Raw genomic sequence first — 57,671 nt, 5'->3', positions numbered from 1 at the left:
AACACAGTGAAAACGCATTGTACTTGGCCCAAAATTTTGAAAAGAACGGATTTAGAGTGGTGTACCCCGGATTAAAATCGCATCCTGGACACGGTACAATGAAAAAACAGTACAATCAGGAATACGGTTATGGAGGGCTCATGACCCTAGATGTAGGTACCGTGGAAAAAGCCAACGCCCTTATGGAGCTAATGCAAACCAAAGGATTGGGATACTTAGCGGTGAGTTTAGGGTTCTACAAGACCCTGTTCAGTGCACCAGGAAGCTCTACCTCTTCCGAAATTCCCATGGAAGAGCAAATAAAAATGGGATTATCCAATGGTTTGATCCGTTTTTCCATTGGTTTGGACAACGATATACACCGCACATATTTAGCCATGAAAGACTGTTTAAAACAATTAAATATATCTGGCCATAGGGAAGCTAAGGTGTGATATTGTGTTTGCAGAACAAATTGCAAAATCGTAATATTACGAAGTTTCTAATAGCAAATACATGCAAAACCTCAGTACCAATCCCTCCGGACCTGAAAATGAACATATTGTAGATAACAAGGAATTAAATATCTGGGAAGCCCTTATCCCTGTATTCCTTCTGATGATGATGCTTGCCTACAATATATTCTATGCCGAGGGGGAATGGCTAGGAGAATATTCCAATCAGTTTATCTTACTAATGGCTGGTTTTATTGCAGCTGTCGTAGGGCTGTTCAACAAAACCTCCTTAAAGACAATGTGGCTGGAGGTATTAGAAAACCTAAGAAGTGTTTTGGTGCCCATTATGATTTTGTTCTTGGTAGGCGCCTTGGCCGGTACATGGCTGGTGAGTGGTATTATTCCCGCCATGGTTTATTATGGCCTACAAGTCTTGAATCCTGCCATATTCCTACCCGCTTCTGTTATTATAGCTGCCATTATCTCTGTGGCCACCGGAAGCTCATGGACAACCTCCGCTACGGTAGGTATTGCCTTAGTGGGTATTGGAAGTGCCCTTGGCATTGCCCCGGGTATGATAGCGGGCGCTGTAATTTCCGGTGCTTATTTTGGGGATAAAATGTCCCCTTTAAGTGACACCACCAACCTGGCCCCTGCTATGGCAGGAACAGATCTGTTTACACACATTAAATACATGACCTATACTACCGTCCCTACTATCCTGATCACTCTGGGGGTTTTTGCCGTGATCAGTTTTAATGTGGAAACTACTGGTAGTGCAGATGTAAGCTCACTGCTAATTACTATTAAGGAAACCTTTAATATAACCCCATATCTCTTTATAGTCCCCGCAGTTGTAATTCTCATGATCCTTTTTAAAACCAAACCCCTGATCGCTTTGGGCACAGGGGTGGGCCTGGCCGGTGTATTTGCTTTGTTTTTTCAGACCGAGGTATTAAAAACCCTTTCGGATTCCAATGTTACCGCAATTTTTAATGCCATTTTTAGCGATACAAGCATAACAACGGAAAATGAGAAACTAAACGATTTGTTCAGTGCAGGGGGCATGAAAGGAATGTTATGGACCATTTACTTAATATGCTCCGCTATGGTATTTGGTGGCATAATGGATGGCATTGGCGCTTTGGCCAGGGTTACCAAAGCATTATTGTCCGTAGCAAGCTCTGTATTTGGATTATTTGCCAGCACCGTAATAAGCTGTTTGGGACTTAACGCTATAGCCAGTGACCAATACCTGGCCATTGTAATACCGGGAAAGATGTTTAAAAAAGCCTTTCAGGATAAAGGACTTGCCCCCGAAAACCTGAGCAGAACCCTAGAAGATTCGGGAACCGTAACCTCGGTACTTATCCCTTGGAATACATGCGGTGCGTACCAATCCAGCGTTCTGGGGGTTGGCGTGGGAGAATATTTTATATACGCTATTTTTAATTGGTTAAGTCCGTTTATGACCTTATTTTTTGCCGCAGTGCACCTAAAAATCAGGCAACTTAAAACAACTGCACAAAACCTTTAATCGCTTGGTTTGACATATTGACAATATACAAGCCTATTGCTGTAGTTTTTATTGGTAATATAGATGTTATTTTATCAAATTAATAATATTGAGCAACGCTTCACGCAAGTATATGCAATAGTTATATTGGCATAAATTATTTTAATCCATATTACTTTGCACCTCCTTATTAAGCTGTAATTTTACATCAGAAATTAAACGTAAAAAATTACAAATATGACTTTAGTAGGAAAAAAATTCCCCAACCTTAGTGTCAATGCAATGAACGATTTAGGCGACACTTTCCAGGTAAATGTTTTGGAAGAAGCCCAAAAAAACAACAAAAAGGTGATTTTGTTCTGGTACCCAAAAGATTTCACTTTTGTTTGCCCAACAGAACTACATGCTTTTCAAGCTGCCTTGGGTGAGTTTGAAAGCAGAAACACCATTGTTATTGGAGCTTCCTGTGATACAGCAGAGGTTCACTTTGCCTGGTTAAATACAGCCAAGGACAATGGAGGTATTGAAGGGGTAACCTACCCAATACTGGCCGACAGCAATAGAAACTTGGCTTCTACCTTAGGTATCTTGGATATTAGCAATGAGCAATACAATGAGGATACCGGTGTAGTAACTGTAGAAGGCGATAATGTGACTTACCGTGCTACCTACCTTATTGATGAAGAAGGTACTGTATTCCACGAAGGCATCAACCATATGCCATTGGGAAGAAATGTAAACGAATATTTACGTTTAATAGACGCATATACCCATGTACAACAAAAAGGTGAGGTTTGTCCTGCCAACTGGGAAGAAGGTAAAGATGCTATGACTGCCGACAGAAATGGGGTAGCCAGCTACTTGTCCGCTCACGCTAACTAAGCGCTACAAACAAATATCAGGGAGTCAATTGCACGCTCAATTGACTCCCTTTTCATAAATTTAAATTAGAAAATATGTTACTTGAATTGGAAAATGATAATTTGAAGGAAATTATCGATCAAAACAAGAAAGTGGTTGTACAGTATTCGGCTACCTGGTGCGGTAATTGTAGAATAATGAAGCCTAAATTTAAGAAGGAAGCCTCCCTTAATGCGGACGTTACCTTTGTATTGGCCGATGCGGAAAAATTTCCAGAATCCAGAAAATTGGCTAAGGTAGACAACCTACCCACATTTGCAGTTTTTAGCGGAGGGGAATTTAAAAATCAGGTACAGACAAACAAATACGACGTATTAAAAGAATTGATCAGTGAAGTTACCAGTAATTAAACATTTAGTCCACTTTATCGGGGAAAACGATGAAGATTACATTTTGGAAACCTTGGAAACCTTGGAATCCGTAACAGAAGTTTCCTCCTTAAAGGACGAGGAATTGGATGTTATTGGCGAATTGATCTCCAATCTATACGGGGCCTTGGAAGTACAGAAGTCCATTAAGGATGGTAAGCCACAAAAAGAGGCTTTGAACGAATTTATGCAGCGAGTGGTAGGATCCATAGACAATTGACCCTACCAAAGGCGCTGATCCCACTAAAAAATAGATCCTACTATTCTAATAACAACTTGGAAATAGTGGGATTTTTCATAAAACTATGACCCCATAGGCCCAACTTTGTTCCACCCGTCTATTTTTCTACAATATTCCTTATTTATCATCCATTAATTTTTTAATTTCACAAAAATTAAAAAATATAATTATGGCTACTGTAACACTTAAAGGAAACCCAATAAATACTATAGGAACACTCCCAGCTGTTGGATCTGATGCTCCCAACTTTACAATGACCAAAGAAGACTTATCTTCTGGATCCCTTTCGGATTACAAAGGAAAAAAAGTAGTACTCAATATTTTTCCAAGTATAGATACCGGCACCTGTGCCCAATCTGTGAGACAATTTAATCAAGAGGCCGCCGAATTGGACAACACGGCCGTAGTTTGTATATCCAAGGACTTGCCGTTTGCCCAAGGGCGATTCTGTGGTGCAGAGGGTATTAATAATGTGGAAATGATGTCCGACTTCAAGGACGGTAATTTTGGTAAGGCCTATGGAGTAGAATTTGCCGATGGCCCACTAGAAACACTACTCTCCAGATCTGTTGTTGTTGTAGATGAAAAAGGCAAGGTTCTTTACACGGAACAGGTTTCTGAAACTGTGGAGGAGCCTAACTATAAGGCCGCTCTAGAAGCCTTGATGGATGCCTAAGGAAAGTTTTTTGGTAAATCGTATCCGTAGTGTTGGATTCGCGTTTAAAGGAGCCTTATTATTGATAAAGACCGAAGCTAGTATTAAAATTCAGGTCTTTATTACAATAATAATGACCTTTGCGGGATTCTATTTCCAAATCAGCAATACGGAATGGACCATACAGATACTGGCCATAGCCTTGGTTCTGGGGATAGAAGGTGTAAATACAGCCATAGAAAAAACAGCCGATTTTATTCAACCCGAATACGATAAAAAGATCGGGTTTATCAAGGACATATCAGCTGGTGCGGTAATGTTAGTGTCTATTGCCGCATGCATCATTGGCCTTATCATATATATCCCCAAGCTACATTAATGGCTATGGGTTTTCTACCTGCAATGGGCATAGCTCAATGCAGTGGCCAGGATAAAATATAGCCATATCGGCGTTTTTAGGTTTAACTTTCCCTGTAACTATATAATGTAGCAACCGCTTGTGTGGTACAGCCCGCTATGGCCAATACACTTAACAATACCTGGATCAAACCCAAAATTTTCGGCTATTGGAAAAAGTTCGGATCAGTTCATTAGTAAATTTGTAATTTAGCCCCCAAGAATTGAAAATTGAATGGCAAAGAAGGTAAAAAAACCAAAGTCAACACCCAGAAAAAAGAGATTTTCTTTAAAATTATCTAAACAGAATAAAATTATTTTGGGGGGATTGTTAATGCTTTTGGGCATTGCACTGTTCTTCTCCTTTATATCTTTTTATTTCACCTGGCAAGATGACCAAAGCCTTCTCAGCGAATTCTCCAATAGAAATGAACAGGCTAGGAATTTGTTAAACAAATTTGGCGCCAACGTAAGCCATCTTGTACTCTACAAAGGATTTGGAATATCTTCCATCCTTTTTACCTTTTTACTCTTTTTAAGCGGTTTGTACATGTTTTTAAGCATGCAAAAGCAGGGACTATTGAGAAAATGGATTTGGGGATTGGTCTTTATAATATGGATTTCCATCGCCATGGGATTTTTTGCTGATGAAAAACCACTTCTGGGAGGCATGGTAGGTTACGAAATGAACGATTTCTTGCAGGATTACGGAGGTAAAGTCGGGGTCTTCCTACTTTTACTCTTTGGCTTGATCGTTATTTTGGTGCGTTTCTTTAAATTTTCTCCGGATACAGCGGTGGCCTATATAAACACCAAGGGGAAATCTTTGGCCACTGAACTAAAGAATAGACCTGCCACCAAACCCAAGGATGGTGTAACGCCCCAAGAGGAAAAAATAGGAGAAAGCGATGAGATTCCTCTGGAAGAAGAAGAAACTCCTATCGTAATAGATACATATACCCATAAAAAGGATATTCCGGTATTAAAACAGGAAGAAGAGGAAAATGAATTCAAAATTGAGGTGGGTACCGAAGAGGAAACCATCGCCATGGAGGTAGAAAAAATCCAGGAAGAATTAGAAGAGCCGGACAATATATCCGATAAGTTGGTTGAGGATTTTGGCGAATTTGATCCCACCTTGGAACTGGGTAATTTTAAATTTCCATCCTTGGACCTTTTGGACCAGCATGGAGCTACAGGCGGCATCACCATCAACCAGGAGGAGTTGGAGGAAAATAAGAACAGGATTGTTGAGACCCTTAAGAATTACAAAATAGGGATTGCACAAATAAAGGCCACTATAGGCCCTACCGTTACCCTGTACGAAATTGTTCCCGATGCTGGGGTGCGAATCTCAAAAATTAAAAACCTGGAAGACGATATTGCGCTTTCACTAGCGGCTCTGGGAATTCGTATCATTGCCCCTATTCCGGGCAAGGGTACCATTGGTATAGAAGTACCAAACAAGAATTCTACCATAGTTTCCATGCGATCGGTTATTGCCTCAAGTAAATTTCAAAAGGCCGAAATGCAACTGCCAATAGCCTTTGGTAAGACCATTAGCAATGAAACCTTTGTAGTAGACCTAGCCAAGATGCCACACTTATTAATGGCTGGGGCCACGGGGCAAGGTAAATCGGTTGGATTAAATGCCGTATTGACCTCCCTGCTATACAAAAAACACCCGGCGGAGGTAAAATTTGTCCTTATAGATCCCAAAAAGGTAGAGCTTACCCTATTCAACAAAATAGAACGTCATTATTTGGCCAAACTCCCCGACTCTGAGGAAGCTATAATTACGGACAATAACAAGGTGATAAACACCTTAAACTCCCTCTGTATAGAGATGGACAATAGATATGAGTTGTTAAAGGCAGCCATGGTCCGGAATATTAAGGAATACAATGTCAAGTTTAAAGCGCGGAAATTAAATCCCAATGATGGGCATATGTTCCTCCCCTATATTGTATTGGTGATAGACGAATTTGCCGATCTGATCATGACGGCCGGAAAAGAGGTGGAAACACCCATTGCAAGGTTGGCCCAATTGGCCAGGGCAATAGGTATACATTTGATCATCGCTACCCAAAGGCCTTCGGTTAACGTAATTACGGGAATCATCAAGGCCAATTTCCCAGCAAGGATAGCTTTTAGGGTGACCTCCAAAATAGATTCCCGAACCATTTTGGACGCTCAAGGAGCTGACCAGTTAATAGGACGTGGTGACATGTTATATACCCAGGGAAATGACGTTACCAGAATTCAATGTGCCTTTGTAGATACCCCTGAGGTAGAGAAGATTACCGAGTTCATTGGGGCACAGAGAGCCTATCCGGATGCCCACTTGCTACCAGAATATGTAGGAAATGACGATTCTGGCACAAGTATTGATTATAATATCTCCGATCGGGACGCCAAATTTAGGGAAGCCGCCGAGGTAATCGTCATAGCACAACAAGGTTCTGCTTCTTTGATCCAGAGAAAGCTAAAACTGGGGTACAACAGAGCCGGTAGAATTATAGACCAGCTGGAGGCCGCAGGAATCGTTGGCCCCTTTGAGGGAAGTAAAGCTAGACAGGTCCTTGTTCAGGATATCCAGGGGCTAGATCAAATATTAGGTAACGAAAGTCCTTAAAGGACAGTAAACAAATTAAATAGCAGCTAATGAAACAGAAATTATTTTTAATGGTATTGGTCTTGTCAACCTCCTTGTCCATGGCACAAAATTCTGCCAAGGCCAAGTCCTTATTGGACCAAGTGTACAACAAAGTAATGAGCTATGACAATATTTTTGTCGATTTTAAATATTCACTCCATAACGAGGAGGCCAATATAAATACCGAAACAAGGGGTGACGTAACCATGCAAGGCGATAAATACCTATTTAATTATTTAGGTTCAAAACAACTTTATGACGGTGAAAAGGTGTATACCGTAGTTCCTGAAAACGAGGAGGTGACCATTGAGGATAAAATGGATGACGAGAATACCATTACACCATCTAAAATGCTAACCTTTTACAAGCAGGGGCACACCTACGATTGGGACATTTTACAAAATGTACAGGGTAGAAAAATTCAATTTGTAAAACTGACCCCTATAGATACCAATTCCGAAATAAAATCTATTCTTTTAGGAGTAGATGTTGAGACCAAGCATATCTATAAGCTTATAGAAACCGGTAAAAATGGTACTAAAACCACTATTACTGTTAATTCTTTTAAAATAGATCAGCCTTTGTCCAAAACCTTATTTACTTTTGATGAGAATAAGTACAAAAATGACGGGTACTACATTATAAGAAATTAAGCCATTGAGAATATTAGACCGATATATTTTATCGAGGTTCCTCTTTAATTTTTTTAGCTCGTTTGTAATACTGATGTTTATCTTCGTATTTCAAACGATTTGGCTTTTTATTGACGATTTTGCCGGAAAAGGGCTGGATATCTTTATTATTGGGAAATTTCTTTTTTACCTGATGCCCAATCTAATGGAGAAGGTAATACCCTTGACCGTATTGCTGTCTTCTATTCTAACCTTTGGTACCTTTGCCGAGAATTACGAATTTGCCGCCATGAAGGCTTCGGGTATTTCCCTACAAAGGGCTATGCTCAGCCTCATTATTTTCGTAGTCTTTTTAGGCGGACTTACCTTCTATTTTGCCAATAACATCATTCCTATATCTGAAATGAAGATATATAACCTCAGAAAGAATATTGCCAAGGTAAAACCTGCGGCCATTATTACGGAAGGGGTTTTTAGTGATTTGGAAGGCACGGAAATGAATATGAAGGTAGACCGTAAATACGGGGAAAAAGATAGGTTTTTGGAAAATGTAATTATTCATGAAAAATCCAAGATCAAGGTAAATACTACGGTAATCAAAGCAAAATCAGGGGAGCTTATAAGCAGTGAGAAATCGGATATACTGCAATTGGTCTTAAAAGACGGACATTATTATTCTGAAATGGCCACTAAAAATAATAAGGACAAGAAAAAACATCCTTATACCAAAGCCAATTTTAGGACCTATACCATCAACAAAGACCTTTCCGATCTTAACGATGTGGATCTAAACGAGGAGCGTGATGTTAGTACGGATAAGATGAAAAATATTTCACGCCTATCCAAGGACATAGATTCCCTAAAAGAGAATAACGTAAAAGTGGTAACCGCCTTCTCTAAGAATATTGTCAATCGTATGGGGGCATTTGTCAAGCTTAAAGAGCCAGATTCCCTTGCCGCCGTTGCCATCGCAGAAAAAAAGAAGGAAAGAGACTCCTTGGGTACGGTAGTGTCTACAGATAGTATAGTTGCCCTGTTTCCTTCATGGCAAAAGAAACAGATCTTGAGCTCGGCCAAAAGCGCTACGTCCAATATTCTAACCAGCATTATGGGCAAGAAAAATGAGCTTCAGTTAAAATATAAAATTTATCGCCTTCACATATTATCCTTACATAAAAAATATGCCTTGGCCTTATCCTGTATAATATTGTTCTTTGTGGGGGCGCCATTGGGTGCCATTATACGAAAAGGAGGATTGGGACTACCCATGGTAATTGCTATAATTCTATTCCTTACGTATTACTTCATAGGTGTTTTTGCTGGTAACTATGCCAAAGAAGGAAGCATACACCCTATAATTGGCGCATGGCTTTCCACATTTATAATGCTACCTTTGGGAGTATTCCTAACCAGAAGGGCCACGGCAGATAGAGGCCTTATGTCCTTTGGTAGTATTTTTGATTATTTTAAGAGGATGTTTCAAAAGAAAGATAAAAATGCTGTAACATGACAACCAAAATAGATAAGAACATCACATTGAACACTATTGAGGAGGCCATTGAGGATATTAGGCAAGGGAAGGTTATTATTGTGGTTGATGATGAGAACAGGGAAAATGAAGGGGATTTTTTGGCTGCAGCCGAATTGGCCACGCCGGAAACCATCAATTTTATGGCCACCCATGGTAGGGGGCTTATCTGCGCCCCACTAACAGAGGGCAGGTGTAAGGAATTGGGGCTTCATATGATGGTACATAACAATACGGATCCTATGGAGACTGCTTTTACGGTATCTGTGGATTTAAGGGGCTACGGGGTTACCACGGGTATTTCTGCTGCCGATCGTGCCAAGACAGTACTAGCCCTGACCAAAGACGACATAAAATCGCACGATCTGGCAAGGCCGGGTCATATATTTCCGTTGGTCGCCAAAGAAGGCGGTGTATTAAGAAGAACAGGGCATACCGAGGCTGCCATAGATTTTGCCCGTTTGGCGGGACTAAAACCAGCAGGGGTAATTGTTGAGATCATGAATGAGGACGGCTCCATGGCTAGACTACCACAGTTGGTAAAAGTAGCCAAAACCTTTGATCTAAAAATTGTTTCCATAGAGGCATTGATTGCCTATAGGATGGAACACGACAGTCTGATCCAGAAAAAAGAAGATTTTAATATTGTTACCAGATTTGGTGAATTTAGGTTAAGAGCTTACCAGCAAACGACCAATAACCAGATACATATAGCGCTCACCAAAGGAACATGGGAAAAAGAGGAGAAAGTCCTTACGCGTATTAACTCTACCTTGATCAATAACGATATCCTAGGTACGCTGACCAATAATCCTGATAAGAAATTGGAGGATATGTTTAAAGCGATAAACGAGGAAGGTAAAGGGGCCTTTATTTTCATAAACCAAGAAACAGAATCCTTAAACTTACTGGGTAGACTGGCGGAACTGAAAGATTTGCAAAAGAAAGGTATTTACAAAGCCCCTAAAGTAGATATGGATGCCAAGGACTTTGGCGTTGGTGCACAAATTTTACACGATCTAGATATTGCTAAAATTAGATTGTTGACCAATTCCACGCAAACCAAAAGAGTTGGGCTAGTAGGCTATGGACTGGAAATTGTGGAATACGTTAAGTATTAAAAGTAGTCTACACATAAGGTTGGCAGGGCTTGGACAACCCTAAGTTGTACCTCATCACCCAACAATCATATCATAATATGACAGGACACAGATACCTTTAATAACCGAACGATACAGGTTTTCTAATATCCAATGAGTTTAACCACACAGGCATTTTCTTTAAAGGTGCGTAAAATGGAAAATACAACCTACAAATTAATTTAGAAGGTAAAGCAGTATTAATGTTTAACAAGGTTGCTGGGGGGGTAGCCAAATTGCTTTTTAAAACAGCGACTAAAATATAGGGGGTCATTAAAGCCCACCATAGTGGCCACCTCCGAAACATTATACTTTTTAGAACCTAACAGTTGGGCTGCCTTCTTTAGACGAATGGTCCTTATAAATTCGTTTGGCGCCAAATCTGTAAGTTCTTTTATTTTTCTATACAATTTTGATGAACTCATGCCCAATTCTTGGCACAAGTAGGTAGTGCTCATTTCCATGTTGCCAAGATCATCCTCAATGAGTTTAATGAGCTTTTGCATAAACTTTTCATCTACGGGCGAATGGGTCAAGGTAATTGCCTTGCTTTCTACCTCCCCGGAGAATTTACCTTTCAAGTCCATGCGGGAGTGGATAATATTCTCTATTCTGGTCTTTAACAAGGAGGGGTCAAAAGGTTTTACCAAGTATCCATCCGCTCCGGAACTATAGCCCCTTATCTTATCGTCATTATCGGATAGGGCTGTCAGCAATATTACCGGAATGTGACTAATATCCCCATCATTTTTCAGCTCCTTACAAAACTCAAGTCCGTCCATTACAGGCATCATTATATCTGCTACGCAGAGTGCAGGTTTTATCTGCCTGCAGATGTCCAGTCCCTTTTGTCCGTTTTCGGCCTCAAATACCTTGTAATAATCAGACAAATAATCTACCAGATAACTACGCAATTCTACATTGTCTTCCACAATTAGGATCCGTTCCTTTAAATGGGTACTCTTAATAATCTTTTTGGATGAAATTAGGTGGGGCGAATGTTCTATAACCGGACTCTTGCCCAGCTCAAACACTTCATGGTCCCCATAGGCCTTTCGGTCTATAGGTATTTTCAGAGTGAATACACTGCCCTTTTGCGGCTTACTTTGCACAGCTATGGTCCCTTTATGAAGCTGAACCAATACTTGGACCAGGGAAAGCCCAATACCAGAGCCCGTATTGTTTTCCTTACTGTTGGCTGCCTGGTAGAAACGGCTAAAGATCTTTTCCTGACTTTCCAATGGAATACCTATACCGTCATCACTTATTTCTACCACCAGAATGGCCTTGCTATCTTCCAGTTTAGTGCCCACAAAAAGATCTACATGCCCATATTTATGGGTGAACTTTAGGGCATTGGACAGTAAATTGTACAACATTTTATCGTACTTATCCCGATCTATATAGCCCTCTATTGTGTTGCTCTCACAAATAAGATTAAATTCAATTTTCTTATCATCGGCAAGCTCCTCAAAAGAACGAAAGGTGTTTCTAGTGTGCAATAAGATATCGGTTTGCGTAACCCTTAGCCGTAGTTCACCGGATTGGGCCCTTCTAAAATCCAATACCTGATTCACCAAATTAAGGAGTCGGTTCGCATTTTGCAGAATCATGTTATATCTGCTCTGATGAAATTGGTTTCCCGTTCCCTTACTTTCATCAATAAGCTGTTTGGTAGGCCCCAGAATAAGTGTCAAAGGGGTTCTTAGTTCGTGAGATATATTGGTAAAAAAACGCAATTTTTCATTGTTCAGTTTTTCATCGCGTTCTCTTTTTACCTTTTCCAACAACAATTGTTGTTTTAATTGGAGCCGTGATTTAATTTGTTTTCTAACCACATAAAATAATACGGAAAGTACTACTAATAGGAGTATGAATGCCTGATAAGTAAGCCAAAAAGGGGGTAAAATCTCTATCCTAAATGAAGAGATATCACTCCATACCCCGTAGCTGTTCATCGCTTTTACCTCAAAGGTATAGTCCCCAAAAAATAAATTGGTGTATTGAACGGTTCGCTGCCTCATATCTACAGTGGTCCACCCCTCGTCAAAACCCGCCAATCTATAGCTATATTTATTAAAACGCTCATTGGTGTAGGACGGGCTTGAAAATGTCAGGGAAAAATTCTTATTGTCATTTTCCAATACCAATTCCCTACTTACATTAAGATCGGTAGTAAGAATTTGCTGATCGTTAAAAACCCCTCCTACTTCCAAGTCTGTATTCTGTATCCTTATATCGGTAATTATTGGTGGTGGGGAATAATCGTTGTCCTGTATGTCTTTGGGTGAAAATGAGATAATTTCATTTTTACCCCCCAAATAAACATGGGAATCATCGGCGTAGTAAAAGTCGGTTAAACTAAAGACATCCAACCTATTACCACTATCTGTATAGTATATTTTTAATTCATTGGAAATGCTGTTATAGCGTGCCACTCTATTATTGTTCATATTTAACCATAAAACCCCATGAGATTCCGCCACCACATCGGTAACCCAACTATTGTGAAGCTCAGCAGGGTTTAATATAGGAACAAATTCGTCCAAATCAGGATCGTAGTAGTCCAAGCCTTTCCGCGTTCCTGCCCATATTTTCCCGGATGGATCTATTGCGATATCGCTCACATTTCCATGTGAGAGACCTGTTTTATTGCCATTATCGGCTTCATATGCCACTATGTTCCCGCCTTTTGGATCATACCGTACCACTCCGGTCTGGGTGGCGTACCAAATAGTTCCGACACTGTCAATAACACAATTGTTAATTGAGCGCGAAGGCAATAAGATTCCTTGTCCTTTTACGGGCTGCAAGCTTACTGTATTGATTATTACAGATCCTTCTCCATGGGAACCCACTACCATGGTGTTGTTGTTTAAATGTGCAAATGCCAGGACCGGAGACTGACTAAAACCAACATCCAGTACGGTAGCTTTGGCAGAACTATAATCATAGCGCAATACCTGACCCTCCCATAAACCACAATAGAAAATATTACCGTCGTTGGTATAGATACTTACTATATCCTTATTATTATTGAACAAAGGAACAAACTCTCCATCATTGGAAATAAAAAGCCCATTATGTCTGGTGGCCACTATAATCCTATCGTCCTTTGTTTTGGCAAATCCCCGTATACGGGGCACTTGATTCCCAATGTACCGGGAGATGTCCGCATTATACTTAAATTGATTGTTATAGGGATCGTATTTTTCCAATCCGTCCTCGGTGCCTATCCACAACACACCAGCCGCATCAAAATAAAGGGCGGCCACCAGATTATCTACCAAGGAATCGTCATCCGATAATTCTGAATAATACCAACGATAATTTTGTTGGCCAACCTGTTCTATTTCATCAACTACCAATATACCCCCCAAAGTACCCAGCCAATATTCACCATTGGGCGCTCTGGCTACAGATATGAAATAAGGTCCTAATTTATCCCTTATTTCCGCATCCTCTATGTATAGGTTTTCAAAAGAATCTGCTTTTACATCCAATTTATAGAGTCCTCTCCTACTCCCCACAAAAATGTCCGATTTATGGTCCTCATAAATAAAGTTTATATAGGGATTTATCTCAGTTGATTCTGGTATCGTTAGATTGTATTCTTTAACCTGTGCTATATTCCCCAGATTGTCCAAGGATATTTTAGCTACCCCGGCACTTCCATAACTCCCTATCCACAAATGTCCTTCGGAATCTTCAAAAATTTCTTTGATGTAAGTATAACCATCCAGAACTATCTTGTTAAAACGCTGTTCTTCCGGATTATAAACAAAAAGACCATTATCTTTGGTCCCTACCCATACCTGCTTATAGCGGTCTACGTGAACTGCCCTGATCTCCCCGTCCTGCAAAGCGTTTGGATCATTAATTTTGGGAAGGAAATTATGGAAGGTATGCGTATCCAAGTTATACCGTACAAGCCCCTTTCTTGTCCCAATCCATAAATGATTCAACTCCCTATCCAGTTCCAAATCCGTAATATCATCATCCGGTATGCTGTTTTCCGGAGCGGAAGCACTGGTGAACGTTTTAAATTCATAGCCATCAAAACGGTTTAGGCCAGAAAAGGTGCCCAACCACAAAAAGCCGTTATCGTCTTGGACAATATGCCTAACGGAATTATGGGATAAACCATTGTTATCATTATAGTGTTCAAACTTTAATGACTGGGCATTCAGGTTCCACACGGAAACCGTTAAAGCCATCAGAATTTGAAGTTTGTAACCCATAGTCAATGTAATCTCAATAATTTTCACCTTTACCAATATAAGCAACCTTGGTTAGTAAAGCCCAAAAAACCTCAAATTAATAAGTCGTAATAGTGACAAATTAGTTTGAGGCCTTTATCCAGTGTTCCAATCTACCCTGAGGGGTTGCCCCTATTCTATTATTGCTCTGGGGTATTAAGATGTTCCGCCCCCATGGTAAAATCCAAAGTGGCTCCTTTTAGGATATCTGAATGGTTAATTTTTAATTGATCCGATTCCACACCGTTAATTTTTACTGCATTTAAATATGGTGTCTCAGAAGAGGTTCCCGGGGCATTGATCACTAATTTATTTCCATTGTGCAAATGGATGGTTATGTTATCAAACATTGGGCTACCAAACTCGTACTGGGGATTTTCTTCTGTTCCACCGTTCATTTGGAACAGACCTATCTTCATTAACACTGCCAGACTACCCATAAGTCCCTGATCTTCATCACCTTTGTAACCAGTTGCGGGCGACAAACCACTAAAGGCCTTATCTACCACCTTTCTGGACCAGAACTGCGTAAGGTCTGGTCTCCCCAACTGAGTAAACACAAAGGCTGTCTGAATAGAAGGCTGGTTTCCATAGTTAATTGGAATTCTCCTATATTCTGGATGCAATTCCTGAGCATGTGAATTACCGGAGGTGAACCCTAATTTCTCTGCCGTTACAAATTGATCATTCAGTTTGTCAACCGCCTTTTTATTTCCACCCATAAGTGTTGCCAAACCTTGAAGATCATGGGGCACAAACCATGTAGATTGGGCTCCATTGGACTCATTAAATCCGTGTTCATGCTCATAGGGATCAAAATCTTGATACCATTCCCCATCCGCATTTTTTGGTCTCATCCAGCCCACTGTGGTATCAAATACATTTTGATAGTTCAAGGATCGTTTCATAAAATAATTGTAATCCTCCGTATGTCCCAGTTTTTTTGCCAATTGGGCCAAGGTCCAGTCCTGATAGGCATATTCCATAGTTAAACTTGCCCCGTCTTGATGGCCTCCAAATTTTCCTTCGGGAATGGGATGGGGTACATAACCGTCCTTGATATAGTATTTTAGACCTCCTCCCAGGGCTGTATTATGCTCATAGCCTGCCTTTTCCATAATACCACCAGGCATGTGATTTTTCTTTACTGCCTGATAAATTTCCTCCAAATTATTGGTAATTATGCCTTTTTGAATGGCGCTAACAATAAATGGCGTAGATGAGGACCCGGTCATAACATAGGTATAATTTCCGCCAGATGGACCTCGGGGAACCAATCCCCCATCCTTTTGATACTGCAATAAGGATTGCACAAACTCATTCATGACTTCAGGATACACCAAGCCCCAAAGCGTATTTATTGTCCATTGGGCACCCCAAAAAGAATCGGAGTTATAATGGTTAAATTTTGGTTTTCCTTTCTCATCAAGCGGTATCTGTCCTACCCTAAAGCTGTCCCCAGTATTGTCCGGATAAGACCCGTTCACATCACTAATAATCCTACGTCCCTGCAAGGCATGCCATAGATCTGTATAAAAACGCTTTTGGGCCTTTTCTGTGCCCCCAGATATTTCTATACGCGATAGCATATCATTCCATTCCTTTTTGGAATCAGTTATTACCGTATCAAAATCCCAATGCGAAAGTTCGCTTTCTAAATTTTCCTTGGCGTTCTCCAAAGAAGTATAGGAAATAGCAACTTTCATCAATACCTCTTGGGTGTCGTCGTCCAACGCTATTAAATAGTTTCCTGTAGCCTCGTCTTGTTCTATACTTTTTACCTCCTTGTTCAGGGCAACATTAAAAAACAACTTAACTGGCTTGGGTCTTCTATGTGTAGGAGCAATAGTTAGCTCCCCACTTAGATTTTTCCCATCAACCTGGCTAAGAGTGCCGTCAGTAATATCCGATGGACCCAAAGTCCCATTTAAATTAAAAAGGATGGCAGGCTTGGAAGTATCCGGATAGGTATATTTATGAAAACCTACTCTTTTTGTGCTGGTAAGCTGAGCTTCAATACCATATCGCTGAAGTTCTATGTAATGGTAGCCCGGAGAAATCTTTTCTGTTTCGTGATCAAATTTTGATGTATAGTCCTCATAAATAGTTTGCTTATTCTTTTCGGTCAATCCTACTGGCATAACAGAAAGTCCTGAAAGCTGCCAAGCATGAATATGACTAAATCCCTGAACGGTATCTACCTTAAACCGGTAGCCACTGCCCCAGGCACCATCCACTTCCGTATCGGGACTTAGGTTTACCATGCCGAAAGGTCTACTTGCCGAAGCGAAGAAAAACCATCTGGAATTTTCGGTGTCCAGTTGTGGATATACGAGGTCTACAGGATTAATTTGACTGCTCTGGACTTTTTTATCTATATTATTTTCACCACAAGACGCAAGGAACATTGCATATGCAAACATTCCAAGAATCGACCTAAAGTATGGTTTTGTAATTTTCATTTATTATAAAGTTTAGTGTTTTTTAAAATTTGCAGCTATGGATTCCAACATTTCAAATGTTGGAAAACCATTGTTTGGCCTCCTTATTTCTGGGGAGTACCAACGGGTCCATTTAGGGTTTCTATCACCCCTTTCCCTATGCTGATAGATGATTTCCAATTGTTTCTTAGCACGCGGAAGTAATTGTAGTGCCTGGTCTATAAAATGACGCTCCTTGGTTTCTTCATACTGTTTTTTTAGCAAGGCCATTTGGTGCAGACTGCGTTCAAAAGTTATCAAATCGGAATATAAAAGTATTGGAAGGTAAATATAATCAAAATAGAAATCTCCCTCCATCTCCTGTGAGTCAAGTCCTTTTTGAGCCTCTTGTAAAGCTTCTTGAATACTATTCTCAATGGATTTAACGTGATCCAGGTCGTTTTCTACCCTTCTGTATTCGTAGGCCACCGGTGTTTTTCCGGGGCGTTCAATTGGGGAATTGGACAAATAGGCCACCGCTTCCCGAATCTCCCATAAATGCTGAACATAACCAATCCTTTCGGGCTGGGCCTGGTGTAACATTTTCATGGCTTTCACGGCATGTTGGGCAACGGTAGGCTTAAAATAACGTTCTGTCCACTGCTTATAGAAGAGATCTCCTTCAAAAGTTTCAGGATTATTGCAAACAGCGGAATAGGCTTCTATGTTCAATAGAAAAGGTCTAAAATTCTGACCGTTTACTAAACAAAACTTATTGGCATCATATTCTTTAAACATTCTTTTCATAACGGTATCCACTTTTTCCGGATACGGATTGTGAACCGTGTGATTTAGCCAAAAACCGGCATGCATATAGGTGCCAAATTTATAACCATCAGTGGTATTGGGCAGGTATTCAAATTCACCAAAACCATGATCGGACCAAGCTACTATCCAATCTTTGGGAGGTCTAAATCCGTCATTCCACATTTGCATCCCGTCGGAATAACACACCAAAACCTTGTCGGCCTCCGGCTTATATTCATCCACCAAATCACCAAAAGCCTTATAGACTTCATTAAAGACAGCTATCTTATCTTCCCCGCAACTACTCTCATACTCCCAGTCCCATACTTGATGTCTCGGTCTAAGAATAAATATGTCGGTTTTTCCCAAAGGGGTTTTCTCCAGATAATAGCGCCAAGCCTTTATCCAATCTTCCTTGTATTCTTTCCAACAAGTTGCCTTGTCGGCGGACATAGGGTGAATTTGGTATCCCAAGGCATAATCTATGGCTACTTTCATGCCCTTTTTCTGGGCATAATCTATCATTTTCTCCACATAATCAATATCTACCTGGTAGTCTGGACTTAATAATTTATACTCAGGGCGTATAAAAAATTCCGGTCTTCCTAGCATATCAAACAATTGGATGGCATTATAACGTAGGCGTACCAATGAATTGATCATTTTGGTATAGCTTTCCCAATCGTATTCCAATAGCTTGCCCCGATAATTGGCCAATTCGTCCACATCATTCTCAAAATAGCATAGAATTGGAACAGCTGGAGGAGCTATACTTTTGTTTTCAAAATTTAGTAACTGATCCTTGGTTTTACTTTCTGGGAGCTTGTCCGTCCAATACTCCAAGGGGTCTATTCCCAGAATATCTTCTGCGTAGTCATACACGGCATATTGTAGCCCTTGGACATCCGAACCGGCCAGAACAATTGAATGTTGACCAGTGTCCAGTATGGTCTTGTGCCAAAGTCCTCCCCTAGGGCCAGGGTTACTGGCTGTTAGCGCTATTTCATTATTTCCTGCCAAGGTAGCGATCAAATTACTGGAACTCGGTGTTCCCAAAATATAGAACACCCCTTTTTTTGGTAATACGTCTGTTTCTGATACAATGACCACTTCCCTATCCTGCACTTTTTGAAGATCGGCCTTTAAGTCCTCGGCAGTAGTTTTTTCAATATTGGTCGCCCGTTCCCCAAGAATGATAAAGTACACATCTGTACCGACATTAGAACAGGAAACACCCACTAATGTGCTAATAAGGAAAATGCTGGCCAAGATTTTCATTTTAACTACTTTTTCTAGCATGGCATAATTAATTAAATCGAAATAGTATTCTATTGAGCCTTATTTAAGATTGATTAGGCCGCAATATTTTATCAATTCCATTGGTCTTTAATAGTAAACAAAATTCCACCCTCTTAAATGGTACGGATTAAAAAATATGGACAGGATATTTCATCCCGTCCATAATTTTAACAATCAACTAATCTAACTAAACAATAAGGAAAATATTTTGCTTAATACCCTGGGTTCTGGGTCATAGTTTCTGGTGAAATTTCCAATTCTTTTATAGGAATAGGCCTTAATAAATGCTTCGTTGCATCAAAGGCACCATGATCAATTACATGTGGGTTGTATAAGCCGATTCGTTCTTCCAATTTCCCCATACGCTTTAAGACGGCCCATCTATTCTCTTCCCCAGCTAGCTCCAAGGCGCGTTCTGCCAGTATGGTATCCAAATCTATGGTTGCATAATGATCTGCTACACCTGTTGCTCTTTCCCTTACTCTATTGATATGGAATAAGGCCTGTGTCTCATTACCTGCACCTAAATAGGCCTCTGCAGCCAACAAATGTGTTCCTGCTATCCGGTAAACATAGGTGTCACGTGCCCCTAATCCTTCTTCTTGAAAGATTTCATCGTCAAATTTCTTGAATATTGGAAAATTTGTGAACATCGGATTCACTTCATATTTATAATTTACTTCGCCAACCTCATCTGGTCTCCCGAACAAATATTGATCAGGCTGATATACCCAATAGCGATCCAATTTATCCACTAACTCAGTCATGTCTATAGTCTCTTTTGGGAAATACACAATTGTGTCCCCTACTGCAATCTCATCGGTCCCGACTGAAAATCCTGCTTCATCTGCATATAAAACCCTGTGCACAGTAACCTCTTCCCTTGTATCGTTATCCTCGAACAATGAATAAAAATAAGGTGTGGGCATTAGATTACTACCGGTCTTACCATAAGGATTATTTCTGCTTATTCCAGGTAATTGTTCCACTCCTGTCATAAACAAGGAATGTTTGTTATTACCTCTATCTTGGACAAACCCGGTATTGCCCCATTGAGCAGCAAAAAGTATTTCAGGATTTACCTGATTGTCATAAGCAAAAAGCTGATCGAACATCTGGCTTCTAATATCGTAGGAGCCTATGGCTTGTTCCGCTAAATCTGCGGCTGTTTGAAAATCGTTACTACCTGCAAAAGATTTGTAGGCCCTAGTTAAATACACCTCAGCCAATACATGCTGTGCCGCTCTTTTGGAAATCCTTCCTGTTTCAGGATCTGCCTGCAGGTCTGGAATAGCAGCCTCCAATTCTGAAATTATCAAGGAATAAGTCTCTTCTTCGGTAGACCTGGTATAGTTGTTTCTGATACTCTGAGGTTCCTCCAAATCTAGTACAACACCTCCAAATTGCTGTGCCAAATAGAAAAATGACATGGCTCTTAATGCCCTTGCTTGGGCTATGCCATAGGCCTTTTCATCTAATCTACCTTCACTCCAATCTACTTCAATTTCAAATCTATTGATAGCGGTATTCGCCTTAGAAATAACATTATAATTGGCGTTCCAAAGGCCATTTGACTGGGGGGCATTAAAAGAATTATAATCATTTTCTGCAGAAAAGGAAAATACTTCCCCTTGGCTTGTAAAAACATCCGTTCCGGCAAACTGATAATTATGGTTATTGTAAACCCCTCTCATCGAGGTATAAAGTCCTACAATTAATTGATCTGCAGTATCCTCTGTTAGAAAATTTTCTGCGGTAATATTGGAAAAGACATCTTCCTCTATATAAGAATCACAGGCATTTAATAGTATTGAGAAAGCTATTAAAGCTACGATATGTTTTGTTTTATCTAATATGTTCATGACAATTTTTTTAAAATTAATAAGCCAACTTTAGTCCAAATAATATGGTCTTAACCATATATCCGGAGTTATAAGAGTTCTGTAGCCCTGTTTCAGGGTCTGGACCAGCATAATCTGTAAAGGTGAACGGATTTTGTACATCCAAGGACAAACGAAGACTAGACATTTTTAGTTTATCCAGTAATTCTTGTGGAAATTGATATCCCAAACCTATATTGCCAATTTTTACAAAATCATAGTCAGTATAATAATTGTTCCCAGTAGCACCATATTCCAATGCTGGATTTTTAGAATCTGGATTATTTGGAGTCCAGTAATCCAAATCAACCTTATTAAATTTGGCATCATCGTTTTGCCATGGAACAAAATTGTTATAAAATTCAGAGTGACCATAAGAACCTTGTCTAGTATATGCCTGAATTGTCAGATCTAAATTGCCATAAGTAAAAGTATTGGTCATACCACCAATCCAATCAGGAGAAATAGAACCAATAACCTTTTTGTCACTTTCATCCCTATCACCACTGTTATCCAAATCCCTATATTTATTTTGACCAGGGAAACTGCCATCATAAGCAAAAGCTTCTGCAGCTTCATCCAATTGCCAAATACCTTCAATCTCATAGGAATAGATAGCATCAACTGGTTGCCCCACCTGTAAAACACCATGATTGCCATAAGGTTCCTTGTCAAGGTCTCCATCGAGCTTCAAAATTTCATTTTTATTTTTCGCAAAGTTTAAACTAGTCTTCCATCTAAACTTATCGGTTTGTATGTTCACCGTATTCAAGGTAATTTCTACACCTTTATTTTGAACAGATCCGTAGTTACCTACCGCAGTGGAATAACCGGTGATATTGGACAATGTTTTATTCAGAATGGCATCAACCGTTTTTTTGTTATATACCTCTACTCCCAAGCCTATCCTATTTTTCAGAATACTAAGATCCATACCAACATTCACCTCCTTTGAACGTTCCCATGTAAGGGTGTTATTGGGCAATCCGTTAACATCTACCCCGTTGGTATGTGTATCTCCGAATAAATAATCGGATTCCCCCAAAAAGGCCAAGGAACTATAGGCACTAACGGGACTATCATTTCCAGATTCACCGTAACTAACCCTAAATTTCAGATTGTTTAACCAACCCGCATCTTGCAAGAAGACTTCATCACTTGCTTTCCAAGCGAAAGCCGCAGATGGAAAAAATGCCCATTCATTGTTTATCGCAAGTTTAGAAGAACCGTCGTACCTACCTGTAAAGGTAAAGAGATATTTATCTAGAATGTTATAGTTTAATCTACCAGCAAAGGATGCCAAGGTCTCCTTATAATAATTGGTGTTATAGGCTCTGGGATCCAAGCCGGCCCCTGTGTTGTAGAAGGTATAAGCATCCGTATCAAAATCCCTAGTTTCTATCTTACTAAATTCCCGCTGGTTGTAATAAACCGAAGAAATAAGGGTAGTCTTTAAATTATGTCCTTCAAGGATATCAAAATCAAAGTCCACTATGTTATCCCAGGTATAGGCTGTATTAAAATAGGCATTGTAATAAGCCCTTGTCCTGCTTGGCTCGTTTCTTGCCGATTTTGTCAACAGCCCAAAATGTGATCCATATCTCTCAGTTTGAATATTAGGGGCAAATTGCGTTTTAAAGCTGATCCAATCTGCCGGTTTGTAGTTCAAAAACACATTTGCAATAACATCCAAAGTCTTTGTATTGCTCAACCAAGAACCTTTGGATTCGTAATATGGATTAAGAAAGCGTCCGTCCTGATCATCTGGAAATAAAATAATATTTCCTTCAGGGTCTCTTGAATTTACCGTTGGAGCCAACCTTAAGGAACTCCTGAACAACTCATTACTTCCAGTTTCACGTTCTGATAAGGCCAGGTACGCCTTTAATCCTACCGTAAAACTATTGGAGACTTTTTTTGTTAGGGATGCACTTAAATTATATCTATCATATCCTTCAATACCTACTACCCCTTCATTACTAAGGTATCCGATAGATCCATTATAGGTTAATCCGTTGCTACCCCCGGACATTCCCAAATTGTGACTGGTTTGTAGACTGGAATGCCTATAATCATCTGCCCAATTGGTGTAACGACGATTGGCAGCGTTGTCGGCCTCTTCATTGGAAGTTCTAATTTCCCTGGACATGTCAACCGTTAAATTATTATAATCTTCAACCGTTGGGTATATACCTTGGCTAGGATTAAACAACTGTCTCCAAGCGGTACTTCTCAAAACATTTTCCACAAAATTTACATACTCATCCCCATTGTACATATCGGGCACATTGGTAGGCGAATTTGAACCCAGAGTGGCCTCGTAAGTAAATATAGTTCTCCCCTCAACTCCACTCTTTGTAGTTATTATGATTACCCCGTTGGCCCCACGAGCTCCATATATTGCAGTCGCAGAAGCATCTTTTAAAACATCCATTTGCTGGATATCAGAAGGATTCAAAATATTAATATCTTCAAAAAATACACCATCTACCACATATAACGGCTTTGAAAGATCATTGTCCAGATTATCACTTAATCCATCACGGGTAGCATCATTGTTCTTAATTACCGTATTACCTCGAATATCAATTGAAAGCGGTGCCCCAGGCTTATTGTTAGTTGTCCTAACATCTACACCTGCTACCCTACCCTGAATGGCTTGTCCTAGGTCTGTTTTCTTCTGTTCCGTAAGGGCTTCTGTATTTAAAGAAGCCACGGCACCAGTTAAATCACTTTTCTTGACCGAACCGTAACCAATTACTACTACTTCTTCAAGACCTGTAGCGTCTTCGGTTAAAGAAATGGTATAGGAAGAGGATCCGTCCAATTTAATTTCCTTGCCCACATACCCTATATAAGATATCACCAATACCGCATCATTGTTACTTACCGATATGGAAAAATTCCCATCAAAATCGGTTACTACCCCATTGGTAGTTCCTTTCTCCACAATGTTAGCTCCAGGAAGCGGAACATTCTGTTCGTCCATAACTGTCCCCGTCACATTTGTTTGAGCCCAGGAAACAGTTGTGACACCCATCAAAATGACTAGCATCAAAAGTTTAAGTTTCTTCATTTCTTATTAGTTTGTTAATTATGTTATGCTAAGCTAATGTTAATGAAATGTGAAGGAATGGACATATTTCCCAAAAACATGGATAGATTATTCAAGCCCAGTGTTTACGGGGCATAGCGAGTGAGTGCATTGCCTATTAAAAAGGATGAAAACAAAAAAAGTACGTATTTAATGTAGGTTAGAGCTGCAAAATGGTTGCCATAATCAAAGAATGGACATAGAAAAACTAACGATTTGCCAGTCCTAATACGTTATAATTATCAATCCCCAAACAGCGGTCTAAAATCTACCTAGGGTTTGCATAAAAAAAACACCCCTTGGACAGGAGTTGTCCAAGAGGTATTTAAGCAAGGTATTAATAAAGTTTTTTAGAAGGTACCCGACATAAAACTGGAATCTATTTTAAGCGGATCTAGGTAGAACCTATAATTTTCTTATCCAAATATTTCTAAACTGGGTTTTATTCCCGTGATCCTGAAGGGTAATTACATCGTCCCCATGGGCCGAGGGATAATTATGCAAACCAGTATAGTATGTTATTCCATTGATCACCGTATTATTTTGGACCAGTACACCATTATGCAACACAGTTATAGTTGCTTTTGTATCTAACCTTCCGTCTTCCTTAAAACGGGGTGCCCTGTAAATAATATCGTAGGTATTCCATTCAAGTGGGCTGCGCATGGCATTTACCAATGGAGCCTCATCCTTGTAAATACTAGCTGCCTGTCCATTGCGATAGGTACGGTTATTATAAGAATCCAAAATTTGAAGCTCATATCTGTTCTGTAAAAATAGTCCACTATTGCCCCTGCCCTGACTATGGCCTTTAACCACATCCGGGGCACTAAACTCCAAGTGAATCTGACAGTCCCCAAATTTCATTTTCGTACTTATACCTCCAGATCTGGGAACTACCTCCATATGGTCATTGTCTACAATCTTCCATGGTGCCGGCTTAGAATGATCATTTTTACTTACCCACTGATCCAAATTGCTTCCATCAAATAGAATAATGGCATCTGATGGGGCGTCGCCTAATTTTTTTCCCGGAGTCACTACTTCAACTTCTGGCTCCCATATCTCGGTCATTTGTGGTTTCATCGGCATAGGGGATACTTCTGGTGGGCTGGGTTTTTGGGTCTCTTGTGCTCCCATTGGAATGGCTAGGGCCACTGCAACTAGCCCTAGAAAAACGGTTTTTACATTCATGATCTTTTGGTATTTTGATTTTGGTTTAATAATTTTTTAAAAAATAAATATAGACATATTGCTACTTTTTCATTGTACTCAACCTTATATTTCAAGCTACAGCGTCAAAAAACATGGTCTATATTGAGGTTTAAGGCCTACGTAAAACTACCATATACTAGGCAGACCAGTTTTTAAGACAACTGACTTTTAATGATTTCCACCATTTTATTGGCACGCTGTTGCACCTCCTCTTCAGACCAACCCAATTTTATCAGACAGGATATATTTCTACCTATCCAATGGTCGGATTTAGTGAAGTTGGACAAGTTGTAATTTGGCACCCCTTCCCTTATCTCTTTGGACAGCCCTACCAAACTTTTTAAATCTTTTAAATGTTCCCATTTTCTGTAGTAGTGCCAATTATTGTCATACCAATAGAAGCATCCGTCCAGTCCGTTATCGGCCAATGCCTCTACGGTTTTACGGGCCAGATTTTCATCGGGCATAAAAAAACTCAGAAATGAATAATTTTCTTCCCCCTTAGCGGGTACTCTTCTGAAGGTAATCTCCGGGATCTGCTCTAAGGCCGATCTTAATACGGAATAGTTATTTTTCTGGGAAGCTATAAAATCGTCCAAACGTCCAATTTGAGCAAGTCCTACGGCTGCATGTAGTTCCGAAATCCTATAATTATAACCCAATATAGGGTGGCCTTCGGCTCCCCTGTTGGAACCAATATGATCATGACCATGATCGGAAAATTGATCGGCTCGAACATAATATTCCTTATTATTGGTAACAAGGGCCCCACCTTCCCCACAGGTAATTGTCTTTACATAGTCGAACGAAAAACAGCCTAAATCCCCATAACTTCCCAAGGGTTTACCGTCGTAGCTTCCTCCTATGGCCTGGCAGGCATCTTCCAGTAAGATAAGTTCATGTTTCTTACACAGGGCTTGCAAAGGAGCCAAATCGGCCATAGATCCACACATATGAACCGGCATAATTACTTTTGTTTTTTCGGTAATGGCTTTTTCCACTGCAAGGGGATCAAGAGTAAGGGTGTCGTCCACATCCACTAAAATGGGTATGGCCCCAACCGACAGCACGGCTTCAAAACTGGCTACAAAGGTAAAAGTAGGCAGTATAACCTCATCACCAGCCCCTACCTTGGCACAGGCCAAGGCCACTGTTAAGGCGGCCGTTCCACTACTAAGCAGTTGGGCGTGATTAACCTGCATACGTTCTTCCAAGGCCTTTTCCAATTCCTTGGCTTTCCAATGCCCATTCCTATTGCCATCAAAACCATAGCGCATTAAAACCCCGCTATCCAAAACGTCATTTAATTGTTCCCTTTCTTGAGCTCCAAAAAGTTCAAATCCTGGCATATTATAATAATTTATTTAGTAGTTTTTAATTGAGTAAAGATTAAAGGCGGTAATTTCACATTATGGTAGGTGCAGAATACTATCATCAATTTCTCTGCGTACTTTTTTAAGACTAGCAAACATATCATCACTTGACCTGTATCCTATTGGCAGGACCAGCACTGAAGTTAGCTTATGGTCGTCAAGTCCCAAAATCTGATCGTACCCTTTTGGCTGAAAGCCTTCCATAGGACAGGCATCCACTTCCTCCAAAGCACAAACGGTCAATAAGGTCCCCAGTGCCAAATAGGCCTGATTGGTGGCCCAATCATGGACCTCTTTCAATTCTTTTTTGGAAAAGCTTTCTATCAACGCCCCTTTGAAAGGTTCCAAAATTTCATCCGAGGTGTTTCTAACCTGTTGCACCCTCTTAAAGTAGTCATGAATAAAATTTTTGTCTATTTGCTTTTCAATACAGATTACAAAAACATGGGAGGCTTCGGCCACCTGATTTTGGCCGTAGGACAATTTCACCAACTCTTTCTGTAGTTTCTTATCCTGCACAACCAGTAACTTTATGGGCTGTAGCCCATAAGAGGTAGCAGTTAGGTTAAAAGCCTGCTTTAATTTGTCCAATTTTTGTACTGGCACCAATTTGTTCTCATCGAATTTTTTTACGGCATAACGCCACTCTAATTTCTTGATAATATCCAAGGTAAATTCTTTTTTATTTAAAGCCCATTTTTCTTCCAACACTTACACAGCTGCCACATTTCATGGGTCCCTTATAAAGTTAATTTCCATTTTCTATAGGCAATGGGTAGCTTCCGGGCCAAAGTTAAGCCTATTTCCCTTTCCCGTGTACTATTCGGGCTAAAAAGTGCCCAGATAGCCTCCCGTCAAACTAGTTGATTCCAGGCCCCATTTACATTTAAATGCTTATGTGATTAAAACTATTTAAAGCAAAAAGGCCAGCTAACTAAAATAATAAGGACTATAATGACATCGGCAATTTTAAAAAAATAAATAAAAATTGAAATTTCTTTTAAAAAGAATAAAAAGGTTTCTATATTTGCACCCGCTAAGGAGAAATGGCAGAGTGGTCGAATGCGGCAGTCTTGAAAACTGTTGAGGGTCACACCTCCGGGGGTTCGAATCCCTCTTTCTCCGCAAAAGGAAACCCATAACGAAAGTTATGGGTTTTTTGTTTACTGGAGCCACCGAAGTTTACTTCGAGGGGCCGAAGGAAACAAAAAACCTACAAGCGTTAGCTTGTTATGGTTTCTATGCTTGCCCCGGATTGCCTTGTTGGGATGCACGCAGTGAATCCCATAATAGGAAGGAAACAAAAAACCTACAAGCGTTAGCTTGTTATGGTTTCTATGCTTGCACGGGATCCACGACATACTAAAAACCACAGACCAAGTTCAAATTACACCCTCTCGATATATCCTTAAAAGCGTGGATAGAATATCGCTCTGTACTTTTGCTCTACTATCCCAAACAAAAAACGGATCATGACCAATTGTTGTGTTTATGCAAAAATTGTGGTTAATCGGTAAAGGAAGAACTCTACATTTCTCACACCTCTGAACTGTGCCCTAAATGCCTTCATCTTCGCGTTGAATGATTCTGCTGAAGCATTTGTACTTCTGTTTATAAAATAGTTGAGTACAGAGCGGTAATTTAAAGTAATACTATTGGCTACCGTTTAGAAGCTCTTAAATCCTGACTCCTCTACATCTTTGTACCAGTAGGCTAGTTTGGTGTAAGCTACTTTAATATCGTTGACATGGGTAAATATACTCCTAAGTTTATATTTACATTAAAGCAGACCTACTTTCAACAAAATAAAAAATCCAATAACTGAATTCTAAGTCTAAGGCTTGTGCCTTATGGGCTACAGAGGTCATTTCCATATTTGGGAAAATTTAGATTTTATCCAAAACTCTCACTTTTCACGTAGAAAAATTTTTAATCATAACTGTATTACCATTTACCCCCATCCTCCCACCAAAGAACAAAATATACAGGTATTGGCAGTAAGCTTTTTAGGTTACCTAAGAGATTTGGAAGACTGTTCCTGTCCTTGGGAATATGAACTAAATGCCAGTGCTACCGACTCCGTTGCGTCCTGCGCTCCTGTTAAAGTAGAATCTATCCTTTCTGGTTCTGGAATATGCAAAGGCAGGGTAAATTTAAAATTACTTCCCTTACCTATTTCACTCTCCACCCAAAGATGTCCGTCCAATTTCTCTACAAATTCCTTACAAAGAACCAAACCTAAACCAGAACCATTTTCGTTTGCGGTACCCCGTGATGTAACATTGGCAGATAAGTCAAAAATTTTACGAATTGTTTCATCGGTCATACCAACCCCATTGTCTATAACACAAATTTCCACCTGTTGTCCATGAGTAGTAGCTACCACTTCTATTTGTCCTCCATAATCCGTGAATTTTATGGCATTCGCAATTAGGTTTCTTAATATAGTCGCAAGAATATTTTTGTCCGTAAATAATTCAATGTCTGTTGTTGGCGAATGTTGTAAAGCAATATTTTTAGCCTTTGCTTGCGACCTTTTAAGACCTATAATTTCATCAATAACCTCAGACAGTGTAATTTTTTCAGGATTAAAGCCAAGTTCCCCAGTTTGTGATTTTGCCCAATTTAATAAGTTGTCCAGTAAATTGAGGGTGTTTTTGGCAGTTGAATTTATTAAATCTGTATACTTTTCTGATTCCGGATTGTCGGTATCTTTCACATTGTCCAAGAGCAGATCGGAAAGACCCAATATGTTTATAAACGGACTCCTTAGATCATGTGCAATAATGGAGAATAATTTATTTTGGGTTTGGTTCAACGCTTGTAGTTTACGTTTATCCTGTTCAATGATAACATTTTTTGCAAGTATAGTTTTTTGATCTATTTCCTTTAAAAGCATTATAAAACCTATGCTTATAGCACTTATTACAAGGACGGAAACTATAAGAAACCAATTATTGAAGGTAGAATTCTGGAGAAAAACATATGACTGCCCTATTTGATAAATGTGAATGGCACGTACTAGCTGAAATACGGAATACAATAGAAGTACAGCACTTAAAAGGATAGAAAATTTATATTTGTTTTTATTAGTATACAGATAAAAAGCACCTATTCCAAAGAAAAATGAACAGGATGTTATACGTATTACACTGAGAATAGTAAAGTTTTCCTCAACGAATAAAATTGCGGAATAAAATAGAAAAACAGAAACAATAAAAAGCCTCAAGAGTTTTTTTCGGATGGTTCCGTCATAGGAGAGCAAACCAAAGGCTGTTAGTGCAAAACAAGAAATTAAAAGAAAATTATTAATTCGCAAGCTTAGCAAAGGCGGTAAAACATCCCTATTGGCAAAAAGAACAATGGCAATAGTTTGGAAGGTAATACCCAGTGCTACCAGTAATAAATACCATTGTTTGTGATGATAAAAATATTGATAAATGAACAATGCCATGATAAATAAGTTATTCAAGGCTAAAAAAAACATTATCGAGGGGTAGTCTAAAGTCATTTTTCTTTATCCATTTTATTTTCATAAAGATTAAAAAAAAAACGCTCAATAAGCCGATTTTTTAGGTCTGATTGATAACTTTAATCGATTCAGCTTTTAACTATGACAGTAACATACTGATCTTGAACTACATAGAATATTTTTCCCTTAGATTTGTATATCAACAAACTAAATGAATGGTTATAAAGTAATTTGGTGGTCATGGAAAACACGAGGTCCCAATATAATTGACCATTACAGTAGTAGAATAAACTAATCATCCACTTCCTTAAAATATTTTGGTCAATCTCAAAAGTTACGGGTGTCAATTCGGTAAATAGAAAAAGTACATCGCCTATTTTCTATTACATATGCCTTATAATCCAGGGCTAAATAGGTTTTACAACCAATAGGATTTCTTACAGTATATTGAATTAGCAATCATTTCAACATTAGGCAAAAATCCGGTCAACTGCATTTTTGTTCAAGGGTTTATCAAAATAATCCTTTATAAGAGGATGGCTTTTGGCTCGCTTTCGATCTGTTGAGTTTGTAAAGGCGGAGACTATATAAATATCGAAAGGACTAATGTTTACACCAATTTTTTCCAACTCCATTAGAAAGTCCCATCCATCCAAATCCGGTAAACCAAGATCTAACAATAGCTTGTCTGGAAGTCCTTTTTTACTTTTCCAGCACTTCCTTAGATGGTCCAAGGCCTCTTTAACTGTATAAAATGTGGTAATATTATAATGGGGGTGTACCTGTCCTATTTTGTATGTCATGGCAAACTGTGATACCATATCATCATCAATAATCCATAAAGTTTCTCCTTCCATGCTAATTTACAATACCAATTAAAAATTTATTAACCAACCATTTCACCTAGGACTTTCCGCAACCTAAATATACATTGCCACTATCAACTTAATGCAACAATTCCTGTTAAGTTCTTATATTAGAATTGCTGAACTAAACCCTATAATTTTATAAAAAACAAACAGCAATAATAGTAATTTTCACCTATATTTTCAAAGCTACAATCTAAATATATGCGCACAAAGTTTTAATCCAATACTTTTTCGCCGAGTGTTCTGAGTAAACCGATTAAACTACAAGCTATTAGCTGTACCAATACAGTATCGCCTTTTCTTTAGACCAATAATAATTACGCGTAAATGGGGCAAAATGTATATTCATCCACCCTATCCCTCTAAACAAAAAAGAAGGGGCATTAAAAAAACATGAGCCATATCGTCTCCCCTATTTTAATGTCGACTTCATTTTAAACAGGAGCAACTAATAATAGTGGTCCCTGACTACATTTCCCAGTCGAGCAACTCTATTCAGACAACATTATATCCACTGTTCACATCATTTATTGGCAACCCAAACAGCTATTTAATTACTTTGACAAAAATTAAACTTCAAGTCCCCCGTTATGAAATTAAAGAGTGTGATCATATGTGATTCACGTTTACAACTAGCTGCCATAACCAAGTTGGTAAACAATCACCCAAAACTGACTTTGATAGCTAACTACACCAACTCCATCGAAGCGTTAAACGGTATTAAAAACAACAACATTGATGTTGCCTTTATCGATATAGAGAAGCCAAGCGTAAAGAGATACCAATTTTTGGAAGCCTTGGATACCTCAACACAGTTAATATTAATTACCGGCAATCCTGATTATTCACCAAAGGCTTTTAATTTTAAACTTACCGACTATCTATATAAACCCATTTCTCAGGCCAGCTTTGAAGCCTCAGTAAAAACAGCTATCTTCAATTACGACCAAAGTACTCACGTGAACAGTGAGGAAGAGCATATAATAGTAAAAAGTAATTTGAGAAAGCGTAAAATAGTTTTAAACAATATAAAATGGGTCCAAGGGCTGGGCGATTATATTAAATTGATCACCAATGAAGGTACAGTAGTAATTCTTTCTACCATGAAATCTTTTGAACAAAAATTGCCGAAAGATAAATTCCTGAGGACACATAAATCCTATATTGTGAACTTGGAAAAGGTAGAAAAATACAATAGTAAGTCAATTACAGTCGAGGGAATTCAGCTGCCATTGAGCAGAAATAAGAAAAGCGAATTCATTGAGGCGTTATTTAATGTATAGAAACGCTCAAGAATTTAAATTTCCAACCCAAAGTAATCGGTGAATCCAACAATCATCACAGAAAAAACTAACAAGATTAAAGATGAAGACACACGAAATATTACTGATTGACGATGATCCAATGACCAATTTTATTAACAATACGGTCATAAAATCGGAGTTTCCGAATTATTCACCTGTCATTTTTGAAAATGGTCCAGACGCCCTTGCATATATCAGGGAAAATCCCAAATCATTCTACCTGATCTTCTTGGATATAAATATGCCTGTAATGGATGGTTGGGAATTTTTAGAAACGCTTTCAAAGGATACAAGCCAATACAATTTAGTTATCCATATTTTAAGCTCTTCCCTTGATTCATTGGATAAGCGGAAAGCAGATAAGAGCAATCTTGTTACTTCCTTTCTAACAAAACCTTTGAAAAAGGATGTTCTAAAAGAATTAAAATTGGGTCTATGAAATAACCAAGACCATCACAGTTTAAAAAAAACCTGAAGACCGTCTAAACACTTAATTTAGACGGTCTATTTGGATTGTTAACATACATTGTTAATGTACACTTTATGGTATTGAGGTCTTAACTACACATCAATAGTGTATTCAGATCTTATTTTTTTGGCCACCTTTACCATATTGGTCAAAGCGGACTTGGTTTCTGGCCAGTCCCTTGTCTTAAGACCACAATCCGGATTTACCCACAAATTTTCCACCGGTAAGAGTTTGGCCGCCTTGTGCAATAAAGACGCCATTTCATGCTCATTGGGAATCCTGGAAGAATGAATGTCGTATACCCCAGGTCCTATTTGGTTGGGATACTTGTATTTCACAAAGGCGTCCAAAAGCTCCATTTCCGACCTTGAGGTTTCTATGGTAATAACGTCGGCATCCATATCCCCAATGTTCTGTATAATATCGTTGAATTCCGAATAGCACATATGGGTGTGAATCTGGGTCTTATCCTCCACACCGGAGGCTGAAATTCTAAAACACTCCACCGCCCAATTTAAGTAGGTATTCCAATATTCACGTCGTAAGGGCAGCCCTTCCCGTATTGCAGGTTCATCTATCTGAATGATACTTATTCCCGCCTGCTCCAAATCAGTTACCTCGTCCCGTATGGCCAAAGCTATTTGTTTGCAGGTTACGGATCTAGGCTGGTCGTTTCGCACAAAGGACCATTGCAAAATAGTTACCGGTCCGGTAAGCATTCCCTTTACCGGTTTTTTAGTTAACGATTGTGCGTAAGAAGTCCATTTTACCGTCATAGGCTTATCCCTATATACGTCTCCATAAATGATGGGAGGCTTTACACAGCGGCTACCATAACTTTGTACCCATCCATTTCCGGAAAAGGCAAACCCCTCTAATTTTTCCCCGAAATACTCCACCATGTCGTTTCTTTCATATTCGCCGTGCACCAAAACATCCAACCCTATATCCTCTTGAAAAGCAATAGCCCTTTGGGTTTCTTTCTTCAGGAATTCATTGTATTCCGTACTGGTAATTTCCTTGTTTTTAAATTGTCTTCTTATACTCCTCACCTCCCTGGTTTGGGGAAAAGATCCAATTGTGGTAGTAGGAAATAATGGCAGACCTAATTTCTTTCCCTGCTCATACCTCCTAACAGTAAAGGCGCTCTTACGTTTTCCTGCCGTATCCGCCAAGGATTGGACCCTTTGCTTGGTGGGGCTGTGATGCACCAGTCCAGAGATTCTTTTATCAATAAAAGTACGTCTATTACTTACCAATTCCATTGCCGCCTCTTCTGTGGGTATTTCCGGTGTAAGCTCACTTAATGTTACCAACTCCTTTAGTTTTTGTTTTGAAAATGCCATCCACTGCTTTACTTCGGCTGGTAAACTTTTTTCATTGGTCTCTAGATCTAGATCATAGGGCGCATGTAGAAATGAGCAAGAACTGGAAACCCAGAGCTTTTCAATAGAAACATTTTGCAAGGCCATGTTTATGAGGTCCAAGGAGGAATCAAAATTATTGCGCCATATATTTCTACCGTCAACAACTCCTAACGAAAGTACTTGCTTACCTTTGTAAGTTGGAGAATCTATGATGTCGTTCAACTGCAATGGGCACCGGACCAGATCTAAATGGATGGCATGAACGGGAAGACCTAAAATAGTTTCCAAATTGGCTCCATAGCAGTCAAAGTAATTGGTTAGAATTATTCTTAATTTGGGGAATTTTTCTGCTATATCTGTGTACAGTGTCTTTATGGCCGTCAGCTCTTTATGGGTCAAGTCCATCGCCAAACAGGGTTCATCCAATTGTATGTATTCCGCTCCAGCAGCGGATAACTGTGATAACAGTTTATAAAACTCGGGCAAAAGGGCTTCCAGTAAATCCAATCTATGGAAGCCTTCCTCCTTCTCCTTCCCTAGAAAAAGGTAAGTAACCGGGGATATCAATACAGGCTTGGTTGAAATACCCTGATCCAATGCTTCTTTAAATTCTTCAACAGCTTTTAGGGAACGCAATTCAAATGTCTGGCTCTTTGCAAATTCAGGCACTAAATAGTGATAGTTTGTATCAAACCATTTTGTCATTTCTAGTGCCGTAATATCAAAACTATCCTCCTGTAGCCCCCTTGCCATAGCAAAATAAAGATCTAGGTCCGATCTATTTTTATCAATTTCCCTGAATCTTTCGGGAATACAGCCATAGGTCATTGTGGCATCCAATACCTGATCGTAAAAGGAAAAGTCATTAGAGGGAATAAAATGGATCCCACTCTTTTTTTGCAGGATCCAATTTTTTCTTCGTATTTGACTGCCAACCTCCAACAGTTCCTCAGCTGAAATTTTCTTTTTCCAATATTTCTCTATGGCTTTCTTTAACTCTCTTTTGGCCCCAATTCTCGGGTATCCTAAAACGTTGGTTTTCATTTGCTCTGCTTTTGTTTATTTTCCAACAAAGCTCATCTTTAAGATTTAATTTTCCATGTTATTAATTTATTTTGGAAATAAAACCTATTTTAGTTTCTTTAGCTAGGTTATTCATCCATTTGTATTTAAAATGGGCATTAAAACAGAAAAATATTCTATGACCAATTTGGACAAAATTGATATTCAAATTCTAAAATTACTGCAGAGCAATTCCAATCTAACTACCAAGGAGCTGGCCAATAGGGTTAATTTATCTACCACACCCGTATTTGAACGGGTAAAAAGATTGGAAAAAAAGGGCTATATAAAAAAATATGTGGCTGTATTGGATCCCGAAAAAATGGACAAGGGCTTAACAGTGTTTTGCAACATAACCTTAAAACAGCACACCCGTGAAATTGGACACCAATTTGTAAAGGATATCGCGGCAATCAAGGAAGTTACCGAATGCTACAACGTATCTGGCGATTATGATTTTTTACTCAAGGTAATGGTAAAGGATATGAAGCATTACCAAGATTTTGTCTTGAACCATCTTGGATCCATGAAAAACATTGGAAGTGCACATAGTACCTTTGTGATGGGAGAGATAAAAAACGCCCATGCCATACCCCTATAAAGAGCTGTTCTAATAACTATCTAAGCAGCTAAAGTGAGCTTAATCCATTTTTGAAAATAATTGGTGGTCTATAGCCAATAATGATTCTATTTGCACCAAAGGTAGACGGAAAAAAGCGCATAAATAACAGGACTTTCAACCTTCCCCTACAAAATACAACTTAAATTTTCTTTGGGACCACCTATCAAATACCAACCATGGCGGAAATAAGATGGTACAATACTACCATAAAAAATACGGTGCAGACCCAGAAGTATATTTTAAATCCATTTGCTATTAAATGGTTTCCAATACCCTTAAAAGTTCCTTGTTTATTGTTGCTTTTAAGTGATAATCTGGACATATTCATGAATCTCGTTTTTTTTTGCAAGAATATTACCCCTTCATAATTCTTGGAAGGAAAACTAGATAAACGGAAAATATTATCGATTAAATGCAATTGTAAAATAGCCTATATTTCTGTTTCCATTTAAACAAGTTTGTATCTTGGAAAATCTTCAAATTGTAGGGCAACAAGTTAGGTTTTAGGATTACCTAAAACAATTAATTCCACCAATTCCCACTGTTTCATAGCAACTAAAATGCGTCTCCCTATTGCTTGCATCGAATTTCGACAAATAATGCAATTAATTTTAAATAGCATATACCTTTTAAGCCTCTATATCTGATTTTTACAATTTATTCTTTGGGAATTAACTGCCAAATATCTAAACCACAAAATTCTTCATTTACACAACACATTATGCACCGTTCACATCATTTTTGGCAACTTGGAAGGTAGTTTTGGGTACCTTCAACAAGATTTAAAACGAGGATCACCAATTATGAAATTAAGAAGTATTATTGTAGACGATTCGTCTATGCAGCGCATTGCCGTAGCCAAATTAGTGAACAATCATCCCCACCTGACAATGGTTGGAGAGTACAGCAATGCCATTGAAGCAAAGAACGGACTTAAAAACAGTAACATCGATCTTATTTTTCTGGATGTGGAAATGCCCATCATCAATGGGTTCGATTTATTGGAATCCTTAGACAGCCCACCACAGGTAATATTGATTACCGGAAATCCCAACTACGCCCTTAAAGCTTTTGATTATGACGTTACGGATTATCTGCATAAACCTATCTCTGCTTCCCGTTTTGATACGTCTATAAAAAGAGCTCTAACTAAATATGAGCAGTTGCAAAAGGTGCCAGAGGATGATGAATATATCTTTGTAAAAAGCAATCTAAGACAACGTAAAGTAGTGCTTAACGACATAAAGTGGGTAGAAGCATTGGGCGACTATATAAAATTGGTGACCAATGAAGGCAATGTAGTTATCCTTTCTACTATGAAGTCTTTTGAACAGAAATTACCAAAGGATAAATTCCTGAGGGTACACAAATCATACATTGTAAATTTGGAAAAAGTTCAGAAATTCAATAGTAAAAGTGTTGAACTGGACGGAAGACAGCTTCCGTTGAGCAGAAACAAAAAAAATGTGTTAATAGAGGCCCTACATAATGTATAATCATCATTTTTAGGCGCTACTTAGAGTGCTTTGTGAATTTAGTATAACCAATAACTAACTAGTATACTATGGTTATAAACCAAAAACAATATTTAGTAATATAAAAAAATCGAGGGTCGCGACCCTCGATTTTTTTTGTGTAATGTTAAATTCACCTCTTTAAAGAGACAATAGAATTACTTCTATTAATCTTTACTTACCATGTAGGCCTAGGCTGTAATTTCCTACCCTTCAACTTCCATAGATGCCGAAATTCTAAAATTTTCAAACGTACGTCCCTTTAGATGTTTTTGCCATCTTTCCACTAAAGGGCTTTCAAGTTTATATTCACGGTATTCGTCCGGACTCATAATTGGGATACCTTTTACAATGGGGTACAAGCGTTCACAATTTGTACATACTAAAAAGCCTTCCAACACATTATTGGAGGTATCCTTTGTTATTTCCGTTAGCTTAAGATCCGCTTTGTCAAAGGGGCAACATAGTTTGTTGATCGTTTCTTTCTTCATTTTTTATTTAATTCTTTTAGATAATTATTTATTGATTCGCTAGGGTTTGTTGCGCCCATAATACCAGATACCACAGCAATCCCTTTAAAATTAAGTCCCTTAAGTTGCCCCAGATTATTGGCGGTAATCCCACCGGCCAAATATATAGGCAAATCATAATGTTTGGACGCCTTTTGTATGGTATTAAAATGGACTATCTCGCAACTGTTGGCAGTTTGGGAAGGAAATACGGAACAAAAAGAAATATAGTCCAGATTGTTCCTGTTTGCCCATTCTACCCAACTTAAATCATTATTACAGGTAAGTCCGCTTATAAAAGATTTGTTTACTCCAGCTTTTATTTCCTCATAATCTTCAGGAATTATATCAAAATGAATCCCGTCCAAATCGGTTTTATTAAGCAAACCCCATTGGTTATTTATCAATACCGGAACATTTTTAGCATGGCATAGATCGCAAATTTTACAGATTAAAGTGGTTATATCTTGAGTATCTTTAAAATTGTCCCAAATCTGTACTGCTGCTAGCCTTTCATTAAGGCATATGTCTAACTTATTCAGAAGAACTTTTTCATCCATTGATGGGTCAATTATCAAATAGATACCGGAACCCATTTTTCGTTTTTGGCCCGCATTCATTTCCAACCCGAATTAAATGCTTTGTAAAATGCTGCCCAATAGGGGTCATTTTCATTGTACCCTAGCCTGTTGGCCTCATCATTTTTCATAAGCTTTATTCCTTTGTCCCTTTCCACTATTTCCCCCACTTCAGTACAGACAATATTTTCCTTTTCCAACCTAGGGATGACATCTCTTGCGCTTCCTTTTTTACAGGTGATGACCATTGAGCCTGCCCCTATACAGTTACGTGGGTCCAAGGAAAACAAGTCGCAGACTTTATTTTGAACATAACCTACAGGCAATTGATCATTATATATCAGAGCCCCGTTATCGGAAGCCGTTGCCAATTCATATATTGCTCCCAAAACACCTCCCTCTGTAACATCATGCATGGCCGTTATATCCCTATGCTCCCTATTTTTCCCTACCGCAGCCAAGGCATCTTGGAGTGACGAGGTGTCGTAAAAAGAATCACTGGCCAGTTCTTGTATTTCGGCACCCAATTTATTTTTAACGCTTTCCGGAAAACACATGGCAAGTATGGCCGAAGAAGAAATAGCGCAGGATTTTGTCACCAAGATGGTATCTCCCGGCCGTGCTTTTTTTGAAACCAACATATTGTCTTTAGGTCCAATGGTTATAAATGTACCTCCACCGGCCATAGTGGAATTTTGCCCTTCTACAAAACCTGTATGACCGCCGGTAATGGCTATTCCAATTTTAGAACAAAAACGGTGTATATAGTTCCAATATACCTCAAAATCCGATTTTGAAAAGCTACTGGGCAGATTTAAAACAAATTGCCCGTACATGGGTGCATAGCCTGTGGTGGCCATATCGTTTGCCATTAATTGTACGGATAGCCAGGCCGACTCCTCCAATCCAAGACTTGGGAGGAGAGTTAGTGGGTCACTGGTCATGGCCATAGCCATACCCTGAGGCAAATCTACAATTGAGACATCTACCCCAAATCCAGGTCCAGTGCTTACTTCCTTTCTATTAAAGCCACATTTATTGTCAATAAATTTTTGGAATAAATGTGGATCTATTTTTCCTAGTTTGTCGCTCATTTATTCTACGTCATTTAATTTGATGTACAACCCAAAAAAATCACCTAGTGGCAGACTCCATTGTTGTACGGGAAACCATTTGGGCAGTCCGGTACAAGTCCATTCTATGGAGTAATCCCTACCTTCAAGCGCCGTTTCTATAATTTTGGTAAGTTTTTCCGGTGTGTAAAAGGTTGCCGTAAGATAGAATGGATTCTTACCAAACACTTCTTGTATCCTTCTTCTCACCACCTTGGTAGAATTTCTATTCATCATGCCCATGGCTATACCATATTTCCCTACTCTTGCAGCCTCTCGGATTACTTGTACTGGGTCCTTGTAATATTCAAAAGTGGTAATGAAGGCGAGGGAATCAAAGGAATGGTCTTTAAAGGGCATGTGGTGCGAATCGGCCATAACAAGATCACCATCAAATAATTCTACGGCTTGCGAAAGCATCAATGGTGAAATATCGCCTCCTGTTGCCTCAATGCCAATCTCTTTCCACCAGCGGGTAAAGCGGGTAGTACCACAGCCAAATTCCAACAATGTTTTGATACGTTTATCTTTGGACACCAGTTGTTCCATTACCTTCTTTTGCCATATTTCAGCACGCTTGTACCTCCCTTCGTACCATTGCTCATAGGTATCCGTGTGTTCTCTGTTAAAAAACCATTCTGGCCTGTTTTGCCAATTTTGGTCGTCCTTGGGAATAAGTTCTAGATTTGATTTTTCTATTTTCATTTTAATTTGTTTAAAAACAAAAGCTCCATTATTTGGAGTACCAAACAATGGAGCCGAAAACGAAATATCTTGGCTTGCATCCCTACGTTGGCATTATCCAAATCAGGTATCGGGTATTATCTCAGCTTGGTCTTTACCAGGCACCCCGTGCTTTAGTGTTGATAAATGTACAACTAAATTTTAAATTTATTCATTGATCTGCATGTTTCTACTTGGCATTCTTTTATTATTTGGCTATTTAGAGCAAGCCTAAAAAGTTTACCCCTCTATGCCTACTTCGTTACTTAGAACATTAATTGTCAAGTGATTACAAACAATTCTTCCTTCGTTTTTCTTATTTTTTTTCTGTCTTGTGTTCTATCCAATGTAGATCTATACCCTATAGGGGCAATTACCGCTGCATTGAGCCATTGCTCCCTACCAATAAAATATTGTTGCCAATGTATAACACCTTGACGTACAGAAGCTTTTTTTACCAGAAAACAAACACTTTTACACAGGGCTTCATATTCTTTGGAATGGTTGACAAGGTCTTTTGGAACGATTATAAGGTGCAACCAGCAGCTGCAAATACCTCTTTATCGGCAACAATCTTTTTCGCATGTCATTTTACGGGCTGTACCGAAATATTTAAGTCCTGCTGGGTACTGCTGCCCAACACTTCAAATCTTATGCGATACAATTGCTTCCCCCAAATGCTGTACAGTCTTGAGTTGGCGTCAATAACAATATTTTCTATGATTGGATTTAGAATTTCTGGATTGTACTGCAAAGACAAGCCGGTCTTTTTCCGTCCAAGTCTTATATAGCCCGGTTTTGCTATAATGGGTTCCAAGGCAACCATAAAATTAAGGTAGGTATTCCCCACATTTTCCAAAAGCGAATATGAATCCAAAATCTCAAATTTCTTGCCTCTTATCAGGTTATAACTACGCTGCCATTGCCCTACTTTGGCTTTTTTGGGATAGGCCCCTGAAATATCCAAAGAATAAGTGACGCTATCCTTTTCTGCCTTATAGAAACTGTTTTTAGCTTTATATTCCTGTCCGTCTTTTTGGTCCACACCATTTATGGTAGGTAGGTTATGATATGTAGATTGCATGGTCCAGATAGAATACCTATCCTCACTAAAAGTTTTGGCCGTATAGGTATCTACCCCTACATCTATCAGGGCCGGCTTGCCATCATAATATAGAATAAAAGTGCCCACATCATTGTGATTATGGCTTTCTGCATTATGGCCTCCCTTTGCCGCGAAATAAAAGCCATCATGGTTTTCCCTATTTTCCCTTGCGGCCATAATTTGAGTGTCTGGCAAACAAAAATCACCCAAAAGGGGTTCCCTCGCCTTTGCATTTTTAATTTCGTCCAAATTAAAGAGCTCATCCAGGGCCAGTTCTATTTTTCCTTTGAAGGTACTTTCTCCATAATGTTGTTTCCGGGCCAAGAAAGCCCCAAAATCGCTCATCACCGTGTCATTAATGCGCTTTCCATAACGATAAATAGTACCGGGGCGCGATTTTAATTTAGCGGAGGCATCGGCAAAATTCACAAAATATTCTCCATTGATATAAGCTTTATAGATATACTTCCCAATGTTCTGAACAAGCTGCTCTTCATAAATATCAATTTTACCTTGGCTTCCCTTAAAAAGAAGTTCCAAGTAATCAAACAACTTACCGCCAGCATGGTTCCAGTAAGACGGCCCCTCTTCACAGCCGCCGTCATCCTTATAATAATTCATAAATTCATCAACGGAAAGCATGCTTTTTTGCACGTTCACACTGCGGGTTATGGAATCTTTTTCCAAAAGCAAAATACAGTTCAAAGCATTGTAGTTACACCAAGGGTTCCAATTGTTGACCCTCTCATTGGTATACCCCATCCAACCAAAATCACTTCTAGTATAGTACGGTTTAAGTACCTTTTTTTCTATTTCAAATCGCAGCCTTTTCAAAATTAAAGGGTTTACACTGTCTATTTCCTCTTCCAAGAAATGATGGGTCCATGCCAAATTGGCCGCCACTTTTCCCACTCCCAGATCAATGGTAGGTTCTAGTACATCGGGCAGCCCGGCACCTGCCCGTTGAAGGGACAAATGTGCCGAATTGCCCCAATAGGTTTGCTCGCTATAATAGAATATCCCATTGATAATATCCTTTAGAAATCGGCCTTTGCCTTCCATCAATTCAGCCAATACCAAGGCTTCAAAGGCTTTAATATTCTTCCGGTAAGGTTTCTCCATAATAGTCCTACTACCGCTTTTGGTAAATTCCAAATAGTGCGAAACCGGAATATACTTCCATTGATACTCCAAATAATTTTCCCCTTCGGCAACATAGGCATCCCTCAGGTTTTGGGGAATCTTTTCCCATTGCGTACGATTTTTATATTCTGGAAATGGCACCCAGGATTGGTCTTTTACAATATATTTTTTAATAGTATCATAGGGGTAATTACCGCTTAATAAGTTGCGGTAGGCCTGGGCATTTATAAACTGGACATTAAGGCAACAAATAAAGAATATATACAGTAGTATTCTCATGCTTTGGTTTGGTGGTTTTTATTATAATGTTACAAGATCCCAATTTAAACGTTTTCCGCCCAAAGAGAAACATTTATACACATTAAATAGTACGCAAATTCCATACTCAGATAGCTACTCTCAAAATCTATAGTAACCTATATTTATTATCGTATATGGGGCAATAAGATAATTTTCTGGAATATATAATGGAAATAAAGCTCAATCAACCAAGTGGCCGAGTTAATTAAAAACCTAGGTATCACCTATCAGATGCATTTAATGCTTCTTTGTCTTTAATTTTATTGGTTTTATCGCTTATTTCGTGAATAACCTCATCAAGTTCATGGGCAGAAGTTGAGATCAGATCAAATAACTCCTCAACCGATAGATCGCCACCATCATATTCTTTAAATAGGTGAATCAGTCCCATTATTCTTGCCAAGGGAGCACGTACCACGTGCGATTGTAGCCAAGCAATTTCACGCAGGTTTTTGTTGTGTTCTTTTATTTTTTCAAGATGCTGTCTAGAAGTAGTAATATCCATTACCGATCCCACAGAACGTACCGGAGTGCCCATATTATCCCTAAGAATAAAACATCTATCTACCATATATGCAATAGAACCATCTTCCAATTCCATACGGTATTCATGCTCCCAAGAATCCTTTTCCTTATCTCCCAGACTATTGTACAAGCTATTAAGCACCCCGTCCCTATCCTCTGGATGCACCTTTTTAAACCAACTATTATCCTTATTAAAAGGTTCATTATGGGTAGGTTCCATATCGCTTTCCTCTGCATTGCCCCTGATCATTATATTTTTTTGATGGTCTATTTCCCAAATCATTTCATTACTGGCCAACATCGCCAATCTAAACCGTTCATTACTAAGAAGCAGTTGTTGTTCAAATTCCTTACTTTCGGTTATATCCTGTACAGTACCTTCTATATGGGATCTTTCTCCCTGTTCGTTCAACTTTACTTGAATTTCTTCGTGCACCCATTTTATTTTTCCCGTGGGCGTTAAAATTCTATGATCAAAGCTATGCAGTTTCCCGGGAACCATATTTAGAATGGGATCACCTTCCATTATATGTCGGTCATCGGGATGTAGACAATTCTTAACATTCTCAAAGGAGGGAACAAAGTTTTTAGGACTATGCCCAAAGATCTTATATACTTCTTCTGTCCATTGTTGGATATCTGAATCGATATTACGTCGAAAGTATCCCAGTTTAGCTATGCTTTGGGCATATTGCAACCTCTCATAGGCCGATTTTAAAGATATTCGCGCAAGTTTATTCTCAGTGATATCCTTTGCTACGGCCACAATCAATTTCTCATCCTTTTTTACCGTCCCGGACCAAACAAACCATCTCTCATCTTTTTGGGCGGTTAGCATCCTTACCTCCACGCCTTCAGTGGATAAATTCTGCATTAGTGACGTCAAGTTTTCATCAATTACCCCAAGATCGGCACTATTTACAAATTGTTGGTAATTGGCACCTACCAAATCCTCCTCTCTGTAATCCAATGCAACTGCTAAGGCCTTGTTCACCTTCTTGATACGGGAGTCGAAACCTATAATACAAAACGGGTCTGGAGAAATATCGAAGAAATTATGATATTCATCCTCCGTAATCCGTTGTTTTACCACCGCTCCCATCTCATCTCCTAAGTCGGCTAAAAGGTATTGCATGTTGGACAAAAAGCTCTTTGGTTGCTGGGAAAACAGTAGTATACAGCCTAAAAATTCTTCACCATAAAAAACAGGTAATCCGATAGCCGAATTTATTGAAGCCGTTTCTGCCCCCTTTTGCCGTACACAATCCGAACTGTCCTTTATATTTCCCCACAGACAAATGCTTGTTGTTTTCCACACATTACCGGCCAGCCCTACACCTTTCCCTACTATATCCACTACACTGTCTTCCTGATAGAATTTTTTAATGGCTTCTCCCCGGTATGCCTTGCCCCTTAAAATAAGTCGGGTCCCATCATTTGTCTTCAACCAGATTTCCCCTGCACAGATATTGGTAGAAGATATCAAAATTTCCATTGCATTGTCTAAACAGTCACTAAGTTCACACGGCTGTACTATTGCTTTTGATATGGAGTAGAGCATGTCTTTGGCCATTTTCTTTTCCATTTCATCGGTTACCTCCGTTGTATTAGCGACGATTCCAGCGATTATAGGGTCGGACAAATGATTGGTAAGAACCGTTTCTATCCACCTCCAATTGCCCTCACTATCTTTGAACCTATAAGGGGGGACGGATACATGCTTTTCATTTAAAGCTCTAGGCAAATACTCCTGTAGTCGTGGTATATCTTCCTCGTTAATAAAATCAAAGGCGTTCTTTCCTATAAAATCCTCAGCATTTATACCTAAGACGGTTTTAGAATTTGGAGCTACATATTTATAGTTTACCCCACTGTCTACAATAGCCATTAAGCCCTTACCCCTCTGCACCATTGTCTTAAATTTGTATTCGCTTTCTTCCAACTTTCTAAGGGCTTCGGTACGAGCCATATGGTTTGCCAAATTAGTGGATAGGACATCCAATAACTGAAATTCTTCGTCTTTCCATTCTCTTTCTTGGTTACAATTATCTATTCCGATAAAGCCGAACAGATCACCACCAGCCATAACCGGCAAAGCCAATATGGACCTTAATTTCATAGACGTCAAAAATGCTTTGGTAGCCGATTCTTCCATATTGGCCACATGGGCCTCATACCTTTGGCCTCTCTTAAAGCAAACCAGTAAATCAGAAACCTCCGATAGGTGTATGTTCTGAAATTTAGGACTCTCAAGCATAGAATTTCTCTCGGCATTGGTCCAGGCCATTTTATGTGAGGCGGTCTGTTCCTTTAAATTGATATCGAAAAAATAAACGCTATCCACTTCCAGGGTTTCAGACACAATTCGGAAACATAGTTTTAGCGCTTTTAACCAGTCTATATTTTTCAACAAGATGGAATTGATATCCGAAATTGCCCCTATAATTTGTTTTTGTCGCAAAAGATAATCTTGGTATTCAACTTCTTCCGATATATCTATAGCACTGACAATTTCACAATTCCTCCCGTTATATGTTATTAAATTGGACTTTAATCTTACCGGAAAGACTGTACCATCCTTTTTTTTATGACGAAAAATACTTTCTTTATAAGTTCCTTCTCGGGTAACCATGTCCTTAATAGCCTTATCCAACCTAGGGATATCCTCCTCTGGTCTTATGTCCTTAAGGTTCATTGATAAAAATTCCTTTTGCGAATAACCGTATTGCCGGATAGCTTCCGTATTTACCTTTAGGAATTTAAGGGTTTCCATATCAAAAATCCACATAGGAAAAGGTCCTAGCTCAAAAATTAGATCTTCGGATTCATAGGGACTCCCGTTGGATGATAAGCTGTTCATTATATAAAACGATTGCAAACAACTATGGAGAACAATAAATTTAATACAGGAATAAAATGCTGGTATATGCTATTTCTTAAAAAGTGGTCTTAACATTTGTACTTATTACAACAAGAAATTCAAAAGCACCACAAATTGTTAAAAGACACAAACTGCAGCCGAACCAATAATCCAATTTTATATTGCGTCCCCTACTAGGCAAGACAGGCAATTAGATTTCAACTTAATGATTCTTCTAAACTAATATCCAATTGGCAACGCCTATCACTGTTTGGTTAACTCTATGCAATATAATAAAAATATGCTTTGCTCTTTTGCGTTATCCCTGCAATTCTTTCCATCCCATTATTGCTGATAGGCCTCGGGCATGCGCTTGATAGGAATGGTAATATATTTCTTTATTTAGGTCTAGGATCACCGGCCAATGAATGTCGTCTACCCCTTGTCCCAAAACGTTCACGATTGCCGTTTCTACAAACTCGGAACTGATTGCCCCAAGAATCCTTACCTCCTCTGAATTGTCCATACCAGATAGCCCGATATAATATTCCGCTGGTTTCCCCGAAAAGGAACACACCGGAACATCAAGGGATAAGGAAGGAACTTCCTTTAATTGCCCTCCCTTAAAATCCGTTGACTCGGCCATAGAAATACACCCTCTTTTCATGGCGTCAAAATTACCTCATTTCTTTCTTTAGGATGCAGTTTTGGCCATAAAAAAAATGTGCTTTTTATTAACCGTTATAGAAGTTGGTTCTCAGTTTTTTAAATAAAGAACTAACAAGTTTGGTGTTATTTATAAACATATAAAAATTAGACTTCCCTTAAATTTTGGAATATTTCTGGTAGATATGGCAACACCTTTATCATTGGACTAGCTTGCCCCATATATCAGCCTTATCATTGCATACTTATCCCCTATGAGTCTTGGGCCCACCTCTTATTTTGACATCGTACTAGTTAGACATTAGGTTTCATGTTAGCGTATGGCTTGTGCCTCATTTAACGGAAGTAGTATCTCAAAGCTTGCCCCCTTGCCCAATTCACCCCTTGCCGTTACCATACCGTTATGATTTTCCACTATGCGTTTTATAATGGCAAGCCCTATTCCCGTTCCAGGGTATTCTGTCTTCCCGTGGAGCCGTTGGAATAGTTCAAATATCTTTTCGCTATACTTTTGATCAAATCCAATGCCGTTGTCCGAATAAACGATCCGACAGTATGTATGGCCAGTTGGCTTTTCTTCTTCCTCCCTACCATGGTCCGTTACGTGATCACTCTTTATAGAGATCTCTACAGCTAGGTCCGGCTTAGAAAATTTCAAGGAATTACTTATCAGATTGTAAAACAGTTGTTTCATCTGAAAAGGTATAACAAAGATCTCACATGTACCATCAAACTCAATAGATGCATTCTTTTCAAGGAGCTCTTCACTAAGATCCTGTTTCACATCCTCTATTATATTACCCAAAGATGTATGCTTAAAATCGCCCTCCATATTGTGCGTCCGGGAATAGGCCAACAAATCATCTATAAGCGACTGCATCCGTTCTGCAGAAAGTTGCATCCGATTAAACAGAAATTTCCCTTTTTCGGAAAGGGTATCCATGTCTTTCTCTATAATTCGAGAGGCAAAGGTCTGTATTTTTCTTAGCGGCTCTTGTAGGTCATGACTAGAAATATAGGCAAAGGATTGCAGCTCCTTGTTCATTTTCTGAAGTTCAATATTCTTTTGCTCCAGTTCCAACTTTTTTTCGTTTAGAGCATCATCCGCCTCTTTCTTTGTAGTTAAATCGTGTGTAACCTTAGAAAAGCCTATCACTTCATTTAGCTCATTATGTATGGCGGTAATAACCACACTTGCCCAAAACAAACTTTTATCCTTCCTTACCCGCCAGCCCTGATGTACCGCTTTACCTTCTTTCGCGGCCATGCCCAATAATTTTTGGGGAAGCCTAACCTTTCTGTCCTTTTGTGTATAAAAATTGGAAAAACTCTTACCTATTATTTCTTCTGCCTTATAACCCTTTATTTTTTCCGCACCTGAATTCCAATTTTCCACTATACCCTCACGGTTTAAGTATAGTATGGCGTATTCCTGAACCTCTTCAACCATCAGGTGATAACGCTGTTCACTTTTTTTAAGGGATTCATTTAATTCCAACAGCTGAGCGGTACGTTCCCTGACCTGCCTTTCCAGTTCGTTCCTAAAAACTTTTTGCTCTTGTATATCTGCACTGCTGCCAACCCACATTTGTATTTTTCCTCTGTCATCGCGATGTGCCTGAGCCCTACTTAGATGCCAACGGTATGTACCGTCGTGTTTGCGAAAACGATGCTCCATCAAAAAATCTTCTCCTGTGGCTACCGAGTATTCCCACAATTCAATATTTTTTGTCCTATCCTCTGCATGTACGATCTGCAACCACCCTCCATTCTCTATTTCTTCTAGTGACAGTCCGGAGTACTCCATTACCGCCTTATTAAAATAATTGAGGTTACCTTTGGGATCGGCTATCCAAATAAGCTGCGGAAGGGAATTGGCGAGGAGTCGGAATTTTTTTTCGCTTTCCTCCAGCTTTTTTTGCGCCCTTACATGATCCGTAATATCAGTATTGCTACCAAACCATTTTACTATCTTCCCCTTATCGTCATAAACAGGTAGAACTCGGGTAAGAAACTGCCTAAAGGTTCTATCCACACCGCGGAGAGGAAATACCATTTCAAATTCCTTGCCTTGTTCCAAGGAGTATTTCCAATTAGACATCACTTGGGGTAGAATTTTAGGATCCTGTACAGACTGCCAGCCCCAGCCTGCCATTTCTTCTGCGGTTTTCCCCGTATAATCATACCATTTTTTGTTGTACCAGTAGATAGCGCCATCTGCATCTGCCAGCCAGGCAAGGTTGGGTATATTGTCTGCTATGGCCTTGAAATGCATTTCACTTTCTTTTATTCTTTCCCTGGCCAACACCTGGTCTGTAATTTCAATCAAAGTGTTAATAGCCCCGGTAATTCGCCCTTCGTTGTCATAAATAAGTTGGGGATAAGGAATAAAATTTGCCCTACTGCCATCTGGCCGTTCCACCAGCAGTTCAGGTTTAATTAGTTCCCCTCCATTTAGAGCTATGGCCATAGGGCTTTCCTCTAAGGGAATAGGATTTCCGTCAGCAGTAAAGATTTTCTTGGAACCACACCACAAATCCTTTCCTAGCTCAGGGGTACGTCCCCAAAGTTTAACCGCTGCATCATTATAGAGTTGAATACGCCCTTTGGAATCACAGGAATATACCGCTACGGGCAAACCAAAAATAAGCTCTTTGTATTTTTTCTCGCTCTCTTCAATAGTTTTACGGGCCAATACTTGATCCGTGACTTCCATTCCCAAGGCCATTATTCCTTCAATCTCCCCATTGGAATTCAAGAGAGGTTCACAACTGAAGTTAATATAGGTAGTTTCCAAATTTCCCTTCCGCATTAGTTGAACAGGAAACTCAGAGGTAGTAAATGTTTTGCCAGTTTGGTATACCTTGTCCAACAACTCCTTTATACCCTGTGCTCTAAGTTCCGGCATTGCCTCTATAATTGATTCACCCAAAACTTCCTCTTCACTTCTCCCCCACATTTCAAGAGCCAGAGAATTGGCCATTTCGGTAACGTACTTAGATCCACGAAAAATAGCTATGGACACCGGAGCCTGGATAATCATAGATCGCAGCCTGCGCTCACTTTCCTTTAATCCACTTTTGGCCACCACTGTCTCCGTGGTTTCCGAACAGCTAACCAATACACCGTTTACAAGACCGTCATCATCAAAAGCAGGACTACCGCTAAATGTCCAGTACACCTCCTCCCTCCTCCCGTTTTTATAAAATGGAACCAACTGATCCGAAAATGATACAGCCTGTGACGTACTCAACACTTGGTCTACCATTGGACCAATGACCTCCCACAATTCTGGCCATACTTCTTTTCCTTTCTTACCTATGACAGGATATTTCCGTTCATTACCCAAACTTACTGCTAAGGCATCGTTGTAAAAACAAAATTGATCCTTGTCCCAAAATAAAAACATAGGTTGGGCTGTGTGCAAAATTATGCCAAGGGTAGTGCGTAAGCTTACCGACCAATTTTGAATGTTTCCCAAAGAGGTATTGTCCCAGTCAATAGTTCGTATCAGCTCACTCATTTGCCCCCCACCACTGAGAAACAATAGATTGTTATTTTTTTGGGTAGTTTTCAATTTTGTTCAATTTAAGGTTGCATCTCAAATTCTTCCCTGAGCGGTCTTTGGGCTCCTTTGGCCTTAATTGTTGAGATAGTCCTATTTATTACTGATTTTAAATCTGAAAAATCGGCCGGCTTTCGAATATAGTACTGAGCACCATTATGGTATAATTGATCCATAACCTCAAGGTTAAACGAGGTAGAATACATAACTACGGGTATATGCCTAAATTTTTCACTTTCTTTTATCTCCAACAAACACTCGGGCCCGGATTTACAGGGCATATTCAAATCCAGAAAAATAACATTAGGAAGACCCCTTTCATTGTTATTCAAGAACTCCATTAGTGCTACCCCATTGTTTACAGTCTTTAAAGAGGCTGCTATAGAAAGTTCCTCCAAAGCATCATTGAAAAACATGCAATCATCCTCATCATCATCTGCAAGAAGTATATAAAAATCCATATGGGTCATGTCTATTAGGTATTGGGATATTAAATCTCTTAATCCGCTTTGTGAATTAGCGTCCTAAAAATAAACAAAATTTTGGGGCCAATAGATATGTTATGCCTCAATATGAAGCGGATTGGTTTCGAGGATGGTTTTTAATAAGATTGGGTACGGTTTGGTATAATAATAATTTGATACACCGATACCTTGCTTAAAAAGCCAAAGACCTTACCTTTATAACTATTTACCCAAAGGATGTTTACTTCTCTTTTTACATGGGAAGTGCATGACAACTTAGCGCAACAATTAACTTACTATGAGCAATGCCAAAACCCTAACATTCAAAAGAATTTTATTTTCATTATCCATTACCCACTCTGCTGTTACCGCAGGAATTCTATTGTTTATCCTCTTTATTTTTATAACAACCAATGATCTTATCTTAGGCTTTCCTACCGGAAACACCGCTTTTGTATACCTAGTCCCGCTCATTGCTATGATTGCTTATTTTGGTAGTAATTATTACTTCCAAAAAAAATTGGCCCAAATACCAAAGAATAATTCTTTAAGAAAAAAGGTGGTTCATTACCAACAAACCTGCATGGTACGTTTTGCCATACTGGATATGGCAACGTTTTTTAGCGCCATAGTCTTTATGTTGCGCAGTAATGTATTTTATTTAGTAATTTCCTTACTTTTACTCCTGTATCTTATAAAATTGAGACCTACGAAAGTGAGATTGATAGAAGATCTAGCTTTGAGCAAAGAAGATAAGCTACAATTAGAAAATGAGGATCGTCCTTTGTAAAAATTATAAATTATTTTATCCCTATTAACAATTTACAGTAACCAATTATTAAACCACATAAAACCAACTCCATGAAAAGCCTTGGACTACCATTAATTTTTTCTCTATTCACACTCTTTACCATGAACGATACCATTGCCCAAGATTGGCCCAATCTGAAGCACTTTTCCGAAGACAACAAAAAATTGGGTGAGCCCCAGGCCAATGAAGACCGAGTGGTATTCATGGGTAACTCCATAACAATTGGATGGATAAATACTAGGCCTAACTTTTTTAAGGGGAAACCATATATCAATAGAGGTATAAGCGGACAGACCACTCCACAAATGCTATTGCGCTTTAGACAGGATGTAATAGATTTAAAACCTAAAGTAGTGGTTATTTTGGCAGGCACCAATGATATTGCAGGAAATACTGGACCTGCTACTCCAAAAATGATAGTGGACAATATTAAATCCATGGCCCAATTGGCTAGGGCCAACGGAATTAAAGTTATTATTTCCTCTGTACTACCGGCCTTTGATTACCCTTGGAGACCAGGACTGAAACCCAACGAAAAAATACCGGCTTTAAATACATTACTAAAAGAATATGCCGAAGCCAATGGCCATATTTATTTGGACTACTTTTCCGTTATGGCCGATGATAACAACGGACTTCCAAAAAAATATGCCAAGGACGGGGTACATCCTACCGCTGCGGGTTATGCCTTAATGGAACCCTTGGTGGAAACGGCCATAAAAGAAGCATTACAACGGCAATAGATTATGGACCATATTATTTGGGGTAATTTTTCATGAGTCAAAACCATTCTATTATTACTATGGGTAAGATTTTCCTTATATTGTTAACGCTGGGAACCCTTGTATGCAACGGGCAAAATACCTTCAAAGTGCAGGGGCTCTGTATAGCTGCTCCCAATGCCGATGGTGTGGACGAGTTTGTAAAATTCGTGGATGAAGAATTGGGCCCAAATGGTATCAACACCCTTGTATTACGCGTAGATTTTAATTACGCCTACGAATCTAGGCCCGAATTAAGGGGCACTAATCCATTATCCAAAGAGCAAATAAAGAAACTGGTTGCTGTTGCCAAAAAACACCATATAAATCTAATTCCTCAAGTTAATTTATTAGGACATCAGAGTTGGGCAGGGAAAACCAATAAACTTTTGGAGGTTTATCCCCAATTTGATGAAACGCCCCATGTTAAAATACCTGAAAAATATGAATGGCCAAATGCTGATGGACTTTACTGCAAAAGTTATTGTCCATTGCATCCAAAAGTGCACAATGTAGTGTTTGATCTAGTAGATGAAATTATTTCTGTCTTTGAGGCCGAAGCTTTTCACGCAGGAATGGATGAGGTATTTTACATTGCGGATGAAAAATGTCCTCGCTGCCAAGGGAAAGATCCGGCTACTCTTTTTGCCAATGAAGTTAATAAGATAAGTCGGCATTTAGAGATGAACAACAAACGGCTATGGATTTGGGGCGATCGTTTAATAGATGCATCCACCTCCGGTATTGGGATGTGGGAGGCCAGTATGAACAACACGGCCAGGGCCATAGACTTAATTGATAAATCTGTGGTGATATGCGACTGGCATTATGAAAAGGCCCTTCCAACCCCTGCCCTATTTGCCCTTAAGGGATTGGACGTTATTGCCTGTCCTTGGAAGAAGCCCGAAGTGGCCAGGGAACAGGTTATGATGATGTATAACTTTAAAGAAAATTCTACCCCAGAAATGGAGAAGCACTTTTTGGGCGTGATGCATACTGTCTGGTCTTCTGCCAGCGGATTCATTAAAAGCTATCATACCCAAAAAGAAAAAACAAAGCATCCTGTTTCCCAAGAGGCCTGTCTTAGGGCTATGTTGGCCGCAATAAAGGATCTGGAACCGATTGGTGAAAATAGCGATTAGACTTCATCTAGCTTGCAAAACATAAACCTACATACGGCAAGTGTATGTAGGTTTATACCATTTATTTTATTAGAATTTCATCCAAATAAAGGCCTTTATTCTCCACAGTCTCCAGTTTTATTGTGTTTGCTCCGCGATCTATGAGAATTGGAATTTTAATGGTGTTCCAAGAACGTCCTATATTGGCTGTATTGGGTAGGAAAAATTTATCCTTGACAACTTTTCCATTAACATTGACTTTCACGTAAGTTCCTGGAGCATTATCTATTTTTGTACTATAACGTATATGCAAATCTGTAGCCCCTGCTCCCCCGTCATTTTCTTGATACCATGTTACCGAAGCATTTATTTTATCTAAACTCACATAACCTTTACCATTGAATTTTTCTCCTTTGGTCAGAATATTGGCGTTGACAATAGTTGCTTCCTCCGCCTGATCACCTATAAACATAGTATCTCCCTGGTTATCATTCCATGTAAACCCTTCATTTTCTCCAAATTGCTCTTCCAATACCTGAGTAGGCTTACCATCTACCACTATTAACGCTTTTACGGTTGTTTCCAAGTCAACTTCAAAACTTTGGCTATAAACCTCGGAGTTTATGGTTGGTAAGGTCCCATCAGTGGTATAAAATATTTCAATTTTCGGATCAATTCCATTTCCCCTTAAATTGATTATTTCCGTATCAATGCTCACCTTATTGGATGTAATTAGTTTTTTCTCTCCCAAAATACAGCTAGCCAATAAATTAATATCACCAAGCTTGTTGGTGGATACTATATATGCCCGTGTAAGCCCATAAAATGCTTTTCTATGATTAGGTCCAACATGTGGTTCTACGTCTACAGGGCTACCATTATCCAAGGCTTTAATTGCCCCAGCCCCTATAACCTTAAAATAGGTTCTATTTTCCCCATATGGATAAAACTCCCCAGTACTATCAGTACTTGTAACCCGTACCTGTACTATATCATGCGCTTTGTCAACCAAAGGTTTTCCGTCTATTGATAATTTAATTTTTGCAGGCTCATTGGCTGTTCTTATGATTTCTTCGGCAACAATCTTATTATTCCTGTATCCAACGGCTTTAATAGTGCCTGGTTGCCATTTCACCATCCATTGGCATTGCATTTCACCCCACTTGGTTCCCGGTTTTATCCTCCCCAACGAGGAATTGTTAAAAAACAACTCCACCTCATCACAATTGGAATATACCCATACTGGAATTTCTGTTCCCAATGCTACTTTAGGATGTGTCCAATGTGGCAGAATATGAACCATTGGATCAGTGGTCCATTGACTTTGATACAAATAATACAAATCTTTTTCAAAATTTGCCAAATCAATGGCACCTCCCATAAATGCCCTAAATGGCCAACCACCATGTACATAAGCTGCTTCTCCAATATAGTCATGTCCAGTCCAACGAAAAGAACCTGCATAGGCTGGTATATCACGAAGTTGCTCTATATTTAAACGTGATGATACGCGTACAGTAGCATTGTCGTAACTGGAATTGAATATTTGCTTTCTATTTTTTCGATCTGACTCTTCTGTCCAATCATGCGTAAAAACTTCTTTTTCGGTTAAATCCGGTAGTTCGTACGGTCGCTGTTTTTTATTTGGAAAACCATCCCTAAACCATGTTTTAGTCCTATAAAACCCTCTTACTTGCCAAGTATGTGTGTTTTCTGTACCTATAAAGGCTTTTCCTTTTTGATGAGTCGATAAATTTTCTATGTAACCTTTCTTTTCACTGCTGCCGTTTACACCTAAAACATTCATGAATTCAGAACCGGAATGCCCTGAAGTTACTGAGCGAGTTGGATCTAAATGATTACATTGTGCTACCAAATCCTTGCCAATAGGACCTCGTGTTTCATTACCCACACTATAAATAATAACCGATGGGTGATTTCTATCCCTTTTGATCCAGTCGGTCAAATCTCGTTTCCACCAATTATCAAAGTAATGTGCTCCGTAGTCATTTTTGGCTTTTCTTTTCCAGCCGTCAAAAATTTCATCCATCACCAACATTCCCAATTCGTCACATATTTCATAAAACATGGGAGTTTGAGGATTGTGGGCCGTTCTAATGGCATTTACCCCCATATCCTTTAATTGCTGAATTCTAAAGCGAAGAATCTTATCCGGGACAGCGGCACCCAAAGCACCTGCATCTTGATGGTTACAAACACCCTGAAGTTTAATATTCTTACCATTTAACCAAAAGCCCGTTTGGGCCTTCCAAGCTATATCACGAATGCCAAATTTTGTCTGTACAACATCTACTACCTCATTGTCTAATTTAAGTTCACTCTTTAAGATGTATAAATACGGATTTTCCAGAGACCATTGTTTAGGGTCGGGAACTGCCAAGGTAGTTTTAACCACAGTCTGCGACTGGCTATTTATTTCATCTATATGGGAAACAATTGTATTTCCATTTTGATCCACTATTGAGGTTACCAATTCACCGCTTTTGTATTTGATGTCATTAGCTTCTATATCGGTTTCCACTAGAACATTATTTCCTTCTGTATAAACAAAAACCCCATCTCTGGGAATATGGGCCATATTTTTTATATTAATCCATGTATGCGCATAAATACCACTTCCTGTGTACCAACGTGCGGAGGGTTGTTTATCATTGTCCACACGAACCGCAAAGGTTATTTTGTCCGATTTTTTGACAATTTCACTTATATCATAAGCAAAAGAGATCCAACCATAAGGTCTGGTACCCAATTCTTGTCCATTGGCCCATACCGTACTGTTCATAAATACCCCATCGAAGTCGATTTCTATGTGTTTCCCCTTCCAACTTTTGGGAACAGAAATAGTTTTTCTATACCAACCAAATCCTGCAGGCAAATAACCCGACTGTGCGCCCATAGGGTTCTGTTCATTATATTCGCCCTCAATACTCCAATCATGGGGTACATTTAAAATTCGCCAATTGCCATCGTCAAAGCCAACCTGTTCTGCCCCTTTCACGTCTTTTTGAATAAATTTCCAGTCCTTATCAAAACTTATTCTATTATTGGTAATGGCAACATCGCCAACGTCATGGCATCCTATCATTAATAAACCAATTAGCAAACCTAGGATTGCTCCAGTTTTGCCCGCAATCCTACAACTTTCTATAATTTTTTGCATCCCAATCTTATACCTTATTCTCAATTGTTTTTTATGTTTGCAGCCGGTCTGCCCCATTAAAACTTATTAATTAAACTAATATGTATTAAAAGAGTGTCCTGATTGATATTCCAATTCAACAGCCTTGCTTTGGACTATAATTTGTTTCCAATAAACACTTTCCTTACATTTTTAAAGTGTTGAAGCCGCCAAAGTTATATATTCTTAATTACCAACTCCAATTCTTGATGCTTATTTCTGTTTATCCCCATTATTCCTATGCTTTTGAAACTTCATGAAACTCCCCAATCATCAGATTAAAATGCTACTTGTAACAAAGCGAACATCCCGGACATAACATTATAGCTAAACCATTTTGGTTTTGAGCCCTTTGACAAAACCGATTTTTTTAAGACAAGAAAACTCTGTTTTACTGTCCTCTATGTCACCTACCCATTTGACATTGGAATCGTTTAATGAACAAACGGATAAAGAGGCAATTAAAAAAACAACTTTTTAATGTATATATCCCTGTCAATTTAATTTCTGTGGTTGTCCACTACACATTTAATTGCTAATCCCATCTTGGATGCATAGCAAATATATTTCTACTTTTGACAAATGAATAAAAGTAATATCAGCATCCTTATCCCCTTTAAAAACACCGAGGAGTATCTGCCTCAATGCATAGAATCTACCCTAAACCAATCCTATGAAAACTGGGAGATACTTGCCGTAAATGACCATTCCACGGAC

General features: G+C 39.1%; 42 protein-coding genes, 1 tRNA gene and 1 riboswitch (2 of these 44 running past the window's edge). Of the genes, 20 read left to right on the top strand and 23 right to left on the bottom strand.

The annotated features are described in order from the left end of the window. The 11 genes from EHW67_RS16845 to ribB all read left to right on the top strand — a co-directional run. Positions 1 to 434, top strand: the end of a protein-coding gene (locus EHW67_RS16845) for an aminotransferase class I/II-fold pyridoxal phosphate-dependent enzyme (protein ID WP_126163557.1). The gene continues 787 nt to the left of window position 1, outside the view; 434 of the gene's 1,221 nt are visible here — the last part of the coding sequence; its start codon lies off the left edge, out of view; it ends in the stop codon at positions 432 to 434. A 61-nt stretch (positions 435 to 495) separates the two neighbouring features. Further along, the gene (locus tag EHW67_RS16840; RefSeq protein ID WP_126163556.1) at positions 496 to 1,971 is read left to right on the top strand and encodes a Na+/H+ antiporter NhaC family protein; all 1,476 of its coding nucleotides are present in this window, start codon (positions 496 to 498) and stop codon (positions 1,969 to 1,971) included. Between the two features lie 216 nt (positions 1,972 to 2,187). After that, positions 2,188 to 2,832, top strand: a complete 645-nt coding sequence (locus EHW67_RS16835; RefSeq protein WP_126163555.1) for a peroxiredoxin — start codon at positions 2,188 to 2,190, stop codon at positions 2,830 to 2,832. A 74-nt stretch (positions 2,833 to 2,906) separates the two neighbouring features. Next, complete coding sequence (locus tag EHW67_RS16830) at positions 2,907 to 3,221, top strand: thioredoxin family protein (RefSeq protein ID WP_126163554.1); 315 nt, start codon at positions 2,907 to 2,909, stop codon at positions 3,219 to 3,221. Further along, the gene (locus EHW67_RS16825; RefSeq protein ID WP_126163553.1) at positions 3,202 to 3,459 is read left to right on the top strand and encodes a DUF6952 family protein; all 258 of its coding nucleotides are present in this window, start codon (positions 3,202 to 3,204) and stop codon (positions 3,457 to 3,459) included. The genes EHW67_RS16830 and EHW67_RS16825 overlap by 20 nt, the downstream gene beginning before the upstream one ends. 190 nt (positions 3,460 to 3,649) lie before the next feature. Then, positions 3,650 to 4,156, top strand: a complete 507-nt coding sequence (gene tpx / locus EHW67_RS16820) for a thiol peroxidase (RefSeq protein ID WP_126163552.1) — start codon at positions 3,650 to 3,652, stop codon at positions 4,154 to 4,156. Next, entirely contained in the window at positions 4,149 to 4,514 is a 366-nt protein-coding gene (locus EHW67_RS16815; RefSeq protein ID WP_126163551.1) for a diacylglycerol kinase family protein, read from the top strand. Before tpx ends, EHW67_RS16815 begins: the two co-directional genes overlap by 8 nt. Positions 4,515 to 4,766: 252 nt before the next feature. Then, complete coding sequence (locus tag EHW67_RS16810; protein WP_126163550.1) at positions 4,767 to 7,166, top strand: FtsK/SpoIIIE family DNA translocase; 2,400 nt, start codon at positions 4,767 to 4,769, stop codon at positions 7,164 to 7,166. Between the two features lie 29 nt (positions 7,167 to 7,195). Further along, positions 7,196 to 7,840 carry a LolA family protein gene (locus EHW67_RS16805; RefSeq protein ID WP_126163549.1) on the top strand — a complete coding sequence of 215 codons (645 nt, stop codon included), beginning with the start codon at positions 7,196 to 7,198 and terminating at the stop codon, positions 7,838 to 7,840. Between the two features lie 73 nt (positions 7,841 to 7,913). After that, positions 7,914 to 9,329, top strand: a complete 1,416-nt coding sequence (locus tag EHW67_RS16800; protein WP_238389974.1) for an LptF/LptG family permease — start codon at positions 7,914 to 7,916, stop codon at positions 9,327 to 9,329. Further along, positions 9,326 to 10,468 carry a 3,4-dihydroxy-2-butanone-4-phosphate synthase gene (ribB, locus tag EHW67_RS16795; protein ID WP_126163547.1) on the top strand — a complete coding sequence of 381 codons (1,143 nt, stop codon included), beginning with the start codon at positions 9,326 to 9,328 and terminating at the stop codon, positions 10,466 to 10,468. The genes EHW67_RS16800 and ribB overlap by 4 nt, the downstream gene beginning before the upstream one ends. A 218-nt stretch (positions 10,469 to 10,686) precedes the next feature. On the opposite strand, the gene EHW67_RS16790 is transcribed toward ribB, so the two are convergent. The 8 genes from EHW67_RS16790 to EHW67_RS16755 all read right to left on the bottom strand — a co-directional run bounded on the left by EHW67_RS16790 (position 10,687) and on the right by EHW67_RS16755 (position 27,502). Then, positions 10,687 to 14,754, bottom strand: coding sequence for a hybrid sensor histidine kinase/response regulator transcription factor (locus tag EHW67_RS16790; RefSeq protein WP_238389973.1), 4,068 nt, complete (start codon positions 14,752 to 14,754; stop codon positions 10,687 to 10,689). 131 nt (positions 14,755 to 14,885) lie between these two features. Further along, positions 14,886 to 17,207 carry a GH92 family glycosyl hydrolase gene (locus EHW67_RS16785; protein WP_126163546.1) on the bottom strand — a complete coding sequence of 774 codons (2,322 nt, stop codon included), beginning with the start codon at positions 17,205 to 17,207 and terminating at the stop codon, positions 14,886 to 14,888. Positions 17,208 to 17,219: 12 nt separating this feature from the next. Continuing rightward, entirely contained in the window at positions 17,220 to 19,271 is a 2,052-nt protein-coding gene (locus EHW67_RS16780; RefSeq protein WP_126163545.1) for a glycosyl hydrolase 115 family protein, read from the bottom strand. 212 nt (positions 19,272 to 19,483) lie between these two features. After that, complete coding sequence (locus EHW67_RS16775; protein ID WP_126163544.1) at positions 19,484 to 21,133, bottom strand: RagB/SusD family nutrient uptake outer membrane protein; 1,650 nt, start codon at positions 21,131 to 21,133, stop codon at positions 19,484 to 19,486. Positions 21,134 to 21,149: 16 nt separating this feature from the next. Further along, positions 21,150 to 24,227, bottom strand: a complete 3,078-nt coding sequence (locus EHW67_RS16770) for a SusC/RagA family TonB-linked outer membrane protein (protein WP_126163543.1) — start codon at positions 24,225 to 24,227, stop codon at positions 21,150 to 21,152. Between the two features lie 423 nt (positions 24,228 to 24,650). Then, positions 24,651 to 25,439, bottom strand: coding sequence for a 3-keto-disaccharide hydrolase (locus EHW67_RS16765; protein ID WP_126163542.1), 789 nt, complete (start codon positions 25,437 to 25,439; stop codon positions 24,651 to 24,653). Positions 25,440 to 25,612: 173 nt separating this feature from the next. Next, positions 25,613 to 26,809 (bottom strand): DegT/DnrJ/EryC1/StrS family aminotransferase, encoded by a 1,197-nt coding sequence (locus tag EHW67_RS16760; protein WP_126163541.1) that lies wholly within the window; start codon positions 26,807 to 26,809, stop codon positions 25,613 to 25,615. Positions 26,810 to 26,869: 60 nt separating this feature from the next. Further along, on the bottom strand, positions 26,870 to 27,502 hold the full coding sequence (locus tag EHW67_RS16755; protein WP_126163540.1) for an NAD(P)H-dependent oxidoreductase: 633 nt from the start codon (positions 27,500 to 27,502) through the stop codon (positions 26,870 to 26,872). A 371-nt stretch (positions 27,503 to 27,873) separates the two neighbouring features. Here EHW67_RS16755 and EHW67_RS16750 point away from each other — a divergent pair. After that, positions 27,874 to 27,958, top strand: a tRNA-Ser gene (locus EHW67_RS16750). Between the two features lie 364 nt (positions 27,959 to 28,322). Here EHW67_RS16750 and EHW67_RS20840 read toward each other — a convergent pair. From EHW67_RS20840 to EHW67_RS16735, 3 genes are all read right to left on the bottom strand, one after another. Then, positions 28,323 to 28,484: a transposase gene (locus tag EHW67_RS20840; protein WP_262707176.1), complete on the bottom strand. Its 162-nt coding sequence runs from the start codon at positions 28,482 to 28,484 to the stop codon at positions 28,323 to 28,325. A gap of 360 nt (positions 28,485 to 28,844) precedes the next feature. Beyond that, positions 28,845 to 30,287, bottom strand: coding sequence for a sensor histidine kinase (locus tag EHW67_RS16740; RefSeq protein ID WP_158285141.1), 1,443 nt, complete (start codon positions 30,285 to 30,287; stop codon positions 28,845 to 28,847). Between the two features lie 488 nt (positions 30,288 to 30,775). Continuing rightward, the gene (locus EHW67_RS16735) at positions 30,776 to 31,162 is read right to left on the bottom strand and encodes a response regulator (protein WP_126163538.1); all 387 of its coding nucleotides are present in this window, start codon (positions 31,160 to 31,162) and stop codon (positions 30,776 to 30,778) included. 602 nt (positions 31,163 to 31,764) lie between these two features. Between EHW67_RS16735 and EHW67_RS16730 the strand changes: the two genes are divergently transcribed. Together EHW67_RS16730 and EHW67_RS16725 are read left to right on the top strand one after the other, a co-directional pair. After that, entirely contained in the window at positions 31,765 to 32,457 is a 693-nt protein-coding gene (locus EHW67_RS16730) for a LytR/AlgR family response regulator transcription factor (RefSeq protein ID WP_126163537.1), read from the top strand. Between the two features lie 82 nt (positions 32,458 to 32,539). Further along, positions 32,540 to 32,917, top strand: coding sequence for a response regulator (locus EHW67_RS16725; protein ID WP_126163536.1), 378 nt, complete (start codon positions 32,540 to 32,542; stop codon positions 32,915 to 32,917). 122 nt (positions 32,918 to 33,039) lie between these two features. Here the strand turns inward: EHW67_RS16725 and metE are convergent, their stop codons facing one another. Continuing rightward, complete coding sequence (gene metE / locus EHW67_RS16720) at positions 33,040 to 35,358, bottom strand: 5-methyltetrahydropteroyltriglutamate--homocysteine S-methyltransferase (protein ID WP_126163535.1); 2,319 nt, start codon at positions 35,356 to 35,358, stop codon at positions 33,040 to 33,042. Positions 35,359 to 35,515: 157 nt separating this feature from the next. On the opposite strand from metE, the gene EHW67_RS16715 reads away from it, so the two are divergent. Further along, positions 35,516 to 35,977, top strand: a complete 462-nt coding sequence (locus EHW67_RS16715; RefSeq protein WP_126163534.1) for an Lrp/AsnC family transcriptional regulator — start codon at positions 35,516 to 35,518, stop codon at positions 35,975 to 35,977. A 184-nt stretch (positions 35,978 to 36,161) separates the two neighbouring features. Here the strand turns inward: EHW67_RS16715 and EHW67_RS20955 are convergent, their stop codons facing one another. Continuing rightward, positions 36,162 to 36,320, bottom strand: coding sequence for a DUF6747 family protein (locus tag EHW67_RS20955; protein ID WP_317126888.1), 159 nt, complete (start codon positions 36,318 to 36,320; stop codon positions 36,162 to 36,164). Between the two features lie 481 nt (positions 36,321 to 36,801). On the opposite strand from EHW67_RS20955, the gene EHW67_RS16710 reads away from it, so the two are divergent. After that, positions 36,802 to 37,494, top strand: a complete 693-nt coding sequence (locus EHW67_RS16710) for a LytR/AlgR family response regulator transcription factor (protein ID WP_126163533.1) — start codon at positions 36,802 to 36,804, stop codon at positions 37,492 to 37,494. Between the two features lie 224 nt (positions 37,495 to 37,718). Here the strand turns inward: EHW67_RS16710 and EHW67_RS16705 are convergent, their stop codons facing one another. The 9 genes from EHW67_RS16705 to EHW67_RS16665 all read right to left on the bottom strand — a co-directional run bounded on the left by EHW67_RS16705 (position 37,719) and on the right by EHW67_RS16665 (position 51,059). Then, positions 37,719 to 38,003, bottom strand: a complete 285-nt coding sequence (locus EHW67_RS16705) for a Trm112 family protein (protein WP_126163532.1) — start codon at positions 38,001 to 38,003, stop codon at positions 37,719 to 37,721. Then, entirely contained in the window at positions 38,000 to 38,641 is a 642-nt protein-coding gene (locus EHW67_RS16700; protein WP_126163531.1) for a thiamine phosphate synthase, read from the bottom strand. The genes EHW67_RS16705 and EHW67_RS16700 overlap by 4 nt, the downstream gene beginning before the upstream one ends. Beyond that, positions 38,638 to 39,693, bottom strand: coding sequence for an AIR synthase family protein (locus EHW67_RS16695; protein ID WP_126163530.1), 1,056 nt, complete (start codon positions 39,691 to 39,693; stop codon positions 38,638 to 38,640). Before EHW67_RS16695 ends, EHW67_RS16700 begins: the two co-directional genes overlap by 4 nt. Continuing rightward, entirely contained in the window at positions 39,694 to 40,416 is a 723-nt protein-coding gene (locus tag EHW67_RS16690) for a class I SAM-dependent methyltransferase (protein ID WP_126163529.1), read from the bottom strand. It lies immediately after the preceding gene. A gap of 62 nt (positions 40,417 to 40,478) precedes the next feature. After that, positions 40,479 to 40,574, bottom strand: a riboswitch (TPP riboswitch). 446 nt (positions 40,575 to 41,020) lie between these two features. Further along, on the bottom strand, positions 41,021 to 42,961 hold the full coding sequence (locus EHW67_RS16685) for a heparinase II/III domain-containing protein (protein ID WP_126163528.1): 1,941 nt from the start codon (positions 42,959 to 42,961) through the stop codon (positions 41,021 to 41,023). A 241-nt stretch (positions 42,962 to 43,202) separates the two neighbouring features. Continuing rightward, a complete protein-coding gene (locus tag EHW67_RS16680; RefSeq protein ID WP_126163527.1) occupies positions 43,203 to 46,367 on the bottom strand; it encodes a PAS domain S-box protein in 3,165 nt (1,054 codons plus the stop codon). A 319-nt stretch (positions 46,368 to 46,686) separates the two neighbouring features. Then, positions 46,687 to 47,034, bottom strand: a complete 348-nt coding sequence (locus tag EHW67_RS16675; RefSeq protein ID WP_126163526.1) for a hypothetical protein — start codon at positions 47,032 to 47,034, stop codon at positions 46,687 to 46,689. A gap of 312 nt (positions 47,035 to 47,346) precedes the next feature. Next, positions 47,347 to 50,610 carry a PAS domain S-box protein gene (locus EHW67_RS16670; RefSeq protein WP_126163525.1) on the bottom strand — a complete coding sequence of 1,088 codons (3,264 nt, stop codon included), beginning with the start codon at positions 50,608 to 50,610 and terminating at the stop codon, positions 47,347 to 47,349. An 11-nt stretch (positions 50,611 to 50,621) separates the two neighbouring features. After that, complete coding sequence (locus EHW67_RS16665) at positions 50,622 to 51,059, bottom strand: response regulator (protein ID WP_238389972.1); 438 nt, start codon at positions 51,057 to 51,059, stop codon at positions 50,622 to 50,624. Between the two features lie 301 nt (positions 51,060 to 51,360). On the opposite strand from EHW67_RS16665, the gene EHW67_RS16660 reads away from it, so the two are divergent. The 3 genes from EHW67_RS16660 to EHW67_RS16650 all read left to right on the top strand — a co-directional run bounded on the left by EHW67_RS16660 (position 51,361) and on the right by EHW67_RS16650 (position 53,776). Further along, complete coding sequence (locus EHW67_RS16660; RefSeq protein WP_126163523.1) at positions 51,361 to 51,852, top strand: hypothetical protein; 492 nt, start codon at positions 51,361 to 51,363, stop codon at positions 51,850 to 51,852. Positions 51,853 to 51,923: 71 nt separating this feature from the next. Further along, on the top strand, positions 51,924 to 52,616 hold the full coding sequence (locus EHW67_RS16655) for an SGNH/GDSL hydrolase family protein (protein ID WP_126163522.1): 693 nt from the start codon (positions 51,924 to 51,926) through the stop codon (positions 52,614 to 52,616). Positions 52,617 to 52,675: 59 nt separating this feature from the next. After that, complete coding sequence (locus EHW67_RS16650) at positions 52,676 to 53,776, top strand: family 20 glycosylhydrolase (protein WP_126163521.1); 1,101 nt, start codon at positions 52,676 to 52,678, stop codon at positions 53,774 to 53,776. 61 nt (positions 53,777 to 53,837) lie between these two features. Here the strand turns inward: EHW67_RS16650 and EHW67_RS16645 are convergent, their stop codons facing one another. Continuing rightward, the gene (locus EHW67_RS16645; RefSeq protein WP_238389971.1) at positions 53,838 to 56,936 is read right to left on the bottom strand and encodes a glycoside hydrolase family 2 TIM barrel-domain containing protein; all 3,099 of its coding nucleotides are present in this window, start codon (positions 56,934 to 56,936) and stop codon (positions 53,838 to 53,840) included. Between the two features lie 600 nt (positions 56,937 to 57,536). On the opposite strand from EHW67_RS16645, the gene EHW67_RS16640 reads away from it, so the two are divergent. Further along, on the top strand, positions 57,537 to 57,671 hold the start of the coding sequence (locus tag EHW67_RS16640; protein ID WP_126163520.1) for a glycosyltransferase family 2 protein. It continues 873 nt past the right edge of the window; the window shows 135 of its 1,008 coding nt (coding positions 1-135); it begins with the start codon at positions 57,537 to 57,539; the stop codon falls past the right edge of the window.

It is taken from the genome of Arenibacter aquaticus (genome assembly GCF_003957295.1).
Taxonomy (GTDB): domain Bacteria; phylum Bacteroidota; class Bacteroidia; order Flavobacteriales; family Flavobacteriaceae; genus Arenibacter; species Arenibacter aquaticus.
The sequence above is the reverse complement of the archived record's forward strand: the minus strand, read 5'-3'. Positions and strand labels throughout refer to the sequence as shown.

What these genes read in the sequence shown, in the direction of transcription:
- EHW67_RS16810 (WP_126163550.1), top strand. Translation starts at nt 4,767, where the DNA reads ATGGCAAAGAAGGTAAAAAAACCAAAGTCAACACCCAGAAAAAAGAGA.
- EHW67_RS16840 (WP_126163556.1), top strand. Translation starts at nt 496, where the DNA reads ATGCAAAACCTCAGTACCAATCCCTCCGGACCTGAAAATGAACATATT.
- EHW67_RS16815 (WP_126163551.1), top strand. Translation starts at nt 4,149, where the DNA reads ATGCCTAAGGAAAGTTTTTTGGTAAATCGTATCCGTAGTGTTGGATTC.
- EHW67_RS16660 (WP_126163523.1), top strand. Translation starts at nt 51,361, where the DNA reads ATGAGCAATGCCAAAACCCTAACATTCAAAAGAATTTTATTTTCATTA.
- EHW67_RS16775 (WP_126163544.1), bottom strand. Translation starts at nt 21,133, where the DNA reads ATGAACATATTAGATAAAACAAAACATATCGTAGCTTTAATAGCTTTC.
- EHW67_RS16645 (WP_238389971.1), bottom strand. Translation starts at nt 56,936, where the DNA reads ATGCAAAAAATTATAGAAAGTTGTAGGATTGCGGGCAAAACTGGAGCA.
- EHW67_RS16685 (WP_126163528.1), bottom strand. Translation starts at nt 42,961, where the DNA reads ATGAGAATACTACTGTATATATTCTTTATTTGTTGCCTTAATGTCCAG.
- EHW67_RS16690 (WP_126163529.1), bottom strand. Translation starts at nt 40,416, where the DNA reads ATGAAAATAGAAAAATCAAATCTAGAACTTATTCCCAAGGACGACCAA.
- EHW67_RS16765 (WP_126163542.1), bottom strand. Translation starts at nt 25,439, where the DNA reads ATGAATGTAAAAACCGTTTTTCTAGGGCTAGTTGCAGTGGCCCTAGCC.
- EHW67_RS16675 (WP_126163526.1), bottom strand. Translation starts at nt 47,034, where the DNA reads ATGAAAAGAGGGTGTATTTCTATGGCCGAGTCAACGGATTTTAAGGGA.
- EHW67_RS16665 (WP_238389972.1), bottom strand. Translation starts at nt 51,059, where the DNA reads ATGGATTTTTATATACTTCTTGCAGATGATGATGAGGATGATTGCATG.
- EHW67_RS16715 (WP_126163534.1), top strand. Translation starts at nt 35,516, where the DNA reads ATGACCAATTTGGACAAAATTGATATTCAAATTCTAAAATTACTGCAG.
- EHW67_RS16760 (WP_126163541.1), bottom strand. Translation starts at nt 26,809, where the DNA reads ATGCCAGGATTTGAACTTTTTGGAGCTCAAGAAAGGGAACAATTAAAT.
- metE (WP_126163535.1), bottom strand. Translation starts at nt 35,358, where the DNA reads ATGAAAACCAACGTTTTAGGATACCCGAGAATTGGGGCCAAAAGAGAG.
- EHW67_RS16785 (WP_126163546.1), bottom strand. Translation starts at nt 17,207, where the DNA reads ATGAAAATTACAAAACCATACTTTAGGTCGATTCTTGGAATGTTTGCA.
- EHW67_RS16730 (WP_126163537.1), top strand. Translation starts at nt 31,765, where the DNA reads ATGAAATTAAAGAGTGTGATCATATGTGATTCACGTTTACAACTAGCT.
- EHW67_RS16700 (WP_126163531.1), bottom strand. Translation starts at nt 38,641, where the DNA reads ATGAATGCGGGCCAAAAACGAAAAATGGGTTCCGGTATCTATTTGATA.
- tpx (WP_126163552.1), top strand. Translation starts at nt 3,650, where the DNA reads ATGGCTACTGTAACACTTAAAGGAAACCCAATAAATACTATAGGAACA.
- EHW67_RS20955 (WP_317126888.1), bottom strand. Translation starts at nt 36,320, where the DNA reads ATGTCCAGATTATCACTTAAAAGCAACAATAAACAAGGAACTTTTAAG.
- EHW67_RS16680 (WP_126163527.1), bottom strand. Translation starts at nt 46,367, where the DNA reads ATGAACAGCTTATCATCCAACGGGAGTCCCTATGAATCCGAAGATCTA.
- EHW67_RS16830 (WP_126163554.1), top strand. Translation starts at nt 2,907, where the DNA reads ATGTTACTTGAATTGGAAAATGATAATTTGAAGGAAATTATCGATCAA.
- EHW67_RS16735 (WP_126163538.1), bottom strand. Translation starts at nt 31,162, where the DNA reads ATGGAAGGAGAAACTTTATGGATTATTGATGATGATATGGTATCACAG.
- EHW67_RS16705 (WP_126163532.1), bottom strand. Translation starts at nt 38,003, where the DNA reads ATGAAGAAAGAAACGATCAACAAACTATGTTGCCCCTTTGACAAAGCG.
- EHW67_RS16650 (WP_126163521.1), top strand. Translation starts at nt 52,676, where the DNA reads ATGGGTAAGATTTTCCTTATATTGTTAACGCTGGGAACCCTTGTATGC.
- EHW67_RS16695 (WP_126163530.1), bottom strand. Translation starts at nt 39,693, where the DNA reads ATGAGCGACAAACTAGGAAAAATAGATCCACATTTATTCCAAAAATTT.
- EHW67_RS16725 (WP_126163536.1), top strand. Translation starts at nt 32,540, where the DNA reads ATGAAGACACACGAAATATTACTGATTGACGATGATCCAATGACCAAT.
- EHW67_RS16800 (WP_238389974.1), top strand. Translation starts at nt 7,914, where the DNA reads ATGTTTATCTTCGTATTTCAAACGATTTGGCTTTTTATTGACGATTTT.
- EHW67_RS16780 (WP_126163545.1), bottom strand. Translation starts at nt 19,271, where the DNA reads ATGCTAGAAAAAGTAGTTAAAATGAAAATCTTGGCCAGCATTTTCCTT.
- EHW67_RS16655 (WP_126163522.1), top strand. Translation starts at nt 51,924, where the DNA reads ATGAAAAGCCTTGGACTACCATTAATTTTTTCTCTATTCACACTCTTT.
- EHW67_RS16805 (WP_126163549.1), top strand. Translation starts at nt 7,196, where the DNA reads ATGAAACAGAAATTATTTTTAATGGTATTGGTCTTGTCAACCTCCTTG.
- EHW67_RS16770 (WP_126163543.1), bottom strand. Translation starts at nt 24,227, where the DNA reads ATGAAGAAACTTAAACTTTTGATGCTAGTCATTTTGATGGGTGTCACA.
- ribB (WP_126163547.1), top strand. Translation starts at nt 9,326, where the DNA reads ATGACAACCAAAATAGATAAGAACATCACATTGAACACTATTGAGGAG.
- EHW67_RS16740 (WP_158285141.1), bottom strand. Translation starts at nt 30,287, where the DNA reads ATGGCATTGTTCATTTATCAATATTTTTATCATCACAAACAATGGTAT.
- EHW67_RS16835 (WP_126163555.1), top strand. Translation starts at nt 2,188, where the DNA reads ATGACTTTAGTAGGAAAAAAATTCCCCAACCTTAGTGTCAATGCAATG.
- EHW67_RS16710 (WP_126163533.1), top strand. Translation starts at nt 36,802, where the DNA reads ATGAAATTAAGAAGTATTATTGTAGACGATTCGTCTATGCAGCGCATT.